This is a genomic window from Achromobacter sp. D7-1 (assembly GCF_059760445.1).
In genome coordinates, this window is sequence record NZ_JCBAMT010000010.1 from 57,672 (window position 1) to 115,342 (window position 57,671).

Genomic DNA, 57,671 nt, shown 5'->3' on the forward strand with positions numbered 1-57,671 from the left:
GCTGCCTGCCAGGAGTTGGCGGCAGAATCGCTGCCTACCTACTTCAGCATCGACAAGGACGTCTTCTCTGTCGAAGAAGTGCAAACAAACTGGGACCAAGGAGTGTTCCGCCACACCGATCTGAAGATGCTCGTCAAGGCCTTGCGCGGCCTGATCGTGGGCAGTGATGTAACCGGGGACGTCTCGGTATGGCGCTACCGAACCGCGTGGAAGCGCCTGCTCAGCTCCGCTGATGGTCAGAATACGGCGCACGAGGACGCTGAACTCCCCAAATGGCAGGCGCGTCAGAACGCCTTCAATTGGCAGATCCTCAAGCTGCTAAATGACGCGCACTGCACGGAACCGGCTTCTTTTCTACGTTCTGCCCCCGACAGCGGATTGTAGCGCCACAGTTGGCGTGCACACTGGCAACGACGGGTTGCTCACATGCCGGCCATCGCGTTGTGGCCGGCTCTTCCCCTACTTCCTAAGCCCTATATTCGTCATTGCGACCGCGCGGGCGCGGCCGCGGAGGATTCGCTGACGGCCAGGCACCCAACGCCTGCCAGGATGAGCACAGTGCCCGTGATCTGGGGCCAGCCTACGGACTCTCCAAACCAGAGTGCCGAGACCAATAACACTGCAACGATTTCCAGGTACGAAGCGGCGAACGCCGGCCCAATAGGCGCGTGCCTGAGCAGGACTATCCAGGCGAAGAACGCCCCTAGATAACCCAGTAAGGCGCCATAGATCCAGGGCTGGCCGAACACGCGCATAAACCAGGCCATTGAAAACTCCAGCGGCAAAGCCTGTTCGCCCGCCAGCTTGAAACTGACCTGTGCAAGTGTGTCGAATACCATCAATGCCAGGAATCCGATCAAATAGAAGCGTCGCATTCTGTGCTCACCCCCCTTTCAGGCTCACCACCGCCACGCCTACCGAGACCAGCAGGATACCGAGTACCCTCAGCGGCGTGAGCCGCTCCCGGAATACGATCCGCCCCAGCAGCATGACGATCACGATGCTGATCGACCCCAGCAGCACGCCGTCGGAAAGTGGCACCAGGGAAATGAACGCCAGCCAGAGGACGAATTCCAGCCCATAGCAGACAATGCCTATCCAAAGCCAAGGCCGGCTCGCCATCCCGCACCACCGATTCCTTCCTTCTCCGGCTTTCGGGTCGACGGCAGCTGCCTTGAAAACCAGCTGTCCTACGCTGTCGAACAGTAGGTTGAGGATCCAAAGCGCCACCACCAATGGCGACATCGCGTCACTCCACATTGACGGCCTCCTGGGACGCCGTCCCATCGACGATCCCGTTGACGAAAGCCGCCGCGCGGGCGATGACCTGACGGCGCTCACGGTCGATTGTGATCATGTGATAGCTGTCGCGGAGCAGTTGCAGGTACACGTTCGCATTGCGCGCCCTATGCACGATTTCGAAGGCATTCGATACCGACGCGATGTCATCGTGGCGGGCATGCATTACCAGGCACGGAGCCCTCAGGGCGTCCATCCGCTGCAATACCGACGCCGCCAGCTTTCGCATCTCGACCACCGACCACCAGGGATTGCCCGGCAAGCCCGACGCCGCGCTGTCGCCCGCATGCATTTGGGACACGACACGGGCGCGCAGCGCCTCATCCTTGATCCCGTAGGGTGGCCGTTCCAAGAACACGCGATTCTGACCTATGCCCAGCCCACGCAATAGGGGCAACAAGAAAGCCAACTTGGTATGGCGCGGCATACTCCAGCCATCATGACGAAAAACCGGCGACAAGGCCAGCACACCTGCCACATGCAGCGGACGTTCCTGCGCGAAGGCCAGCGCCAACACCGCTCCCATGGAGAGTCCGCCGACAATCACCCGGTCGACCTGCTTGGCCAGCAGATCCGCGCCGCGCCGCACGCTGGCCAACCAATCCAGCCAGCTTGTGTTCACCAGGTCTTCCTGCGTGCCGCAATGCCCTGCCAGCTTTACCGCGAATACCGTGTAACCCTGTAGGTTCAGGCCGCGCGCCAGTACTCGCATTTCATTGGGTGTGCCGGTCAGGCCGTGAACCAGCAGAATTCCCGTGCGGCCACGTGCTCCCTGCCCTTCGAGCAAATACTCGCCGGTCAGCATCTTCAGCGGCTCGATGCGGTCCGGCCCCTCGTGGAGGGCTGACGGAACACTCGATGCCGGCTTGCCGGCAGTCGCTGTCGTAACGATATCAATCTCGTTCACGCCGAGGACCTCTCTCCCTGGCCAGACAGGATGGCGGGTAGGTGCAACAACGCGTCATCGAAGTTTCCGAAAGCCTGGTGTGAAATCCTGCTTTTCCGGCAATACTCCAGTAGCTTGGCCTTGGCCAATACGTAGTCAGCCTTGCCCGATACGCAGTAGTCTGAACTGCCGTCTCCCACATACAACACAAGTTGACCGGACTCTCGCTGCTCCGCCAACTGGCCGCATTTGCAGTTGGCACTGGCGCAACCCGCCCTGGCCCAGGGAGATTCGAGCGTCCAGCGACGCGGTCCGACGGGCAAGAGTCGGTTGGCTATGATCGGCAGATCACCCAGCCCTTCTCGCGCAAGCACGACCTGGATGGCATAGTCCAGGCCGTCGCTCACCACCTGCAACCCAATTCCGAGTTTGCGCGTCGCCGACACGAACCGCTGGAAGCTTGGGTCTATCTTGATCTGGTCGAGGCTCTCCCGCAGCTCGGCCACGCTCATGTCCAGCAGTTCCACCTGGCGGCTCATGCATTCGCGCGATCCGATTTCCCCGCGCGCCCAAGCTTCTTCCAGCGCTTCCCAGCCCGGCATTCCGTAACTGACCAACAGGGTGTCGGTCACGTCCTGGAGGCTGATTGTGCCGTCGAAATCGCACTGGATGGTCCAATTGGAAGAATCATCATCAATCATGGAAAGTCACTCTTACGTTTTGGCCCACGAGCGCCTGGACGGCGCCATCGAACTCAAGGATGCACTCAACCACATGCACGGGTCCGCGCTGCACGTCGTCCTGCTGTCGTCCGTTGCCGTACATCGGACTGATACGCACCAGCCGCGCCTGCGGTAAATCGGTTGCGCCTGGACCAGTATCCATATCTGAAGCCACCGTGGCGTGCATTCCCTCCCGTACGATCGAAACGTAGGCCGAGTTCAATTCCGCGCGCACGATCAGCGGACGGGCGGGCAACAGTGTCAGTGCCGTTTCACCCGCCTCCAGACGGGAGCCTTGCTGCGTCGAAATGGCCGCCACAACGCCGTCTTCGGAGGCGCGGAGAACAAACTGTTGGGCTTCCGCCTTAGCCTGCTCCAAGCGCTCCTCCGCCACTTCCACTTCAGCCCCAGCAACCGCGACAGCTGACATGGCCTCGCGCAAACGTTGCTGCGCCTCGTCGGCGAGCTGCGGCTGCGTAGCGCCCGCACGGGCCGCTTGGGCGTATCGTGCTTCTATGCGCCGAAGCTCTGGAAGACGTCCACTTTCTGCCTGAAGCCGGATGCGGGCTAGTTTTAGCTCCGATCTGGCGACCGACACAGCGGCTGAGGCTTGATCATTGGCTTGCGTCAGCAACAACTGACCGCGCTTTACCTGATCGCCTTCGCGTACCATCAAGGAGGTCACCGATCCCGCGACGGCAGACGCAAGAAAAGCCAGCCCGCCGTCGACCTCAATCTTGCCCCGAGCTACCGCGGCAGGCCGCCGAACTTCACGTACGTTCTTTTCCAGAATTTCACTCGGCACGCTATGCTCGGAACATGAAGTCAGCCCGAGCGTGGACGCGATTAGTAGTGCGCGCCATCGCGCTCCGGATGAAAAATCCATGTTCGTACTCCTTGTCAATCTGCTACGTTGCGCCGATCGCTGCGTATGGCGCCGTCTTCCATGCCGACTACGCGGTCGGCGTGCTTCACCAAGCGCGGGTCGTGGCTCACGCATAGCACGGTGGCCCGGTGCTTGCTGGCAAAGCGATGCAGGATATCGACCACTCGTTGTCCGTTCTCCGCGTCCAACGCACTAGTCGGTTCATCCGCAAACAACAATTTGGGCTCCTTGGCGATTGCTCTCGCGATGGCTACCCTCTGCTTTTCACCTCCGGAGAGCTGTGCTGGACGCATATGTGCGCGATGCGATAGTCTTACTTCGTCCAGCGCATGTCGCGCCAACTTGGCACTATCCGCGCTGCGCATGCCCAAATAGCCTAGCGGTAGCTGTACTTGCTCCAACGCAGTAAGCGCCGGGAACAGGTTGAATCCCTGGAAAACGAACCCCGTGTGTCTCAAGCGAAAGTTCTCTCGCTCCTTTCGGCTCATACCGCCCAAATCCACACCAAGCGCGCGCGTATGACCCTCGTCAGGGTGCTGAAGGCCGGAGAGTAGCGAGAGCAACGTGCTCTTGCCACATCCGGATGGCCCGGCGACCAAGGTCAGTTCGCCGGGATACACAGCCAGCGACAACCCTTGCAGTACCCGAACCCGCACCACTCCGGACAGGAATGACTTTCCGAGCTTGATCGCCTCCAGACTCGGTGCCGGCATGTCGCGAACGGTTGCCCGTTCGATGCAATAGTTCGTCACTTCCGTCTCCATCAGCGAAGCAATAGCGAAGGATCGGTGCGGATCAGGCCAAGCACCGCCATCACGCTGGAAAGCAGCGCCATGAGCGCCACCAACGCGGCGCATCCCAAAGCCGCTATCGGCGTCATTGCAACTGGAACGTGGTACGCGGCGGCAAGCGCCAGTAGCAGTGCGCTAACCGCAGCGGCTAGCAAAAGGCCGAGTCCTCCCACCATGCACGCCTGTTCGATCACCACACGCGCCAGCGCGCCACGGCTTGCACCAAGCGCATTGAGCGTCGCGTATTCGCGCGCCGATCCCCCCACCACCGCTGCAAAGGACTGATTAGTGATCACGGCGCCGACCAGACAAACGATCAATGCCATGAACAGCACTGCTGTGCCAGCCCCGGTATCCAGTAGCCAATACTGCTGAGAACGTTGGGCGAATTCCTGTGCCGTCCATATTTGAAGTGGACCGAAGCTGGACCCAGTCCCCGCTAGTCTGGCCTGTACTGCGGCAGCGCGACTAGGGTCCGCCAGCCGCGCCACAAAGTAGGTGCTGCCGTGGCGTGCTTGCTCCCCGGCGATCGCGCGCGCCGTATCCAGCGAAGTCAGCACATTCACACCGCCCAGCCCTCGTAGCCCGGGAAGTACGGCTGTGACACGTACTGGGTGCTTATTGATCCAAGCACGCCCCCCTTCGACGACTCCTAGCGAATCCAGGTCGGCGCTGTCCACGATGACCGCGCCGGGCTCCTGCAGGCGCTTGCGCAGTCCAGTGGGAAGCAGTTTCGAGAACAACATGGCGTCGTCGTTGGTGGAGATGCCGGACAAGTACACCGATACGCTGCCCGCATCCACCCGCTCAGGCGTCCAATCTCCGTCGACCCACTGATACGGCTCGACCGCTGCGACTTCCGGCTCCATGCGCAGCCGCATTTCGGCATCAGCGTCGACCACGCGACCGAAGTTGACACTTTGGGTGCCGGGATAGCCAGCCCATAGGTCCCCCGACGAGGCGCTCACGTACAACGCCGCAGTACCAAAGATGCCCAGGACCAGCGCCGCCTGCACCACCAACATCAGACCTGAAAAGCCCACGGCCAATACCACAGGCACGAAGCGCCGCCACTCATGGATCAGGGTCTTGCGCGCCAGACCAATCATGGGTTGGCCTCCGTCGATTCCAACAGCGGCGCACCGCCCAATGCCTTGCAGAGCGCGATGAAAGCGAGCGTCCTTGCACCCTGGGCCAGTTCCAGATCCGCCTGCGCCTCGAGAAGAGCCCGTCGCCCATCCAGCGCATCGAACTCGCTCGAAAGCCCCAGCATCGCCAGCCGACGCTGGGTGGCGGAGCGCTGCTCCAGCATCCGGCTCGCCTCGCCTAACGCCTTGACGCGCTCTCGCTGCCGCTCCAGCGCGGACAGCGCCTCCTCCACCTCGGACACCCCCGCCAGTACGGCTTTGCGATATCCCAGCAACGCGGCATCGATTCCTCTCTCGCCTGCCTTGAATTGTGCCTGTCGAGCTCCCCAATCCCAAAGTGGAACGTCAATAATCGGTCCGACGGAAGGCACAAAATTGTTGTTGGAGCGCCGATTCTGCGTAGCGTTGTACGAGTACAGAATCGAACCGCCCAAGCTGAAGCGGGGATATAGCGCCGCCCTTGCTAAACCCAAGCGCGCTGCAGCCTGCAACACTTCGGCTTCGGCTTCGCGAATGTCCGGCCGGGAACGTAGTAGATCGGCGGGCACCTCCTGAAACGAAAAAGCCGACAACCCTTGCGGCGGCGGCACCGCGTTCCAAGCGGGATCCGGCGCATCTCTGCCGAGCAAGAGTGCCAGCGCACGCGCCGCACGGTCGGCAATCACGCGCACAGAGGCCAATGCCGCCTGACCTCGCACCGATCTCAAGATGGCGGAATCGATCTCCTGCTGGCTCCCAAGACGGGCATCGAACCTCACCCGAGCCAAGCGTTCCGCCTGCTGGTCCATTGCCGCAATCTTCTTCAGCAACACGATCTGCCCATTCGCCACACCCAAGTCAAGATAGTTGCGGACTACAGCGGCCACCACCAGCACTCGCAATCCCTGCTGCCGCGCCTCCGCACGATCCACGTCCGCTTCAGTCAAGAGACGACCGCTTTCCGCCGCACCAAACAGGCCCAACTCCCAAGCCATTTCGATGCTCGCGTGGTAGTAAGAGTCCTTCGCGGTTGCATCCTGAACAGGACGGCCTCCAGCGGAAAAGCTAGGAAGAAAGCGCGAGTGTGCGCGGCCGGCTATGTGGCGCTCGCCCTCTAGCAAGCGCGCGGACTGCTCAAGATCCAAGTTTCGTCGCAACGCTTCATCAACCAGCACGTCCAGCTTGGGATCATTCAGCACTCGCCACCAGGATCGAAAGTCCACCGCTTGCGCTCCCGACTCCGCAGTCTTTGACCACGTTCCGGGCACCTGCGCCGGCAACTCAGGGACCGACACGGACATACAGCCAGATAGCATTGCAGCGGTCAGTAGCGTGGCTAAACGAATTCTGGTTGAATCGGGACAACGCGGCATAGATACTGATGGCGAGGCAGACAGCCGCTACCATCTCGAATAGATGATGAACGTTGCCATCATGACCGCCTGAAGTTGCGTCGCCATGTGGATCTTGTGGAGAATTGATGAAGGCTACATGGCGAATCAAGCGGAGGACGACTACCTGCCCCTTCCGGCCGTCTTCCTCCGCTGGCCTATCGTCGGGAATCTCACCTGAATGCGCGCGCCCCCCCGCGTCGATCTTCCCGCCAAGACCGAGCCCCCATGCCGCTCCACTAGGGCCCGCACAATCGACAAACCTAGCCCCGAGCCGCCGCGCTCGCGCTGTTGGCCTGACTGAAGCGGAAACCGCTCAAAGGGGCTTGCGCGCATAGATACTGGCAACCCCGGTCCTGCATCGCTCACAGCGAGCACCGCAGCCCCCGCCTCGAAACTCACTTCCACGCCGATCCAGCGGCCGCTAGTCGCATAGCGCAACGCGTTTTCCACAATGTTCGCGAATATTTGCCGCAACCTGTCCGGATCACCCATGATGAAGTCGCGATCCACCTGAGGCTGGAACTTTGTCTCCACGGAGAAGCCTTCTTCGGAAAACCTCGCTTCGAAGCCAGCCAACCAATCGCCAACCAACGCCACGATGTCCACAGGCCGACTATGTAGCGACAGCCTCCCCGCGGAGGAGAGGGAAAACGTATGAAGGTCGGCCACCAGCCGTTCGAGGTGCAATGACTGATCCAGTAGCCCGCGCAATTCTATGTCGCTAACTGGAATTACCCCATCGCAGAATGCATATAGGCGCGCACTGAGCACTGCCAACGGCGTGCGCAACTCATGTGAGACCGACGCCAATGTCACGCGCCGCTCGCTGTCTAATGTCTCCAGAGACTCGATCATGTAGTTGAAATCGCGCACCATATCAGCCATTTCACCACGAGCTTTGCCGACATGAGCCCGGACCGTGAAATCCCCAAGCGCCACACGCGTGGCCGCCTCCGCCATCGAGTCTAGCGGCTGGGTGATCACTTTCGAAATCAAGAATCCCGCAGCCAAGCTCAAGGGCAAACCGAGCACAACTGCAAGGACCAATGCCAACTTTTCAGCGGACATGGGATCGATGTGCCAATAGTCGCCGTAAATCTGCATTGCACGCGCGCCCTCCTCCAAGCCTCGGGCTGTCAGATCCTCTAGCTCGGAGCGCACTTCGCGCGGAAGTGATAGATGGGAATCACGGTACTCCAGCTTCCAAAACAGAATCTGGCTGCCGGCAAGAATCAAGACCATCAGCGTCATGGCCACCGAGATGGCCATCCCAAAGCGGATCCAGATGCGGTTTAATTTTCTCGCCATAGGCGGTACCCCACTCCCCGCACCGTCTCGATCATATCCTCCTGCCCCACGGCATGCAGCTTCCGCCGTAGTTTGGACATATGGGAGTCGATGACGCGTTCCAGGGCATCGCTCTCCGGCAGGCAATGATCAATAAGGAAACTCCGCGAGAAGCAGCGGCGCGGCTGCGCGGCCAGGCAAGCCAACAGACGGAATTCAGTCAGGGTCAATTGCAGCGGCACAACGCGCCCACCATCCACGTGCGCAATCGCGACATGTTCCTGCTCGTCAATCTCGATGCCACCAACTCGAATCCGCGCGACGCTCAGAGGCACGCTGGCCCGCCGTAGAACCGCCCGTACACGCGCAACCACCTCTGCCGGATTGAATGGCTTGACAACATAGTCGTCGGCACCGAGGCGAAGCCCCAGCAACTTGTCGACATCGTCGGCGAGTGCCGTGACCATGATTACCGGTTTCTGCCCTTCCTCTCTAATCGCTCTCAGTACATCCAGTCCGTCAATGCCCGGCATATTAACGTCGAGAAGAACCGCGTCGGGTCGCATCTCGTGGAATGCGCTAAGTGCCTCAATCCCATTCGCCGCTGTGCAGGTACGAAAGCCGTCGCGACGGAGATAGGCATCCAGCACGCTAACTATTCCCGGCTCGTCCTCTGCCACGAGGACGAGTTGGTCCATGAAGGTACTCGAAGACGGATATGGCGTAGTCATGCTTCTAGGTTGCAAAGAAGCGAGGGGTTCGGCCGAGCACGGTCGGCAATGAGGCGTACCTACGAGAAATCTCGCCCCTTCTAGCTTCACATTTGGCACGGTGCGAGCATCAAAAATGGCGCTCGCACCCTCGTGTTATCAGCCTGCGGAATTCACCAAACCGGGCTGGCACAGGACACGAAGATACTTTCATGCCGAACTAGAATCAACAATGAACTATATAGTTTTGTAAAGTTATTCCTCTCGCCCTTTTCCCCCATAGAGCCGAAACATGAGTTCCTTTCACTTGTCGCGAATTGGAGAAGAACAACCACCAATGAGCGCACGACCGCCGTGTCGGCCCGAAGCCTTACCATCGACGCCCCCGGGTGACTGACCGCAAGAGAGTCCAACGTTTCAGAAATGCCGTGTGGATCAAAGGAGCGCCCGATCCGGCTGATGTTCCACCCTGTTTGGCCTGCGTAGCAAGGCTCGGATCCGGGCCAGAAGCACGAGCGGCCTCACGGGCTTAACCATGTAGTCGTCAACACCTGAGTCTAGGGCGAGAACCTGGCTCCGGTAGTCCTTGCTGCCGCTCAACATCAAAATTGGCATGGCGGAGAATGCACGCAATTCACGGCATGCCCGCAGGCGATCGAAATTCACTGCCTGTAGATCGAGGATCGTGATCGCAGGATCATAGTGCCGAACACGTTGAACGAGGTCTTTCCCATTGAAGAAAAGAGCGACTTCGAACCCGTTCTGCTCTAGAAGACTAGCGGTTGACCGCGAGACTTCCTGATCGTCTTCGACAAGCAGTACTTTTCCCGAATAGGGGGAAGGTCGGGACACGGTCATTTCCTTTTGGACCAGCGCCAGGCGCACCGGCCGTAATCGGTTTGCCGCGGCATTGGGGCTGAACATTTCGGAGACAGCGCGGGCGATGGCATCAACGGGACAACCTCGCGTTCTTCGTGGACCAAGATCCGAGAGTTTTTCGCCGAACATTGGTGAATGATGCCAGCATCACCGCATGACATTGCGTAGCCATGCAAATCTTGTGGAGAACTGATGAACACGGCATGAAAAATTATGCGATGGGTGGCTACACTCAGGTCGAGTTCTCGCCGCTTCTAAGATGGCAGTGGTGTAGTACGGAATCCAACCTGAGCACCCGAGGGAGAGCGCGGCGACATGCTCCGTAGTATGTAGCGTTCCGCGAGCGGAAAGCCGCGTGAATTAGCCGGATTTCAGCTCGGCAAGGGTGGTGCCCTTGTCGGCCGTACGGCGGGAAACAGACTGGCCGGGAAGTGTTATGACCAGAGCTATACATGATCGAGAATGGCGCCGAGGGCAAGGCGCACTGCATTACGTTTCAGCCCACGACGGATCTGGAGCAGCATCCGACCCGGGCCCCATGCACCATTCGCCGGAGGCGAGCGCTGATACCGCAAAATTATTGGTTCTTCCGCAAACGGAGGTGCAGCCTTGTCCGTCGAGCAGGACTTGCGCAATACACTAGCACTGTCGCCAGCAACATCCGTTTCGTCTGAGGACTTCCCGCCTAAGTGCCTGTAGAACCCACACTGCCAAAGGTGCGGAGCATGCCAATCGCATGCTAGCGGCCAGCCCCTCGCGCTGATGTCGCGCCCTCTACAGTCCTTGCTGGCACGGCGCATAGCAAAGGCCACGGCATCGAGAGCTGTTCATTTAGCCAGAGTGCCGCTTGCGCAAGGACATTGCCCATCCTATTGCTACCGTTCACGTCGACCATTCCATGGTCATATCCGGGGAACTCCCAATATGTAAGATTGCATCTACGTGCAGCCGCAAAGCTATCGCTGGTAGCACGAGCGGCTGCAATTGGCGCGGAGCGATCTAGTCCTCCTTGGATCAGCAGAAACTGTGCCTCGGACCGTAGCATGTCATCCACAACCCTCCGATCAATTGCGTCGGCCCAAAAACGCAAACTTTGACCGGCCAGCCTTTCACTGCTCTCTGGGTACTTCCGGGCCTTCTCGAATCCCGCGTCCACGAGCGGGTGCATTTCCTTTGGCATGGATTCCCGCACCATTTCACCAAATGAAATGCCGCCTGCGGTCGAAAACAGAATTACCACCCTGGGGCCAACCTGTTCAGCCAGAATCGCGGCGACCAGCCCCCCCTCAGAGCCTCCGAGCAGAACCAAATCACCATTCCACCAAGGCTCCGTGCGCAGTTGCTCGAGAATCTGCCGATAGTCAGCAACCCGCTGAGAAACCGTATGGTGCTTAAAGAAGGAGTCACTGCAGTTGTCGTGGTCGTCGCGGGGATTGTCACCTGGCTCCACGCCGTATTTTTCAACGGTCAAGGCCGCTAGCTCTGGAAAGAATGAGCGTGTGACGATCAGATTTTCGTTGCGTACTTCGGACAGACATCCAGATCCTTGCGCCAGCACTATCAGACCGACCTTTTCGAGGCCGGCAGGCTTATCCAAACGCCAATCTATTGTACTTCCGTCCGTGCGCTTTGATGTAGCAGCTTCCGGCTTGGCTGTGCCGAGAGCCGGAATGGCCACGAGACATAACATGAGGACTATGCAGAGTGTTTTCATAACAGAACTTTAACAACTCATCGAACCAAAGACGTTCGTAAAAAAACACCGATCGGCGCTCAAAACTCTTGCATTCCCCCCTCAGGTTGCGCTTTATGTTCCGCACCTTAGCAGGCTGCCTGGAAGGCATTTTTTTGTTCCTTTTGTGCCGCTGTCCGGATCAAAGCCCTTGTCTTGTCCGGCTGGCGTGCGCGCTTAAGCAACCACCGCGAGTTCGAGAATGTCGTCGCCGAACTCGCCTCGTTCCTTGTAGGCGTCCAACCAGGTATCGGTAGAATCCACACGAACGTACCGTGGGATCACTCGCACATGCGAGAAACAGACGTTTGAAATCCAGACGCACTAAAGTCCCAACCATTATTCCCAGCAAAATCTGGCCAACTCCCTGGCCTTCATATTCGGGAGATGGAGTCATTTCCATAAGAGAAATGGGAAGTATCACACTTGCGGCCTGCGGCAATAAGCCAGGAAGGCGGAATGCTCGAAGCATTCCAGCCCCGCCCCCCGGCCGGGTAAGCCAAGCCGACTACTTGGGAAGCGTCCGTAGGAACGACAATAGGGCAGCGTTGACATCGTCCGACCGTTCCGTCTGGATCCAATGCCCCGCACCTTCCAGAAAGGTCGCCTGACCCATAGCTAGCGCAGCTTCACGAAATCCCGGGAACTGCAACACCGTATCCAAGATGCCGCCTACGTAGGCAGCGGGGACTGGCAAGGCCATACCATTCCAGGGTGCGGTATCTTCCCAATTGCGTTGAAACACCCGATATCCGTTCAGCCCGCCGCGGAACCCTGAGCGGGAATACGCTGCAGCATAGACTTCGAGATCGGCATCAGAAAGGAAATTCATAGGCCCTTCGGGCTCCGGCAGTGCATCCACGAGTGTTCCTCCTTCAGGAACCGTCATGAGAAAAGGTGCCCGAGGATTCAAGCCGGAATTCGCGTAGATCAGCCGCCGCAAGGTTCGTTTGACGTCCCTTTCCAGGTCTCGCTCTGCCACGCCTGGCACCTGGAAATACTGCATGTAGAAACCGGGAGGCACCACACCTTCAAACGCCTCCAAAATGCTGAAGCTCCCCCGTGGAATATAGGGCACAGACAATCCCATCACGCCCCGCACGCGGTCGGGACGCATTAGCGCCGCATGATATGCGGCAGAGGTGCCTGCGTCATGCCCCACCAACACGGCTCGCTCGATGCCCAGAGCATTCATCAGGCCGATGACGTCGCCCACGGTCTGGGTGACACCATAGCTACCGACGTCGGAAGGAGCATCCGATTCTCCATGCCCCCGCATATCGAGTGCAATGGCACGATAGCCCGCCTCAGCGAGCGCCGGCAATTGATGGCGCCAGCTGTACCACAGCTCAGGGAATCCGTGGCAGAAAATAACAGCGGGACCGCTTCCGGCCTCTACATAATGCAAGCGGGCGCGATTGACCCCGATATGGTGATGGCTTAATTGAGTCATACATCTTCCTTTAGTGAGAGCAAACTTAGCTCTGGCAGCGAGGTGCCCGAGCTCATTGGCTCGAATGTCTGGAGAGCGTCACGCGTTTGGATTGAGAAGCAGTTTTTCCCCAGTTGCGCGCTTATTGCATCGAGCGATCGTGCCCGGCTGCAACAACTCCTGAAATGAGATGATTCCAGAGTAATGGCTGGAAAATGTCGTCTTCAAGCCGCCGAGGACACGCCTTCTCAACGTATCGACGCTTTCCGGACCTATCCTTTGCAGGAATGAAAGCAACAGCCAGCCTCCCATCCCCCAGGCCATGCCAAAGTTGCGCTGGAAGCGGGTGGGACCGCTATCCAAACCTCCGTACAAATAGACCTGCTTGTGCGTCGTCGAACCGTAGCGGCTGTACTGCCCACCAGATCTGCTCAAGACTGTCTCCATGCAGCTCAGGATCTCTCCGCCAAGTGCTCCGCCTCCTGTGGCATCGAACGCCAACGTAGCGCCGGTGGCAGCGATTGCCTCGATCAGATCCTCTATAAACGTAGGCTGACTGGAATCGCAGACATGAACTGCCCCCTGAGCGCGGAGCTGGTCCGCTTGCCCTACTTTTCTGACGATGTTGACCAGACCGATCCCTTCTTCGAGACATATCTTGTTCAGCATCTGTCCCAAGTTCGATGCGGCGGCAGTATGGACCAATGCGGTGTGCCCCTCGCGGCGCATGGTTTCAACCATACCGAGCGAGGTCAGCGGATTGACGTAGGCCGAGGCACCTTCCGCCGGCGTCATGTCGTCCGGCAGTGCCAAGCATTCGATTGCAGGCACGCACCGATACTGGGCATACATGCCACCGCCAAAGAGGGCGACCGTCTTACCCTCCAGCGCCCGCGCAGCGGCGGCTGTTCCCGTGGCCACGACCACGCCTGCACCTTCGTAGCCGATGGTTAGCGGACGCCCCGTGCGGCCGGCCATGCTCGCCATCGCGACCTTGGGGATGTCGGCCAGAATAGCGGGGTGTCCGGCCATGCTGCCCGCTCTGGCGGTACTCATGTCGGCCGCGCCGAACAAGAGCCCCAGGTCGGACGGGTTCAAAGGCGCGGCCTCGACGCGAACCAGGACCTCATCGGGGCCCGGGATAGGCACAAGCGCGGTTGCCAGCGACAGTTCCAGCTCACCGTGCTCGCGCACGAGGGATTGGAGCTGAAGATAGGTGGGTGCATTGGGCATAATCATGGACTCGACGGTGCGCCAGTCTCTACCGCTCCGTCCGCCACGACGGTATTACTCAGAGCTCCGGCGGTTGGAATCGAAATGACAAGCTCGTCACCAGGTCTCAAATACCGGCCAGTAAACGCCCCGACCCCTGCCGAAGAGCCCGTGATGATGACGTCGCCCGGTTGGAGATGAAATGGCTGTGATACATACTCGATCAGGCTGGCAAAATCGAAGTACAGATCATCCATCGTCAGACGCTGCCGCAGCTCGCCATTGACGCGGGTTTCGAGCACCAGGTCGGAAACAGGTCCGGCCTCGTCCAGCGTTGTAAGCCAGGGACCAAATGATCCGCTTTGGGAAAAGTTCTTGCCGGGAGTTACCTGCTCCGAATGCAGTTGGTAGGCCCTTACCGACCCATCGTTGTAGCAAGCAATACCGGCGATATGATCTAGAGCGTTGGCCTTCGAGATATAGCGCCCTGCACGGCCAATGATGATTGCCATCTCCCCTTCGTAGTCCAGCGTCGGCGAAGCCTTCGGAACAACGACGGCTTGCCCGTGGGCGACATGGCTCGACGGTGCACGCAGGAACAAGCGGGGATAAACTGGCTCCCCAACCTCCGTCTTGAAGTAGTCGGCCGCTTCCTTTGCGTGGCTTTTGGTGTTCAGCCCCACGCCTATGATGTGTGCCGGATTCGGGATCGGAGGCAGCAGTTCGATCTCATCAAACCCATAATCAGGCTCCGCATCCTTGCAGTCCTGCGCCAGGTGTAATCCCAGACTCAGGAGAGTCTTCAGGTCGGGCACATCGAGGCGTCGCTTCAGATCGATGACGGCATTGCCAACCACGATGCCGAAAGATTCCACGCCTTCATACCTATAGCTTGCTAGTTTCATGGCATTCCCGTTTTCAGTTGTTCAGTAGCCTAGATTTGCACGCATCAGTTCCGATAGAGAATTTCCATCACTGCCGGATTCACGGGCGCCGGCGGCACCGGGTAACGCGTGAGCGTCTGCTCAGGTATCCCCTCCCTCAGCTTTCCCAGCATGTCATCAGCGTCGAACTCCTGGCCGACCGGATTGGCGTCCATGGCGCCCGATTTGACGAACTCCATGAACTCCTCGATGGTTTTCTGGTTGTCGACCTGCATCTCCACGCGATTTCGATCGGGATCTTCGTAGTAGATGGACATGGTCGGTCCGTGATTGATGGTCAAGATTGGAACCACGCCCTTCGCCTTGAGCCTAGCGTAGGTTTCGAGCAGATCCGAAAGCGACTCGAACGTAAAAGCGATGTGCTCCAGGCCCACGACGCCAGAAGGCCGCTCAACCATACCGGGCACGCGCACGACAGCGAGCCGGTGGTGCTCGGAGTCGAACGTCATGAAGCACGTCATGTTGTCCCTGTGCGCCACAAACGCGCTTAGCAAGTCCTGATACCAATCGCACATTGCGTCGAACCGCGCATCGGAGCGCAAGACTACATGCGCCAGCTTCTTCGGCCGAATGCCTCCCGAAGCATGGGCGGGCGCGTTCGCCGTGGGGCAGGATTTATCAGAGTTCATTGCGATCTCCATCATTTTGAGAAAGTCTGTGCTCGCAGCCGCGGCCGAGCCGCCAGTTTTTGGATACTGCCGTACCGCCTCAATGGCGGCTTCGTGAAAGTTCTCGGCGTCCGCCCGGCCATGCCATAGCACGTGGCCGTCCGGCCGGACCAGAATGGCGCTTCCGGGAGAAAACTCTCGCATTCCCACTTTCCCCTCCCCGCTGACGCTCAAATGGACCAAGCCAATCCCCGCTTGCGCGAGCGCCTTCCGTCCAGATCCATCGCCTTCGCGCACACCGCAAAGCAGCAGCGTGTATTGATCCTTGCTATAAACATCCAGGCTGGACCGCCGGGGTGGCTCCACATCATCTAGCCAGACGTGAGGCAACCGCGTTCCCGTCCGCAGCACGGGCGCATATTCGCCCCCTGGACCGTGCGAGCGCGGGCCCTGCCCGACATAGCAATAGCCAATCTCCACTTCCAGCGCATCGAAATGCGGCCGTTGGGCAGCTATGGCAGCCTCGATCAACTGCCGCTTTGACATGCCCTGTCCGGAGTCGTCGTCCAAGCCAAACTCCTGGCGCACGGCAGGCGCACGCTGAACGACCGATGCATCGGCGGGAACCAGGAACTGCGCGCCAGTTGCGTTCTGCACCAGCAGCAACTTCTGGAAGTTCTCGACGCTGTGCGCGCAATTTCGAGCCGCCACGGGCGCTCGTTCTTTTCCATACGTGTCTAGCAACTCGTCGTCGGCCTTGCCTTTCAGCACCATCGCCAGTTTCCACGCCAGATTGTGTGCATCCTGCACACCCGTGTTCAATCCCAGCCCTCCCGTTGGCGGGAACCGGTGCGCGGAGTCACCGACAAGAAAGAACGGCCCTTGGCGAAACTCGGCGGCTACCTGCGCGCTCATGTTCCATGAACTTGTGCTGATCAGTTCCAGCTTGGCCTCCGAATCTCCGATCGCCCGCCGCGCCAGTTCGAGCATGACCTCTCCCGAGTAGTCCTCGCGCGCGGCATCGGGCGGCATCACACACATGAGCGCCCAAGTCTGATCCAGGTCGTAGGACACGAAAATTCCCGGCGCATCCTGATTGGCAATAAAGTGAACGGGACCAGTATCCTCGCCCAGGTAGCGGTTGAGGTCTCCCTTTAGATAGCAGGTAGCAAACCGCGCTATGGAGGGAGGTCCCTGCATGGCGATCCCAAGCGCCTTGCGCACCACACTGCTCGCCCCGTCGCAGGCCAGGACGTAGTCGAACGCTTCGGTACGTGTCCGGCCTTCAGGACCCTGCAAAGTTAGGATCCCTTTGGCGCCATTGATCGCAGCATCCAACACTTGCTGCCCGAACAGTACATCTCCGCCCATTGCGCGCAAGCGCTCCAGCAAGACCATGCCGAATACATGTTGCCCCATGTTCAGAGTACGAACCGGACTTGCTAGGCGCCGAAATGCCTTCTGCTCGGCGGTGCCTTCGATCATCAGACGTCCGAACCGCGTCCCCGCCAGTTCCGACGACCATGTCACGCACCGCAATCTCTCTTCCGGCGACGCCGCGGCGGCCATCTTTTCAAACAAATCCAGCTCTCGCAGTATCTCGCACGTGCGCGTATTCACCACATGCGCTTGCGGAAGAGCGGCGATTTCCACAGCCCGCTCGAATACCGTTGCCTCAATGCCTTTCTCGCGCAACAGAATTGCAGTAATCAGGCCAGCCGGCCCAGCGCCAACGATCGCGACTCTTTTTTTTTCGTTAGAAATGCTCATTGTCTCCACCTCAATCAAGAAACCGACAAAGAATCCAACAGACACGCGCCCATTAAGCGATGCGCGTGGCTTCTTCGAACGCCAATCTGGGCCCGCGCAGATAGTTCCCAGCAGGAGCGGACTCGGGATATCCGAGATTCACAAGGAAGTCAGATTTGAATCGGCCATCCGGGAAGAACTCCCGATCGAGCGCTTGCGAGTCGAAACCGCTCATGGGGCCTGCTCCAAGACCGATCATGCGTGCCGCTAGGATCAGATACGCGCCCTGCAGCGTTGCATTGCGCGTCGCTGTATCCCGTGCGAGTTGCTCATTCGACGAAAATAACTTTTCGGCGTTCGGCACGGCCGGAAACTGAACAGGCAGATGTTCGAAGAACTGACTGTCGCGGGCAATAATGGCGGTGACCGGTGCCAGCAGCGTCTTCTCGACATTGCCCTGCATGAGCGTCTTGGCCAACCTGGCCTTGGCCTCAGCGCTGCGCACGAAAACCACTCGCGCCGGCTGCGAGTTCATTGCGGTCGGCCCCCATTTATAGAGATCGTAGAGGCGTCGCAACACGGACTCGTCCACCTCGCGGCCCTGGAACTTGTTTGTCGTGCGCGCCGCTATGAACATCTGATCGGCGAAATTGTGTAGCGTGTTTGCAGTCACAAAATATCTCTTTCAAAGGTAATCAATACGGGGGCTGGATACCACCCCGTTCAGCAAGGATCAGATCGCAACCTGGCGCTGGCCTTTCAATCCCAACATGTCGCGGGCCTCTGCCGGCGTAGCGATCTCCAATCCCAACCGCTCGAGGACATCGCGAATCATGCCCACCTGTTCGGCGTTGGAGCGCGCCAGCTTGCCCGGGCCCACCGTCAGGGAATCCTCCAATCCGACACGTACATTCCCGCCCATCAGCGCTGCTTGCGTCACAAGCGGCATCTGATGGCGGCCTGCCCCAAGCACGGACCAACGGTAATCGTCGCCGAACAATTTGTCGGCAATCCGCTTCATATGTGTCAGGTTTTCGGGATCGGCGCCGATACCGCCCAGTATCCCGAAGACAAACTGGATAAATGGCGTCGTGACAAAGCCGCGGTCGACGAAATGCTTGAGCGTATAGAGATGCCCCACGTCGTAGCACTCGAACTCGAACCGGGTTCCCAGCGGCTTGGCCAGCCGCTCGAACAGCTGCTCGATATCACCGAAGGTGTTGCGGAAGATCGCATTGCGCGACGCTTCCAGGTACTCGGGCTCCCAGGCATGGCGCCACTCCTTCACTTTCTCCAGAATGGGAAAAAAGCCGAAGTTCAGCGAACCAACGTTGCACGAGGCCATTTCTGGTGAAAACGTCAATGCCGCTTCCAGACGTTGCTCCAGGCTCATTGTGTGCGCACCGCCGGTGGTAATGTTGATGACGGCATCGCATTGGGCATGGATGGGCTCCAGAAACTGCCGATACACCGCTGCACTCGGAGTTGGCTTTCCATCTGCGGGATCGCGCGCGTGCAAATGCAGAATGGCGGCGCCCGCTCGGGCAGCGGCGATGGCTTGCTCGGCGATTTCCATCGGCGTGACAGGCAGATGCGGCGACATCGTTGGCGTATGAATCGAACCTGTCACGGCGCACGTGATGATGACTTTTCTGGGCATAAGGGCTCGCATTGAAGGGTTGGGTATGCAGTTATCGGCCGCTCAGGACTTGGCGTCCGCGATCTGGATCGTCGGCTGCTTTCTTGGGGGGGCCGACCGCAGGAGAAAACACGCCAGCGCGGGCAGCAGCAGCAATGCGCCCAGCATGTTCCACAGAAACATGAACGCAAGGAGGATCCCCATGTCCGCCTGAAACTTGATCGGGCTGGCCACCCAGGTCACCACCCCAGCCGCCAGCGTCACACCAGTCAGCATCACGACCTTTCCGGTGAAGAGCAGCGCCCGGTAATAGGCTTCGGACAAGCTCATGCCTTCGCGCAACCGCGTCTGCAGAACCGACAGGATGTATAGGGCATAGTCCACGCCGATGCCAACGCCCAGCGCGATGACGGGCAGCGTGGCGACTTTCACGCCCATTCCCAGCGCGACCATCAGTGCCTCGGCCAGGAATGACGTCAGCACCAGCGGCAGCACCGCCACCGCCACCGCGCGCCACGACCGGAACGCCACATAGGCCAGCAGCACGACCGCGCCATAGACCAACCACAGCATCTTGCGCCAGGCGTCCTGCACCACGATGTTCGTGGCGGCATCGATCCCCGCCGAGCCCGCCGCCAGCAGGAACTGCACCTCCGACGTATTGTTGCGGCCAGCGAAGCGCTCAACATAGTCCACCACTTCCGACAACGTCCGCGCCTTGTGGTCCTTCAGGTACGCGTAGACAGTCAACAGGCTGCAGGCGTCGTTGTACAGGCCGCGCGGAGCGTTTGCTGTGATCGAGTTGATGCTGTCCTGACTGGGCATCAGTTCGTACCACTTAGGATTTCCCTCGTTCAGGCCAGTCAGCATGCGGCGGTTGAGCAAAGCCAGCGTATTGGTCGATTCCACGCCGTCCAGTTGGCGCAGTTGCCATTCCAGCTCATCCACTTTCTGCACCGTCTCAAGCCGAGTGCACTGCCCCTGCGGCGTGCGCACCATTACTGCCAGGACGTCGCTCGAGGCGCCATAGGCGGCATTGATGAATCGGATGTCGCGGTTATAGCGGCTATCGGGTCGTAATTCCGGTGCGCCAGGATCCACGTCGCCTATGGACAGTTGGGTACTGAGGGCTACTCCGAAAACAAGCGTTACGACCGCAACGGCAAGCGCCCCGCCAGCCCAAAGCGGTTGGGTGAATCTGTCCAGGAAGGACCACAGCGGCGCTCGGGCCTGCCCTGGTGGCGCGCCATCTGCCGTCCGTAGGCTGCGCGCCGCCGCCTTTTCGGCAACGCCGGTGTAGCTCAGCAATACAGGCAACAGAATTAGGTTGGTGAAAATCAGTGCAGCTACGCCAACCGACGCGGCTATCGCAAGCTCCCGAATCGCCTGAATATCGATTACCAGAAGCACGCCAAAGCCCACCGCATCGGCCAGCAACGCGGTCAGTCCAGCCAGAAACAGGCGTCGAAACGTGTAACGCGCGGCGACCAGACGGTGCGTGCCGCGGCCGATGTCTTGCATGATTCCGTTCATCTTCTGCGCCCCATGGCTCATGCCAATGGCGAACACCAGGAACGGAACCAAAATGGAATACGGATCGAGTGAGTACCCCAACAATGGCAGTAAGCCGAGCTGCCAGACTACGGCGATTAGCGAACTGGTCACCACCAACACGGTCGAGCGGACGCAACGCGTGTACCACAAGACCATACCGCCTGCGATCAGCACCGCGAACACGAAAAATCCCAATAGGTAGCGGACGCCTTCTATCATGTCCCCCGCAAGCTTGGCGAACCCTGTGATATGGATAGCCACGCCCTTGCGTTCGTACTTTTCGCGCAAATCCTCCAGCGCCTGCGAAACACGCCGGTAGTCTAAAGGTATGCCGTTGGTGTCCTTGTCGAGCAAGGGAACGAATATCAAGCTGGAGCGCGCGTCGAAGGCGACGATCTGGCCGATCTCTCCCGAACGGGCGACATTCGCGACCAGCCGCTGCAGACTGCCTGGAGAGCCGTCATAGCCATCAGGAATTACAGGGCCGCCCTCCAGACCGTCCTCGGTCACTGCAGTCCAGCGGGTGGCGGGCGTCCAGAGACTACGAAGCCCCTGCCGCGCGACGCCAGGCAGCAGATAGAGCTCATCATTGAGCTCGCGCAGGGTTTCAAGATACGTTGGATCGTAAATGGTTCCTCGGGGATTCTCCACCGCCACCCGGATAGCATTACCCAAACCGTAGAGCTGCTTCTCCAAACTCAGGAAATTCGCCACAAACGGATGCGATGTCGGGATGCTTTTCTCAAAACTCGCCGTCAACCGCAAATGGCTCGCCTGCCAGCCGAGAAGCAGCGTGACAAGCACGCACAGCGATACAACGATGCGCCGATGGTTGAACAGCGCGCGTTCGGCCCAGGATCCGGAAGTCGAGTCGAACTTGGACAGATCCCGCACAACTGGTAAGACAAAGGAGGAATCTGGATTCACGGACGCGCTCTCACAAAATCTATCGACTGCAGCGGCAGACGCACGACGCCTCCCGTACCATAGGCAAGCATTGCACCGTCCGGCAATGACATCGCCCCCGATAAGGGCGGTAGCGACGGCGCAGCGAGCGGCACCATAGCGAGGCCATCTCGGCTGGCGAACACTTGCCCCGCCTGACTCGCAATCAGAACCGTCCCATCATCCTTAGGAGCCACCGCCAGCAGCGACATGGGTGGCGCACCCATGATGCGGGACCAAGTCTGGCCGTCGTCCTGAGAATAAAAGGCATTGCCCCGCAGGCCGACCGCAACCAGCCCATTGCGAGAAAGCGCCAGGCCGAACCAGCTTCCTTCATACGGACTAGACACGACTTGAAATGTGTGGCCACTGTCCTGAGATCGTCGCATCAGCCCCTGCTCTCCCGCGATAAACACGTCCCTGCCATGGGCACGGACGGCATAAAGGTGCAGCCCGCCTAGGTTTTCCATCCTGTCCATGGCTTGGAGCCACGTCACGCCGCCGTCGCGTGTTTCGAAAAACAATCCGTAGGCACCCACCACGTAGCCGTGCGTCGCGTCGACAAAGTTCAGATCGAGAAAGGGACTGTTGTCAGCATTTTGGACGAGCGCCACAGCCGCCTTCAGTTGTCTTGCCGCCGCCTCGTCTTGCGGATAGTTGCGCACGCGCAGATTCGCAGCCTCAAGCGCGGCGCGCGCCAGCCTGCGGCCGTCCGTCACGAGCGTCCAGGTTTCTCCGCTGTCTATGGTGCGCAGGATGACGCCACCGTGTCCCACGGCCCATCCCTCACGGACGCTCACAAACTGCACTGCGGTTAGAGTCACACTCACGGGAACCTGGCGCGCCTGGCGCCAATGCAAGCCGCCGTCATCGGACAAGGCGACGATTCCCCGCTCGCCCACCACGACTACGCGGTCGCCCGCAAGCGCCGCAGCCTGCAGTGCGCTCCGCTCCAACGTCTTGACCGGCAATGCCGGCCGGTTCAACGCAGGAAATGCCGGCTCAGCGTGGACTCCAGCGGCGACCAGCGCCGCAAACCCCAGCATGATGGCACTCCGCCAATAGCTTTTTTTGTTCATCATGGTCCACGCATCGCCTGTCAAGCCGAGGCCGACCGCGTCAGCGCACTCCCTCTGCAGCCATTGCGTCAGGCGTGAACATGGCGTCGCGGAACTGCGATGACTTCGGCACATACATGCCACGCCGCTCGTTGGCGAAACCCGTCACATAAGATGCGCCGTTAGTCAGGTCGTACACGCCCCAATTGACCTGTTCGGTCGCAGGGATATCCGACATCACCATGGGCAGCGCGAACGGCACGCGCGACAGTTGGCCGCTGGCGTCGTACCGTTCCGCAATGACAGCATTCCAACTATCTTCGTCAATGTAGTAGCGGCTCTTCGGCGAGGTATGGCGTTCGCCCTTCTTCAGTTCAGCCTCCACGATCCACACGCGATGGCGTTCCCATCGGACGTAGTCCGGATTGATGTGCTGAGGACTCAAGAGCTCGCGGTCCGTGGCTGGCTGCATGATCCTGTTGGCGTTGTACGGGATGTACATTTCCTTCTTGCCAACCAGCTTCCAATCGAACCGGTCCAGACGGCCCGTGAACACGCCCACTTCGTCGAAACTGGCGATTCCGGCCGAGAACGGCGTCGGCGTGTCACAGCACGAATTCGGCAGTTTCCGGACGCGGCGCTGTCCGGTCAGATACACCCAGGTGGTGGATCTGGACTCGTCCAGGTTCATGCGCCCGGTGATGGCCTCTCCGGCGCGGATGGCCGGCCCCTTCGTCAACGAGCGAATCATGTAGTACTCGTTGTTGAACTTGTCCGGCGCTTGCGCGTAATACGGCATCCACATGGAGTTTTCCGCATCGAGCACATTGATCCATGTCCCGTCTGACGTCAGTTGATACCCCTTGGCTTCGAAGTACCAGGCATCGCCACGCCAGCGCAATTGATGGTTCCACATGACCTCGATACCTGATTTGGGAATCGGGAATGGGATGCCACCATAGGCGCCTTCCGGGAACTGTCCAGCGGCACCATCCTTGAGGTTCGCGTTGATGGCATTCCGCGCCGTGTTGTCGTAGACCCATTGCGGCGCGATCGCCGTCCGGTGAGTCTTGTATACATCGATGCGAAATGTCTCGGGGTACTTCTTCAGCAGCGCCTTGGTCCCCTCCGTCAGTTGATCCGAGTACTGAGCCATATTCTTGGCGTCCACCGAGAACAGCGGCTTCTCGTCGCTAAATGGATCGCGCCTGCGTCCCTGCTCGATATCAGCATTTGGAGTGGGCACGCCAGTCCAGGCGGGAATGCTCCCGTCCTGGTTGCCCGCCCGTTCCGCGCCCAGCGGCGTCAGCGTGCTCTTGAGCTGTGCCGCCTCCTGCTCGGAAGCGGCAGCGAACGAAGCGCCGTCGGCTAGCGACAGCACCAGTATCATCGCGGATTTGAACTGCATCGACTTCATGGTGTATCTCCAATTAGAAGGAATAGCGCAGAGAGGCGGCAATAAAGTCACGGTCTTTAAGGGACTGCTGCCAACCGAACGATCCATCTGTGCTCATGAACGTTGAGGAGGGCCCGTAGTAATGCGTGTAGGCCAGCGTGAATCGCCAGACGTCGCGGAAGCTAGCGTTAATGCCGATGTTCATGTCGCCGCCTCCCGCGGGCGTCCAGGCCGACGGGCTTCCTGCTGCCAGAGGGCGGGACCCCGCCGGCGCCCAGCTCATGCCTATCGGCACGCTGATATCGACCCCGGGAAACACGTTGCGGTACATGGGCTCAAGCACAAAGCGGATCTGAAAACCGTCGCGGGTTCCCCTGGCATCGGCGGCATCCGGATTTTTCGTGATCTTCATCACCCGGTTCCAGGCGGCCTCTGCCGTCAGGTTCGCCTCGCGCCACAGCGAAGTTGCAGGCAAGGAGGCGATCGTGGAAACGTTGATGTGCGCGGTATCGCCCACGGCATATGCTGGATTGCCGCGGTTGTTGCTGCTTGGCGCATCAGTGAAGGCACTGGTGTCGACGCCGCGGTTGGTGGCGAGGTCCTGGTTGTGCCGTATCGAGCCTTCAATGGCGATGTTGAAGTTGTCGAACGTCCTGCTCGCGCTGGCGCCGAAGGCGGTGATCGCTTCTTGATAGGCCAGGTAGTACCCCGAAGGCGTCGGCCCCTGTGCCGTCATGCCCAGGACGGGGATGACCTGCGGCGTCTTACTGTGATAGCGGATTGCGAAGAGGCTATAGTCGGTTTCGTCCCCACGCATCTTCAATTGCAGGCCGCCCTGGCCAGAGTTTCTTCCTCGAGCATCGGCAAGCCGCCGAGCCGGCGGCACGCCTGGACCTAGAAGCATGTTTTCGCTGCCGGCCGCGATATCGTTGTCCGAAAAGTAAGTACCCGCGAACGGCACTCTGCTGGCTGCCCACTGAAACTGGTAGTAGGCACCCACCGATAGTTGCGGCCCTAGCTGGATCTGCCCTGAAATCTGGGGTACCGGTCGGATCGCCTCCTTGAATGGTGTCCCCGGCACGGAAGCGAGCTTCACCGCGTCTATCGGCATCTGCCCCCCTGCAACGGCATTGCCGCCGAAGAACAGGCTCTCGCCCCAGATCAGCGAATGCTTACCCGCGCGCACGGTCGCAGTGCCGTTCTCCAGATCGAACTTGCCGAACAGAAAAGCATCTAGCAGTTCGACGTTGCGCCCTTGGTTGACGCGCGCCGCATGGGTGAAACGGTTGTACGGAACGGAAGTCTGGTTCGGGAATGCCCCGCCGCCAAACCCTGGGTTGTCGTTCGATTCGTTGTAGATGCTGTCGTAGTAAGCCGCCCCGCTCAGACGCATGCCGAAGCGACGCTGCCACATGACGTCCATCTCGCTGTACACATCCATCCGGTTCGAGATCAGCCCGGGCCCGAAGTTGCGGTCGCCGTCGTCATTGTTCGGATTGGAAAGCAGCGCAGGCGACGCAGATTTCAAACGGAAGGCATTGCTGTACTTGACGGTCGTATCCCAACGCGCCGTCACGTCGGGATTTCCAACATCAATTTCGAATCCTTGCGCGGGCAAGGCCAACACGGCGCCCACGGCCAATGCCCCTCCTTGGAACGCGCCAAGGCGTCGGCATGCACGGCGATTGGTCGCCGCCAGCGTTTTGTGTCCCATTTGTCTCCTCTATCGCGCCGCTCGGACGCGTGACCGCTTTCCGCAGCCTTTTCAAGGCGCTCTACATCGCCTTTTTTCGCCGCCGCATGCTCTGGAAGCAAAAATCCAGAACCACATACGATCAACGTTTTTATATGGTAAATATCTTTTTATGGATTGTCAACATAAAAAATCGATAAAAATGAATAGCATGCATTTTCTGCATGTGAGGCGAGGCGATGCTCCTGACGTGCAGGCACGCGCCCCTGCGCCAGGGCACATGAGATCAACGGAAAGCGAATGGGATAGAGGAAGCTTACGAAGCAGTGCAACCACACCAGACATGGGTTGCATTGAACGATTGAACGTCCGGACAGCCTTGCGGCGACCTGAGATCGATATCAGGACGCGGCCAGCGCGCCTCAGCGTGTCAGGGTTGGGCGCGCCTTGCGGATTTCTCGCGGGTCAGCGCCTCGCGAGAAGGAAATGCCTGGTCGAATGCCAAGAGCGCCAGTTCGGCTGATTTGCCGAAATGCTCCGCGATTAGCTTTTGCGCGAGCGAAGCGTCCCTGGCAATGACCGCGTCGACGAGTTGCTTGTGCTCGGCCAGCGTGTCCCTGTCCTCGAGCTTGGTATTGCGCAGGGAAAGGTTGTGGTAGCGTGCCAATTTTTCGCGCACCAACCGGCAAAGCTGCAGGGTCGTGGGTGACTCACACCCCGCGAGCAGCGCTTCGTGGAACGCTGAGTGGGCGATCAGCCAGTCGTCAAACAATTCCGGCGAGGTAGGAATCTTCGTCTTGGACAACCGGTGATAGCTGCTGACGACGTTGGACTCCCAGTCAAGCCCGCCCCGTTCGATCGCGCGGCGCACCGCGATGCAGTCGAGATCAATCCGCGTTTGGGTAAGGTCCTGCAGCTCCTCGCGCGACACTGGCGCCACGCGGAAGCCACGCTGCTCCTGGAACTCAACGAGTCCGTCACTCGTAAGGCGCGACAACGCCTCGCGGATAGCGGTAGCTCCGATCTCGTAGCGTATGCCCAGCGCCTGTATCCGCAAGCGCTGCTCGGGTAACAAAGCCCCCGTGACGATGTCCGCCCGCAAACGCTGGAACGCCAGCGTCGTCAGGCTGCTGGACGAAGACGAAGACAGCTCGGCAGTCCCCATATATGTACGGCTTGGATTTGCGGCGCGCACAAGGCGCGCCGACGGTTGCGAGACCGCCGAATAGCGGCGGCACGAACTATCGCTTATCTAACATTTAATGTCAATAAAACAATATTATGGTTTTTCGTTAAAATAAATCGATAAATTCGAATGCCAGATCAGAACCCGTATCACACGCACCTGGCTGCTCACCCTGCCTAGCGAGCGCCGACCGCCGCCTGCTCAAATTCCTGCTGTGGGTCGAAAATCATCGCGATGCGCCGTTCGCGAATGCGCCAGCCCGCCGGCGTGAACACGTACGTATCGTGGTAGTCCGCAACGATGGGCGCTGGCGTGGGCAAGCCCCCGCGCGCGGCATCCGCGCCGAACGCCTTGAAGCAAACCACATAGCAAATGCCGGTGGCGCTACCGTCGTCGTTCAGCGTTACGCTGATATTGCTGCAGCAATGCCGAGTCACCATCGATGGCCTGGCGTTCAATGACGCAAGGATCGCCTCCCTTCCGCGCACTACCTCCCCGGTGGGCGCCACAATGACGGCATCCGCCGTAAAAACGTCCACGACGCGCTGGTATTCACCGGCGTCCAGAGCATTAGCGAACTCAATGCATAGGCGGGCGCAGGATGTCTCGAAACCAGTTTGACCAGGGGCCGACGCGGAGCGGTCGTTCAATTCATTGCCTTGCGTTGGGTGCGATAGAGACTTCATTGTTTTTCCTTAGCGTGCTACGGCCGGGTGAAGGCACCCGACCTTGAAAGTGGAGATCCGTTGCCTGCGCGCTTGCGTCGCGTCCGACACCGAGCACCGGGCAACACCTTGCATCGGGTTGTCAGCCACCGCCCCGAGACGAGGCAGGCGCAATGACAAAAGCGTCGCTGAAGAAGGCCGCCGCGGGCAGACCTCTCTCTGTTGCAAACGCGGTTCGCGCAGCATCGATCATTAACGGATTTCCGCAGGCGTAAACCTCATATCCGACCAGATCCTGGAAGTCCTGCAATACGGCCTCGTGAACCATGCCGGCCCTGCCACTCCAGTCGCCGCCAGGCTCCGACAAGACAGGCACGAAACGTAGACTCCCGTATCGGCCACAAAGCTCCGCAGCTTCGTCCCAGGCATAAATGTCTTCCTGCCGGCGCCCCCCCCAGTACAGGGTTGCGCCTCTTGCAGCCAGCTCCGCGCCGTGCGATTTCAGCATTGCCGCGATGGGTGCATAGCCCGTGCCGGAAGCCAGGAGAATGACTGGGAGATTGGACTGGGAGAGGTGGAAGCTGCCGAACGGCCCCTCCACCCGCAGCAGGTCGCGCGTTTTGAGCGTGTCGTAGACATGCTGGGAAAATCGCCCTCCCGGCATGGCACGCACGTGCCACTCGATGACTCCCGCCCCGTCCGGCGCATTGGCCATCGAATAGCTGCGACGCGACCCGTCGCGCAGAATGACGTCGACATACTGGCCTGCGGCAAAGCTGAACTCCGCTGCGGCCGGCGCTTGCAGCCTCACGACCGCGACATCGGACCCGACACGGCTATTCGAAACGACGCGAGCGCCGAACTGCGTAATTCTTCTCCCCGGCTCAGCCGACACTTCCGGCGCGTCGATCACGACATCGCCATCCGGAGCCGCCATGCAGGTTAGGCAGTAGCCAGGCCCGAGGCCCACCGGCTCGAAGCCGGCGGGATAAGCAACCGATCCCTCCAATAGCCGAGCCGCGCAGGCCTGGCATTCTCCACGCCTGCAGCTATGCCTCGGAAAATAGCCGGCGGCCATCGCGGCATCCAGGATCGTCATCCCTGGCGGACATGCCAGCGTCGCGCCTGCCGGCACGAAAGTCACCCGGTGCGCGCCTGGATCGCCCGCATCCGGTATTGGTTGGTGCGTCGCCATGACGCTACGCGGCCCGCGCTTTCAGGTCGAGCGCCACGTCGACGATCATGTCCTCCTGACCGCCCACCATTCGACGCCGGCCCAGCTCGACCAGAATATCGACAGTCTTCAGACCGTACTTCCGCGCCGCAGCCTCCGCATGCAACAGAAAGCTGGAATAGACTCCGGCATAGCCGAGCGCCAAGGTTTCGCGGTCCACCCGCACCGGCCTGCCTTGCAGGGGCCGCACGATATCGTCGGCAGCATCCATCAAGCGATAGAGTTCAGTGCCGTGATTCCAACCCAGGCGATCAGCTGCGGCAATGAAGACCTCGAGCGGCGCGTTGCCCGCGCCAGCCCCCATTCCTGCCAGACTCGCGTCAATGCGGTCGCACCCTTCCTCCACCGCGACGATTGAATTGGCCACGCCCAGACTCAGATTGTGGTGCGCATGCATGCCGGTCTGGGTGCGCGCATCGAGCACATCCTTGAATGCCCGGAAGCGGTCACGTACGCCATCCATGGTCAGGGCGCCCCCGGAGTCCACCACGTAGACGCAGTCAGCGCCATAGCTTTCCATCAACTTGGCCTGCCGGGCGAGGCTCTCAGCCGTCGTCATGTGGCTCATCATCAGGAAACCGACGGCGTCCATTCCGAGTTCTCGCGCGTATCCGATATGTTGGCGCGAGATGTCGGCCTCCGTGCAATGCGTGGCTACGCGCAGTACCCGAGCGCCAGCGTCATAAGCCGCACGTATGTCGTGAATGGTGCCTATGCCGGGCAACATCAAGGTGGCCACTTTGGCATACGAGACAACTTCGGCCGCCGCCGCAATCCACTCCAAGTCTGTATGCGCGCCGAAGCCGTAATTGAACGACGACCCTAGCAGGCCGTCGCCATGCGCCACCTCGATCGAGTCCACCCGCGCGGCGTCAAGCGCCTGCGCGATCAGCTTGACCTGCGCGATGCTGTATTGATGGCGGATGGCATGTGAGCCGTCACGCAGCGTCACGTCGGAAATATAGAGCTTTCGATTCATTACTTGGTCCCTGCAAATCAGGCAAGCGCGGCGGACGCGGCCAACTCGCGTCCGGCAAGTTTCTCGGCGGCCGCGAGCGCGGCCGATGTCATGATGTCGAGGTTGCCCGCATACGCGGGCAAGTAATGCGCAGCCCCCTCCACTTCCAGGAACACTGAAGTCTTCAACCCGGCCATCATGCCGATTCCTGGCACATTAAGCGGGTGGCGCTCGTCGAACGTCTCGAACTGCACCCGTTGTTTGAGGCGATACCCTGGCACGTAGGCCTGGACGCGCGCGACCATCTGGTCAATTGCGGACTCGATTCGCGCCGTGTCCGCAAGCGCGGACAAGGTATAGACGGTGTCGCGCATCAGCAGCGGAGGCTCGGCGGGATTCAGTACGATAATGGCTTTGCCCTTCCGTGCGCCCCCGACGGCCTCCAAAGCTCTCGAGGTCGTTTCGGTGAATTCGTCGATGTTGGCGCGCGTGCCGGGCCCGGCCGAGCGGCTGGAAATCGAAGCGACAATTTCGGCATAGTGCACGGGTGCAACCGCCGCGATGGCCGCCACGACAGGGATCGTCGCCTGGCCGCCGCAGGTAACCATGTTGACATTCAAGGCGTCCAGCTGCGCATCCAGGTTGACTACCGGAACGCAGTACGGGCCTATGGCCGCCGGCGTGAGGTCAACCATCCGGATGCCCGGTTTGCGCGCGCGAAGCACTCTGTCGTTTTCGGCATGGGCTGCTGCCGACGTGGCATCGAAGATAATGCCTATATCGGCGAACTCCGCCATCCCGGCCAAACCGGCCGCGCCAGTCGCGCAGGTGGCCACGCCCAGGCCAGCGGCACGACTGAGGCCATCCGAGGCAGGATCTATCCCGACCATGACCCCCATCTCAAGATGACGGCCGGTACGGAGTATCTTTATCATCAGGTCGGTTCCGATGTTTCCGGAGCCGATAATGGCGGCTTTGATTTTTCGTGTCATGGTGAATTCCTGTATTGGGAAACGTCATCGCGCCTGGCGCGGCTGAATAGCGGAGCCTTGATCGGAAAAGAGTTGCGGTACATCCTTGGGCCGTCCATCCATCAGGCTCGCTCGTCGACGTACCTCTTGTCGGAGATCTCCCTTACCCGCTATCGCGGTGGGAACTCCGTGCTCCGGTCAGTCAGTCTGGCAACTCACCGTCCCAAGTCCACCCACCTCCAGATGCAGGCTGGCGCCTGGCGTAATCGGCACCATCGGCCCGAGCGCACCGGACAACACCACGTCGCCGGCGCGCAGCGTCTCGCCCAGCTCGGCCATCTTGCTTGCGAGCCACCAGGCAGCGTGCAGAGGATGCCCCAGGCAGGCCGCGCCGGATCCTTCGGACATGGTCGCGCCGCCAAGTTGAAAGCGCATGGAACAGTCGCGCAGCGACAGGTCCGTCAGACGCCTGGGATCCGTGCCCAGCACATATAGGCCGCATGATGCATTGTCAGCCACGGTGTCCGCCAGGGTGATGCGCCAATCGCGGATGGCACTGTCGACGATCTCGATCGCCGGCAGGACGTACTCGATGGAATTCAGGAAACGTCCCCAGGTGAGGCCTGGCCCCAGATCACGGCCAAGCACCATCGCCACCTCGCCTTCCGCCTTGGGCTGCATCAAGGTGCTCACGGGTACATTGGCGCCCGACACATACTCCATATCGGCAAACAGCACACCATAGTCCGGTTGATCGACGCCTAGCTGCCGCTGCACGACCTCAGACGTCAGGCCGATTTTTCTGCCGCTGATCAGACGGCCTTCGTTCAGCGCCCGCCGCGTATTGACCGCGGCAACTTCGTATGCCGCAAGCGGACCTTCGATGCCGAAGGTCTCCGATATTGGAGCAATCACCCTTCGACTGCGACGCGCCTCGTGAAGCGCGTCAGCCGCGCGGTGCACAGGACTACTATCCATACCTATTCCCCTTCTCTTCAAGTTGCCTATCGCCCATGTCTGACCGCAGCGGCTGGCCACGACGCTCCATCAGGGCCAAAGCGGTGTCCGCCCCATGGCGCAACGCCGCCATATATCCCGTCTCCAAGTCGGCGACTACTTCCGAGACCGTCGCCACCGCATCGACGGCTCCCACGCCGTGCCCTGCCGACCACACGTTTTTCCAGGCTTTCGGCGCGGCGATGATGTGACCGGAAAAATCGATCTTTTTTTCCTCTTTCAGCTGTTCGCGCGTGAATCCCGCAGCGGCAAGGGTCGGCTTAAGCCAGTTCGCCTGCACGCCGGAAACCGCGCTGGACAGTTGCAGGTCCTCCATGCCGCAGCTCACCAGCAGCTCCTTATAGGCCGGCAACGCCATGCTCTCGCGGGTCGCTATCAGCCGAGTTCCCACCACAACGAAGTCCGCCCCGAGCAATTTCGCCGCGTGGATATGCAAGCCACTGGAGATGGCACCCGCCAGACCGACGGGGCCATCCCAAAAGCGGCGGACCTCTTCAAGGAAGGAGAACGGGTGAAAGCTTCCGGTGTGTCCGCCTGCCCCACTGGTCACTAGCACCAAACCGTCTACGCCACCGTCGATGGCTTTGCGCGCCAGCGTCGGCGTAATCACGTCGGCCATCACCATGCCGCCATACTCGTGCACGGAATCCAGCACACGCCGGGGATTGCCTAGCGCGGTGGTGACGATGTTCGGACGATGCCGCCGAACCAGCGCCATTTCGGCGTCGAACCGGTCATAGCTGCTGTGCACGATCAGGTTGAGGGCCCATGCCGCGCCGCAATCGGCCGCGTGCGCGCTTATCCGTGCCAGGGCAGCGTCGAGCGCGTCTACATCGCGTGAATTGGACGCGGCATACGTTCCGACAATGCCCGCGCTGAGGCTCGCGCAGACCAGTTCCGGACCGGACACCAGAAACATGGGCGCAGCCATTACGGGCAGGCGGGCGTCTGCAAAGATCCGTCGCAATGCGGAGTGGGCGCCGGCTCGGTCTTGCGGGGAAGACGGGAAGGCAGTCATGCTTGACCTGCCTCCGTCGCCGACCTCGGCCGGCGCGCCGGCCTGCCGCGCACCTCCCAACCTCCATCGCTTTGCACAATGGCGGAAGTGGTAGCGGGAGAATTGGCGCGCGAGGCAAGCAGGACATAGTGCCCGCAATGATCTTCCGGCTGGGCAACGAAGCCTAGCGGGACAGCGGCCGCCGCGGCTTCGCCGAATCCGGGTAGCTCGGACAGGCGCGCATCCTGCTTGCCTAGCGCAACTGGCCCCTTCAGCGGCGTGACCGTCCCCCCAGGCGCAACCGCATTGACGCGAATGTCCGGCGCCAACTCGTAGGCAAGTTGCCGGACCAGCCCCACGCCAGCGTGTTTGGACGCCACATATACCGGTCCGCCACCGCCTGCGTAAGAGGCAGCATTGGACAAGGTGAATATCATGCTTCCCCGGGTAGCTCGAAGCGCCGGTTCGGCGGCGTGCGCGGCAAGCAGATAGCCCAGCACGTTGACGTCGAACACCTCATGGTAGGTTTCCACCAGTTGTTCTACATCGCCGAATCTAGTCAACGGCGCGAAGTGATCCCATACGCCAGCGTTCGCTACCAGTGTGTCGAGCTTGCCAAACGCCGTCAACGTGGCGTCCACTGCGTCCGCGTTGGCCTGTCCCGAGCGCACGTCTCCCACCGTTACTGCGATCCGCTCACCGAACTCCCGGCGCAGCGCCTCGGCACCGGCGACGCTGCGTACCAGCGCGCCAATTCCCCGGGCGCCCTCGGCCAGGAAACGCCGAGCGACGGCCAGCCCGATGCCTGAGTTGGCACCGGTTATCAATGCGACATCATCATTTAGCCAGCCCATGGTCACAGGAAAGTATTGAGGTTCTTGGACATCAGCAACGATTGCGTGATGACGATCTTGCGCCGGGCGATACGGAAATCCTCGCCGTATTCGCGCAGCAGGTCTTCGCGCCGACCCAGCAGCAGGTCGTTGTCCGCCTCGCCGCGGCTGCGGTAGTTGACAAAGACGGAATGCACGATCAATTCGCCGCTGGACGGCCCCCGGAACGCCTCCACATTGCTGATGACATGCACGTGACGGGTTGGAGGATCCTCCGCCCAGGCCGACGGTTGCTGGTAGCGCGCGACGCGCCGTTCCAGATCAAGATGACAGTCGTCGAAATAGGCACCGCCGCCTGGCGCATAGGCGCCCAGCCCGCCGCTGCGGCGACGGTTTTCGATAGCCGGCATCCAATAGTGGATATCCTCGGTCATCAGGTCCAGCCATTGCTCCCAAAGCTCGGCGTCGAGAAGACGCGCCTCCCGATACAGGAACTGCTCGATACGACGGCTGGTGTCCCTATCGACAGCTTCGCCCGCCTGCCGTCCGAAGACAGAATCCGAATGCGCGCTCATGCGGCCTCCTGGGCGTTGACGCTGTGCTGGAACGCGGTTTCCGGTAACCGCGCGGGGTCGCGCTGGGGAACGTCATGCCACGAGCGGGCCCGCATCAGATCCAACCAACGCCGGTAGAAGGCCCGGTGGTTCGCCTCATTCACCTGGTTCCGGTAGACATTGCCCGGCAAGCCGCTATCCTCCATACGTGTGCCTCGCCCCAGCCCCATATAGAGATCTTGCTGTCTAGTTACGAATCCGGCGTTTGTTCGGGTCGAGAATTCGAAGTTCTCACCGTCATCCATCTCGAAGACTCCAGAGGGCGAGAATGTCATCATTGCGCCCTTGCGCCACCGCTCTTTGATGTCCGACGGCGCGCTCTTATTGACCAACGTCCAGGTGTGCAATTCGATTTTTCCTGGTCCGCGCGGATGCCACACTCGGAACGTGTTCTGGCCGGGGAGGAATGAAAGGTTGGGAAACACGCCGGCCGACGAAATGGACCCGATCATTTTTGACCGGACCTCGCCCAGACGCCGTGCAACCTCGGGTTGGATGCGGTAGAGATATTTGCGGATTTCCTTGTCGCCCAGCGTGGCCGCGTTGCCAACGATGTCAAGGTTGAACTCCCAGCCATGCCCATTGCAATTGACGTGATAGGAATCTGGATTCTTGTAGACTTCCGCGACTGGGCCGCCCAACATCGCACGGGCCGCGGAATCGTGCGTCCACAGGGCATGGTAGATATCGCCGATGAAATTCTCCACCGGCACCTTCCAATTGCAGTTGATCACAGACTTCACGCAACCACCGACGAACTCGGTTCCCTCTCCGTCCATGTCCAGCATGACGTCGAGGTAGTAGCGGAAATCCCCCAGATAGGATTGCAGCGACGGAGCCTCGGCATCCATGTTTCCGAAGACGAGGCCCTTGTAACTCGCCACCTGGGCGACGGGATGCAAACCGTGCTCGTCCCGGTTCATGCCACTCTCCTCGAATAACTCCTGCCCCGCCATTCCGCGCAGCTCGCCGTCGATACCGAAGCTCCATCCGTGATAGTTGCAGATGAAGCTCCTGGCATTGCCCGCGTCTGCAAAGTTGATCTTGTTGCCACGATGGGGGCAGGTATTGAGAAATGCCTTGATCGAGCCGTCTTTCTGCCGGACGACAATCACATTGTCTTCCGCCATGTAGGCGGTGACGTAGTCCCCAGCCTTCGGAATCTGGGATTCATGCGCCAGAAACAGCCAGCTGCGGGAGAAGATCTTTTCCAACTCCTGCTCATAGATGCGACTGTCCCAATAGACCCGGCGGGACAGGCGGCCAGCGTCCAAGTCGATTAGTCGATCCAGTCCGTCCAAGGGTTCGCTTATACGGTCCTTGCGCAAACGGCCACAGCTTCCAGCGCAATCGTGTGTCATCACAGTCTCCTTGTCAGATCATCGAAGAGGCAGCGTCAGAGGCGTGCTCGAGGTCGGCGTAAATCTCACCGTTCTCTTCGATCACCTTAAAAGTCTGCAGGTCGACCACGCAGGGAAATCCCACCGCCTGGCCAGTCGGTATGTGGAAAAGACCGTCATGCACTGGACATGCGATCAGGTCGCCATCGACGATCTCGCCTTCTGATAATGACGCTGTGGCATGGGTGCATGTGTCGCGCGTCGCGTAAAACACGCCGTCCACGTTGTAGACCGCCAATGGACAGCCGTCAGTTTCCACTTTTCGAACTTCGCCCGGTTGCAATGCGTCGCGCCGGATCAGGAATACCTTCTTGTTCATGGTCATTCTTCTCTCGCCCGTCTCACCGCAAATGCAGCTGCACAAACCCGAGCCCGGTCACCCATTCGGGCACCGCCTCATAGGCGATCACCTCACCTCGAGCGCCTTCAAGCGCGCCAAGCGCACAAGCCCAATTTCGGATTTCCATTGCACCGTTACCGCCGTTGGCCAGGATGTAGTCGTCACTGAGTGCACTGATCGCGCCCAGGTCCACGCGCTCCGCATACTCCAGGACCTCCTGGTCGAATTCGTCGTTGACCCGCCCCATCTCCGCTGTCCCCACCCAATGACTGATGCCGCCGCTGCCGATCACGACCACGCGCTCTGGGCTGGGAAACGATTCGACCGCCATGCGGATCTGCCGGCCAACATCCACGGCGCGCGCCATGCGGATATATGGGTCCACGCCGGCAGCCAAATAGACAGGGATCGTGCCCACCGTTAGGCCGGAATCGCGCAAGGGTTGCACCAGCAGCTGGTTCGGAATGGCTATTGCATTATCCACCGTCAAGGCGCGCGCCACCGCCCAATCGAATCCACTGGCGTGCCCATGCTCAGCAATATGCGCAGCCAGCGGTTCGCTATTTGGGATCACCCCGCGAGCCAGGCCCGGCATAGCATCCAGCGGACCATCCACGTCGCCGGTACCGATCAGGTACGACGGCAGGCATGCCGTGCCGAACAGCATGTAGTGATCCGCGCCGACGATTACCACACTGGTCGGCGCCAACGCCTTCAGGCGCTCCGCGCATTGACGGAATGCCCCCCACATTCGCTCCCTGACCGCAAGCTCGGGCGCGTTGGGCGCCACGAACATGACCGGATCATGCGGCACCAGGAATCCCCCTACGATTTGACCCATTTATCTCTCGCCTATTGCTTCAAGGCCGCGCTGTACGGCGTTTCGATAGCGCCCAGAGGGCTCAGCTTGCGCACATATGCGCGCATGTCACGCTCAGGGGCCAGCTCCTGCCAGAAGCCCATGGTCAGCATCGGATTGACGCCCGTCTGCTGGAGCGCCAGCACATCGAAGCCACAAATCATCCGTCGCTCCGTCTCGGTCAACGCGAAGCGCTTCAGATAGCCTTCAGCATCCTCGCGAAAGCGCTGTTTTGCAGTCCGATCCACGGTCAATTGGTGTAGCACCCGCTCAAGCACATTTCGGCTCATAGCGTCACGCGCAAAAATGCGACACCAGCCGCAGAAAATCGGCGCGTCTTTCGGTCTGCACCCAATGGCCGCAACGCCCGAAAAGATGCAGATCCGCATTGGGAATCGAGCGAGCCAACAGTTCGCCGCAGGCGGCCGGCACAACACGGTCTTCGCGACCATGCAGCACCAGTGTGGGCGCCTGAATCGTCGCGACGGTATGCGCGGGAAAGCCTTTCACCATGGTGGGACCGTCCGGATTCGGCCGGGGAATCAGTTTGCGCAGCGCGTCCTGCGCACCGGGCCGCGCGCTGGCATCGAAGCGCGCCTGGATCATTTCCGCGGTGATGATGGATTGTTCATAGGGAAACAGACGCAACGTACGCTCCATGTTCTCCAGCGACGGCTCGTATTCCCAGGCTGATCGCAACCCGGGCGTCTGTATGAATTCCCCAGCTGGCGTGCCCAGCAGCACCAACCTATCCACGCGGTCAGGATTCGATGTCGACAGGCCGAGCGCCAACGCGCCGCCAAACGAGTTGCCAACAAAGGAGGCGCGGTCGATTCCTAACTCGTCCATGATGCCCAGCAAGTGCCGCACCCAGAGTTTGATGTCGTACTTGGAGTCTTCCTTGAACTCGGTGAATCCGAAGCCGGCCATATCGGGAACGATCACCCGGAACGTTTGGCCAAGCTGGTCCATAACGCCCCCCCAGTTGGTCCAACCCGACACACCCGGCCCAGACCCGTGCAGCAAGAACAATGGCTTGCCCTGCCCCACATCAAAGTAATGGGTCCGATGCCCTGCGGCGGTCAACTTCCTACCTACGCTCGTCGTTGCACTCATGCGTCTCTCCATACACATACGTATGTGTATGGTAAAAATCAAATCAGGCCCGGTCAAGGCCTTTTTTAGCTATTTTAAGGGCGATGAGCGTTGCCAACCAAATTAACAAACAATACATATATGTATTGATGCCGAAAGGTAGAATAGAACTCTATCTATTCCTGGAGCCGAGATGGCTAGAAGTTCGAGCACAGATACCAACTCGCCGCGCAGTCAGCTAACCCCTGCAGACTGGATCCGTGCGGCTCGCCACCTGCTGGTCAGCCGCAGCGTGGACGCCATTCGCGTCGAAGTGCTCGCCAAGGAAATGTCGGTCACGCGAGGAAGTTTCTATTGGCACTTCAAGGACCGTGACGACCTGTTGCACCGGATGCTGCTTGCCTGGCGCGACGAAGCTACCGAACAGATCATTTCCCGTTTCGAGCGTGATGGACTGCAGCCGAAGGAATTGATTCGGAATCTTCTGTCGCTTCCGTTGCGCGGGAAGGCTGCGGAAGAAGCTGCGGCAACTGAACTCGCTATTCGCGCATGGGCTCGCCGCGACGAGCGGGTGAGACACTTGTTGGACGAAATGGATGCAAAACGCCTGTCCTACATTTCCCAGTGCTTTAGCGCGCTCGGCTTCGGCGTCGCCGAAGCTCGGTGCCGGGCCTTTGCGCTGTACAGTTATGAACTTTCGGAATCACTGCTTTCACGGCAAGGCACGACTGAGCAGAGGAATGAGCGCAACGCGATGATGGAACAGATGTTGCTGACGCCATTCTAGCGAGCCACCCATAGAAACGATCCAGACCAACCGATGACTCAATCGCGCGCCCTTGCAGCCATCTCAGCCCATTGATTGCTACTGCCCGGCCGCTGCGGCATGGGCGGCTAGGGGTCGACGCCCCGCACGCCTAAACAGTCATTTTTTCACTGAAGGTTGATCTCTACTCCGGCAAGCCTGAATCTCGTGGCCACTGGAGGACAAAACGCGCACCGCCCAATGGGCTCTCGACCACGCGGATGCTGCCATGGTGGCTAGCCGCCACGCACTGGACGACGGCGAGACCCAACCCCGCTCCGCCCGTCCCTCTATCCCGACTTTCATCCAGACGGGTAAACGGTTCGGAGACTCTGTCCCTGTCTCCCGGGGGGATACCTTGTCCATCGTCATCCACGACTAATTCAAAGCCACCATCCCTCTGGGAACGCAAGGCGATTTCTCCCCGTCCTCGAGCGTATCTCACAGCATTCAGCACTAGGTTAAGCAGCTCCCTGCTCATATTTCCTTGGTGCAATCGGATATGCAGCGGAAAACCGTCACGCACAGCGCAACGCACGTTCCGCGCGTCGGCCTGAAGTGCTATCCGGACTAGAGCTTCGCCCAGCCAATCACGAGCGTCCACTGTTTCGAGCTTGACCGTAATCTTTACGCTGATTGTCTATCAGCGTAAAGATCCGCTCAGCCATGTGGTTGAAGCTCTCCCCGATGTGTCGAAGGCCAGAGATTCGCGACAAATGCACACGCTTGCCGAGGTCCCTCCTGCCCCATGCACAGGGCGGCATTGCGCAATGCGTCCAAGTCGCGCCAGACAGGAAGCGCCCACAACAAGAACAGCGCTGCGGTCATCATCAGAGTAAGCAGCGCCCCAGGCGGTCCACGTAAGCAGCCTGTCGAAAAGGCCGTCGCCAGGCACCGGGTAGCCCGCCCCGGTAGAAGCGATATAGTCAGAAGTGGAATTTTCCCGTTGGGGAGTTCTACCGGATGAAGAAGTCGAGATCTGCGGACAGCCAGATCATAGAAGTCATCAAGTGCGTGGAGGCTGGCTGGTCTTGCCGTTCCTGAAATGTGCTGGGAGCCGGGCATCAGCTCGGCTACCTTCTACAAGTGGCGTTCCAAGTACGGCGGCGTGGATGTATCGCTGATGGCGCGCATGAAGGAGCTGGAGGCCGAGAACACCCGCCTGCGCAAGATGGACGTCGAGGAGAAGCTCAAGGCCGAGATCCTAACGGAGGCGCCAGAAAAAAAGTGGTGCAAGCCATCCCTCTGTGGGCGAGCGGCCTAACTATTCCATAAAGCGGGCGATCAAGAACGGTGGCTTTCGACCCGTTGCAGGCGTTGCGCTTTCGTGCGTAGGTGTCGGCTTTGCAGAGAGCGGACTGGTCTTGCAACCCCGACGCCGCCCGCTGACATCTCGAGCGGTTTTGCCTCCACCCTTCAAAGGACAGTTCTTAGTCCAAATATCCTTGCCTACCAGACGGCCCGATCACTGACATCGACGCTGTCCAGAAAACCCAAGCGGATCAACAGAATGAAGAGCGCCCAACTGGCCTGGCCTAAAACCCGAGTTCGGACTGCTAATGGGTTTCAAAGCCAGCATGTGGCTATGTTCAATGAAGAAATCGGCCACGTCCCCCTCCCGGAATGGACTAGATGACCAATTGTTACTTCAAAGAACATAACAAGCCAGCCTAATTTTTGAGACCTACTCCGAATTATTGCCGCTTCAGGTCTGATGGTCTTCCTTGTTGCGCCCTTCAGAACGAGCGATGTTATTCGCGACCCAAAGGCCGAATGCGATAACAGCTACAAGTACTCCGAGCATCACCGTAGTACCCAAGTCCATACGCTTTTCTCCACAAACACAGCCCTATCGGTACGCCTGATGATAGCAATCACCGCCGGATATGAACTGAGAATCCGCAGCGCAACGCAACATCGTTCGTAACAGGAAACCCGTTGGGATCCTGCTGGGTTCCTACTTGGTTAACCGCCGGTTCCCACATCAAAACCTAGAGCGGCACTCGACCAATTTGGTTCTGAAACACGGCGTAAAGGAGCGCGCTGTGCCCCAGCACAGTTGCTCAGATCTTGAGGTCCATGAGCGCCGCTGACACAGGATCCATGGCGATCCTCATAGGAGAAATGCCCACGAAGCGAGGGAACCTCGGGGCCTGTACCGGAAACCCAGCAGGTTATGGCCAGGTTTTACTTTCGAACCCAGTGCAAACCGGATGCAAAGCTACCAATCCCAATCCTATTCCCAATCCCAAATCTTTTACTGGCTACGCCAGTGTCAACAGCGTCTGCGCCGCTGTCTGACCTGATAAGCCACAATAGGCCGGACCAATTCCAGATGGGACGCCCTCGTAGATGCAGTGATGGCCCTTAGACGCGTCCACAGCCCGCATGAGCGATCGAAACACCTCGGGTGACGGGGGGGTAGCAGCCACTTTAGAGTCATTGCAGCCCAGAGCGCGTTCTGCGCGGTCTCGCGCTCTGTTTATGAAACGCGAGTCGAATCTCCGAGTTTTTGCCTTGCAGGGTCTAGAAGAAGGTTGGCGCCGTGCAAAAGAAAGTGGGCAAGTCGGAGGGTGTGGCCAGAGTCCTGTATTGCACAATCCAACGACTTCGCTCGCTAGAACGTGAGACCGCCGAGCCAGCCTTCCCTTCTGTCCATGGCAAGAATCGATGCCCACCGGGGCGCCAAGCTTCCCCGCACATTCGGAATATTTGATAGGGGATTTTGATAGGGTGTTTGAAACGGGCTTTGACTGATGGCGTCAACACTTGATCTCTACGCCAGCCAAGCACTCCGGATCTGTTCGATGGTCCACAACTGGACAGCCGCCCCGCCCCTCGCCCACTGTCAGTGAAGCTGGAACGATCAACGGTTGATGATGTTCCAGACGTACGTGACTAGGATGGCAACTGTCCGGCGCCGGCGTCTCAAGGTGGGAGTTATTTTTGCAACGCCACGAGCCGGACTCTTTTGACTGGGAACTGTTTGCCAGGCCGAGATACTCAAATACCCTGTCGGCAATTCAAGCCACTAACTTCTCCGCGACATGAACCGCGCTTGGTCCAGCCATTGCCGACCTTTTTGCTGCGACCCACGTTCCGTGTTTCTGAGCATTAATCGCGCCCCACGCTCCTTCGGTGCAGCAGGATCCACCAAGGCCGCCCCCTCCACGATTCACAAGTGGGACGGTTGCGGCGGGGTGAAATCTACGGACCTGCGGACAAGTTTCAGCGCCTCATACGCGGGATCGCGGCCAGCCCGGGGTCGACTCAGCGAAATAATCTGTTAGCCGCCTGAAAGACTCCGTGTCCCTGTCGCAGCCATTCAGACATTGCGCTGGCAACTCCTACTTCCATTGTCGAAAGGGCACCCCTCGTATCAGTACTAGGTTAAAGGATGCCCTATCCCCTCATTCCCGTACTAGGCCAAGTCTCCGCAGTTCGGGTCGGATAGACCGTCGACTTTGATTTCTCTCAGCGCAGCTCAGAGCGCATTTGACACTGAGGTGTGCAGTATGGTCTCAGTGCAATGCACACAGCACATGCAGAGTACAGGCCGCGACGCTTTAAAAGTGCAACCGCGGAAGACCGGTCCACAGCACCGCTCGGCATTGGTCCGCTAACGAATAACGCCGCGAGGATGGAAGGGCCGAGGGGTCGTAACGATTCAACTGTCGCGTGGTGCCGCCGATGCTCTGCGACCTGGGCTCGGAACTCTCGCTTTGCTGCCCCAGCAACACAGCCTCAGATGAAGGGGTTTGGCCTGCCCCAAGCGCAACAGTCCCCAGAGCCCACCCAATTGGCCTGATGAGCCCAAAGTGCAGCGAGCTGCCCGCCCCCCCCAATCAAGCAGAGACCCGGCAAGTCCCGAGATGGGCTATTGCTACCGAGTGCACATCCTTGCCTTGATGCCGCCTGAACTTGCTCACCGCCAACTGCAAGTTCGTTGTCCCATATGTTGTCCCATATGCCCAGCAAAGAAAAAGGGTTAGCTCAACGACATTGAGCTAACCCTTTGATTTTATTGGTCGGGGCGGTGGGATTCGAACTCACGACCCTCTGCTCCCAAAGCAGATGCGCTACCAGGCTGCGCTACGCCCCGAAGGGTGGCAACTATACCAGATACCGGACGGCTAGCCTATTCGCGCCCGCAGCGCGGACCAAGCAGGCCCTGCTGCAACAGTAAAAAAACGGCGCGCTTTTCGAAGCGCGCCGTTTTTTCGTAGGGTCGAATCCCGGCGATCAGCCGAAGCGGCCCGTGATGTAGTCTTCCGTTTCCTTGCGCGTAGGCTTGACGAAGATCTGGTCGGTCTGGCCAAATTCCATCAGCTCGCCCAGGTACATATAGGCGGTGTAGTCCGAGCAGCGCGCGGCCTGCTGCATGTTGTGGGTCACGATGACGACGGTGTAGTCGTTCTTCAGTTCGGCGATCAGCTCTTCGATCTTGGCGGTCGAAATCGGGTCCAGCGCCGAACACGGCTCATCGAGCAGCAGCACTTCGGGCTTGATGGCCACGCCGCGCGCGATGCACAGGCGCTGTTGCTGGCCGCCCGACAGGCTGTTGCCGCTCTGGTGCAGCTTGTCCTTCACTTCGTTCCACAGCGCGGCCTTGCTCAGGGCCCATTCCACGCGCTCGTCCATTTCACCCTTGGACAGGCGCTCGAACAGGCGCACGCCGAAGGCGATGTTGTCGTAGATGCTCATGGGGAACGGCGTGGGCTTCTGGAACACCATGCCGACCTTGGCGCGGATCAGCGAGATATCGGTCTTGGCCGTCAGCAGGTTTTCGCCGTCCAGGATGATCTCGCCCTCGGCGCGCTGGCCGGGGTACAGCTCGAACATGCGGTTGAAGGTGCGCAGCAGCGTGGACTTGCCGCAGCCCGACGGGCCGATGAAGGCGGTGACCTTCTTCTCCTGGATCGACATGTTCACATTGCGGATCGCATGGAACTTGCCGTAGTAGAAGTTCAGGTCCTTGACCTCGATCTTGTTCTTGACGGCGGTAGCGGTGTTTTCCATTTGGTTTCCCTTGGCTCCGGCGCGCCCAGCGCGCCGGCAAAGCGATCTTTACTTGCGGAACATGTTGCGGGCAATGATGTTGATGCCCAGCACCAGCAGCGTAATCAGCGTGGCGCCGGCCCATGCCAGGTTGTTCCAGTCCTTGAAGGGGCTGGCGGCGTATTGGTAGATCACGACCGGCAGGTTGGCCATCGGGCCATTCATGTTCAGGGACATGAACTGGTTCGACAGCGCGGTGAACAGCAGCGGCGCGGTTTCGCCGGAGATCCGGGCGATGGCCAGCAGCACGCCGGTGATGATGCCGGTCTTGGCGGCGCGATAGCACACCAGGGTAATCATGCGCCACTTGGGGCAGCCCAGCGCAGCCGCGGCTTCGCGCAGGCTGTTGGGCACCAGCAGCAGCATGTTGTCGGTGGTGCGCACCACGACCGGGATCACCAGGATGGATAGCGCGATGGCGCCGGCCCAGCCCGAGTAGTGTCCGACCTGGGCCACATACACGGCGTAGATGAACAGACCGATGATGATGGACGGGGCTGACAGCAGCACGTCGTTGAGGAAGCGCGTGGCGGGCGCCAGCCAGCCGCGCTGGCCGTACTCGGCCAGGTAGGTGCCGGCCAGAATGCCCACGGGCGTGCCGATGAGCGTGCCCACGCCGGCCATCATGACGCTGCCGAAGATGGCGTTGATCAGGCCGCCAGTCTGCCCCGGCGGCGGCGTGATCTCGGTGAAGAGCGTGTACGACAGCGCGGGAGCGCCTTTCATCAACAGCGTCAGAATGATCCAGAACAGCCAGAACAGCCCGAACATCAGCGTCCCCAGCGACACGGTCAGCATGATGCGGTTGATCACGCGACGCCGGCGATAGGTGCCGTTCTGCATATTGAGTACGGATACAGCCATGATCTTTTCCTTGTGCTCGCGGCGCGTCAGGTTTTCTTGCCTTCGCCGGCGGACAGGCGAACCAGCAGCATCTTGGCCAGGGCCAGCACGATGGTCGTGATCAGGAACAGGATCAGGCCCAGTTCCAGCAGCGCCGACTTCTGTATGCCGCCCGCTTCATTGAATTCGTTGGCCAGCGCCGAGGCGATCGAGTTGCCCGGCGAGAACAGCGATCCGGACCACTTGAAGGCGTTGCCGATGACGAAGGTCACGGCCATGGTCTCGCCGAGGGCGCGACCCAGGCCCAGCATGATGCCGCCGATGACGCCCGACTTGGTATAGGGCAGCACCACGCGCCACATCACTTCCCAGGTTGTGCTGCCCAGGCCGTAGGCGGATTCCTTCAACATCGCCGGCACCAGTTCGAACACGTCGCGCATGACGGCGGCGATGAACGGGATGATCATGATCGAGAGGATCAGGCCGGCGGTGAAGATGCCGATGCCGAAGGGCGGGCCTGCGAAGATGCCGCCGATCACGGGCAGGCTGCCCAGCGTGGCGATCATGAAGGGCTGCACATACTGCTGGAATACGGGGACGAAGACGAACAGGCCCCACATGCCGTAGATGATGGACGGAATGGCGGCCAGCATTTCGACCGCGGTGCCCAGCGGGCGGCGCAGCCAGGTGGGCGATAGTTCGGTCAGGAAGATGGCGATGCCGAAAGACACGGGCACGGCGATGATCAGGGCGATGGCCGAGGTCAGCAAGGTGCCGATGATAGGCACCACGGCGCCGTAGTTCGAATTGACCGGATCCCAATCGTTGAGCCAGAGGAACGACAGGCCGTATTTGGCCAGCGATTCGCGGCTGCCGTAGATCAGGGAAACAAGAATCGCCGCCAGCAGGATGAACACCAGAAAGGCGAACAGGCGGGTCAGATTCTTGAATAGCGCATCCATCAGCGCGTTTTTGTTTTGCTTCATAGGCGAAGGCGTGCCGGTAGTCACGGAGTCCGCCACGCTGGGCGGAAGCGGCACACTATTATCCATTACCGCGCTCATGGATGGACTTTCCTTAGGAAACCTTGGGGGAGAACTTCGAAGGTCTTGCTGCGGACCGCCCCTGCCGTTGCGCAATTGCAGAACGCCGGGGACGGCCGCTGAGGGGTTGCGCGGCAGAGGCTTGGCATCGCTGCCGGCCCGCGCCGCGCTCCATCCATTACTTCCAGACGGCCTTGCCGTCGGCAGCCTTGACTTCGCCCCAGGCGGCGCGGATTTCCTTGGTCACGGCCTCCGGCAGCGGCACGTAGTCCATGGCTTCAGCCGACTTGGCGCCGTTCTTGAAGGCCCAGTCGAAGAATTCCAGCACGGCCTTGCCCTGCGCCGGCTTGTCTTGCGACTTGTGGATCAGGATGAAGGTGGCGGCGGTGACGGGCCAGGAATCGGCGCCCGGCTCGTCGGTCAGGACCACGCCCATGCCCGGCGCGCTCTTCCAGTCGGCGTTGGCGGCCGCGGCGGCGAAAGCCTTCTGCTCCGGCTGGACGAACTTGCCGTCCTTGTTCTGCAACTGCGTCCAGGCCAGCTTGTTCTGCTTGGCGTAGGCGTATTCGACGTAGCCGATCGAGTTCTTCAGCTGGCCGACGTAGGCAGCGACGCCTTCGTTGCCCTTGCCGCCCTGGCCCACGGGCCACTTCACGGCCTTGCCTTCGCCCACGGTCGACTTCCAGTCCGGCGACACCTTGGACAGGTAGTTGGTCCAGCCGAAGGTGGTGCCCGAGCCGTCCGAACGGTGCACGACGATGATGTCGGCCGACGGCAGCTTGAGGTCGGGGTTCATTGCCTTAATGGCGGCGTCATCCCACTTCTTGATCTTGCCCAGGAAGATGTCGGCCAGGACCTTGCCCGACAGCTTCAGCTTGCCGGGTTCGATACCGTCGACGTTCACCACGGCAACCGTGCCGCCGATGACGGCCGGGAATTGCAGCAGGCCGTTCTTTTCCAGGTCGGCTGCCTTCATGGGATCGTCCGAGGCGCCGAAATCGACGGTCTTGGCGATGATCTGCTGCTGGCCGCCGCCCGAACCGATGGACTGGTAGTTGACGGCGCTGTTGGTGGCAGCCTTGTAGTCGGACGCCCACTTGGCGTAGATCGGGTACGGGAACGATGCGCCGGCGCCGGTCACGTCGGCGGCCTGGACGGCAAACACGGCGGCGCTCAGCGCGACGCCCAGGGAAACTTGTTTGAAGACACGTTTGAACATCAGGGTTCCTTCTGTGCTCGTTGGAGGAGTCTGGCAGGCTTTGGAAACTGCCTGTCTTTCAGCGACCATCGAATATTAAAAGCCTCACATGACAGGATAGTGACAGTCATGTTGTCCCCCCCGAGGCGCTGCGCGCCTCCCCCTAGGGGGCGCCGGTGGCGGACCGGCGGAGCCGGATCCGCGCGGCCTGGATTGGGGGACGCACTGCCTCGAACGGCGCCGAGGGCGCGCGGGCAAGCCCGAGAGACGAGGGAGAGCGCGGGAATGAGAGAGCGGACGGGGGAACGGCGGTCTGCTTTGGAACACCGCCCCGCGCCCCTGCCCCCCCCCGGACGGCGGCGGGGCTGTGGGACGGCGGGACGTTACACGCCCAGCTTCTGCATCAGGTACTGGTGCACGTTGAAGGGCTCGCGGCGGCTCTTGACGCGGGCGTAGTCGCCGTCGGCCTGCTGCTGCCAGGCCAGCTGGTTGTCGCGCAGCGCATAGGTGAAGGCTTCGTCGATAACGCGCTTCTTCAGGGTCTTGTCGTAGATCGGGAAAGCGATCTCGACCCGGCGGAAGAAATTGCGGTCCATCCAGTCGGCCGACGACAGGTAGACGGTCTCTTCGCCCTCGGCGTAGAAATAGAAGACCCGCGAATGCTCCAGGAAGCGGCCGACGATGGAACGCACCCGGATGTTCTCGGACAGCCCCGGCACGCCGGCGCGCAGCGCGCACACGCCGCGCACAATCAGGTCGATCTTCACGCCGGCCTGGCCGGCCTTGTAGAGTTCCTCGATGATCTGCTCTTCCAGCAGCGAGTTCATCTTGGCCATGATGCGCGAACGCTTGCCGGCCTTGGCCGCGCGGGCCTCGGCGCGGATCAGCGCCACCATGCCGTCGTGCATGGTGAAAGGCGACTGCATCAGCGCCTTGAGCGAACGGCGCGCGCCCAGCCCGGTCAGCTGCGCGAACACCTTGTCCATGTCCTCGCACAGCTTCGGATCGGCGGTGAGCAGGCCGAAGTCGGTGTACAGCCGCGCCGTGCGCGGATGGTAGTTGCCCGTGCCCAGGTGGGCATAGCGGCGCAGGCGCCCTTTCTCGCGGCGCAACACCACGGCCATCTTGGCGTGCGTCTTGTGCGCCACCACGCCGTACACCACGTGCGCTCCCACCTCTTCCAGCTTGGAGGCCCAGTTGATATTGGTCTGCTCGTCGAAGCGGGCCATCAGCTCCACCACCACCGTCACTTCCTTGCCGGCGCGCGCGGCGGCCAGCAGGATCTTCATCAGCTCGGAATCCTCGCCGGTGCGGTAAATGGTCTGCTTGATCGCCATGACGTCCGGATCCAGCGCAGCGGCGGTCAGGAAGTCGATGACCGGCTGGAAGGACTGGTAGGGATGGTGCAGCAGGCGGTCCTGCTCGGCCACGGCCTCGAACAGTTCGGCCGGTTTGTCGCCGACGCGGTCGAACGGCGCCGGCACGGGCGCCCGGTAATCCGGGAACAGCAGGTCCGGACGCGAATCCGAATTGCACAGCTGCATCAGGCGCGACAGGTTCACCGGCCCGGGGACGCGGTAGGTGTCCTCCGCCTTGAGCGAGAACTCGCGCTGCAGAAAGTGCTCCAGTTCGACCGGCGTCAGCTTGTCGATTTCCAGACGCACCGCTGCGCCGAAGTTGCGCTGCGACAATTCGCCCTGCAAGGCGTGCCGCAGGTTGGTGACTTCTTCCTCGTCCACGAACAGGTCGCTGTTGCGCGTGACCCGCCACTGGTAACAGCCCAGCATCTCCAGCCCCGGGAACAGCTCGCCGACGAAGGCGCGCAGCAGCGAGGTCAGCAGGATGTAGCCCTCGGGCTGGCCGGAGAGCTCCTGCGGCATCTTGATCAGGCGCGGCAAGGCGCGCGGCGCCTGCACCACGGCGATCGAGGCCTGGCGGCCGAAGGCGTCGGCGCCGGACAGCGATACGATGAAATTCAGGCTCTTGTTGTAGACGCGCGGAAACGGATGCGCCGGATCCAGCCCGATAGGCGTCAGGAGCGGCATCACGTCGCGGTTGAATACATCCCGCGCCCATTCCTGCTGTTGCTGATTCCACTCGGACGCGTGGTGCAGCGAGATGCCCTCGGCATGCATGGCCGGCAGGATCTCGTCATTGAGCAGGTTGTACTGGCGGTTGACCAGTTCGTGCACCGCCTGCTGCACGTTCTCGAACGCCTGGTCCGGCGTCATGCCATCCGGCCCCACCAGATTCGGCGACTGGCGCTGCTGCTCCTTCAGGCTGGAAATCCGGATCTCGAAGAACTCGTCCAGGTTGGAACTGACGATGCACACGTAGCGCAGGCGTTCCAGCAAGGGAGTCTTGGGGCTCTCCGCCATCGCCAGCACGCGTTCGTTGAATTTCAGCAGCGACAGCTCGCGGTTCAGAAGCAAGGGCTCGGCAGGAGGGCGTGAGGGCATACCGGATTCCATACGTAGGGAGAGCGTGGAGTTTTACTGCAAAAAAGTGACGGTTCCATGACACTACGCCAAAAACGTAGCGTACGCTAAAAGCGGGACATATAGCGGGGCGGCCATGCACCGCAAGCCCCTGTTCCGTAAGAAAAAAAGCGTAACCGGGAGCGCTGTCACATGGGGTCTCTATAATCGGCCCACCTCTCAGCCAATATTACGAGCCGCATGGATCAACTTCTGGCCGCGGTGGACCTCGGGTCCAACAGCTTCCGCCTCTCCATCGGACGCATCGTTCAACAGGACGGTACGCCCCAGATCTATCAGATCGACCGCCTCAAGGAAACCGTCCGGCTCGCGGCCGGCCTGGACTCCGAAAAACGGCTGGGCGACGACGCCATCGACAGGGCCATCGCGGTGCTGGAACGCTTCGGCGACCGCCTGCGCAGCTTCCACCCCAACCGGGTCCGCGCCGTTGCCACCAACACCTTCCGCGTCGCCCGCAACACCCGCGACTTCCTGCCGCGCGCCGAAGCCGCGCTGGGCTTTCCCATCGAAGTCATCGCCGGCCGCGAAGAGGCCCGCCTGATCTTCTCGGGCGTGGTCCACACCCTGCCCCCCTCGCCCAACAAGCGCCTGGTCATCGACATCGGCGGCGGCTCCACCGAAGTCATCATCGGCAAGGGCCATGAGCCCGGGCTGATGTCCTCGCTCTACATGGGCTGCGTCAGCTACAGCCGCCAGTTCTTCTCGGACGGCGTGGTCGACGCACATCAGATGAAGCAGGCCGAACTGGCCGCGCGCCGCGAGATCGAAGTCATCGCCAAGCAGTACCGCAAGATGGGCTGGAAGGAGGCCTACGGCTCTTCCGGCACGGCCAAGGCGCTGTTCGCCATCCTGACCGAATGCCGCTTCTCGGACCGCGGCATCACGCGCGCCGGCCTGAACAAGCTGAAGGAGCGCATCATCCGCTCCGGCCGCGTGGTTCCGTCCGAACTGCCCGGCATCAAGATCGAACGCTCGGACGTGCTGCCGGGCGGCCTGGCCATCATGAGCGCCCTGTTCGACGAACTGGGCATCGACGTCATGCACACCGGCGACGGCGCCTTGCGCCTGGGCGTGCTGTACGACCTGCTGGGCCGCGACGATGAGCACGACAAGCGCGACGAATCGGTGCGCCAGTTCATGAAGCGCTACCACGTCGACGTCAACCAGGCGCGCCGCGTGCACCACGCCGCGCTCACCCTGTTCGACGCGCTGTTCCCGGACGGCCCGGAACGCGCCGAGCTGCGCCCCGCGCTGGGCTGGGCGGCCGATCTGCATGAAGTGGGCCTGTCCATCGCCCACAATGCGTACCACAAGCACACCGCCTACGTGCTGGAAAACGCCGACATGCCGGGCTTCTCGCGCGCCGACCAGCAACTGCTGGCGCTGCTGGCGCTCGGCCATCAGGGCAAGCTGACCAAGCTGGAACCGCTGGTGCGGTCGCGCGCGCAATGGAAGGCCATCCTCAGCCTGCGTCTGGCGGTGCTGCTGTTCCGCCGCCGCAACGAAATCGAGCCGCTGCCGCTGACGGCATCGGTGCGCGACAACTCCATCGTGGTGCGGGTCAACCGCGAATGGCTGGCGCAACATCCCCTGAGCGACTTCACGCTGCGCGCGGAAGAAGCCGAGTGGAACAAGGTCGGATTTTCGTTCGAACTGCTGGAGTTCTGAGGATCGGGCCTGGCGCCCGCAATGTTTGCATCCGGCCCCGCACTGCGGGGCCGGCGTCATCTAGAACGGCGAAAGATCGGTTTCGCGATCCAGCCGCTTGAGCTCCATGCGCAAGGGCCGGGTGGCTCGCCGTATCAGTCTGATCTTCATGCGGCGGAGCAGGCGGCGCATGATGGTCAGCGCTGGGCAGTGGCGGGCTGGTCCAGCCCGAAGTGGCGGCGATAACGCTCGTCCATGCGGTCCATCTTGAGCAGCACCGGAAAGTCCGCGGCATTGAAGTCCGGGTCCCAGGCGGGCTCGCCACAGACCTTGGCGCCAAGCTTCAGATAGCCCTTGATCAGCGGCGGCACGCGCGCCGGCAAGGTGCTGTTGAGCTTCTCCACCGGATAGCGGTGCAGCGGCGTCACGCGCGGCTCATCGCCTTGCGGCAGTTGCTTGGAAATGGTGCGCCACACTTCGGCGGCGGTCACGCCGTCGTCGCGCAGGCTGACGCTGGCGCAGCCCAGCACATACTGATAGCCGCCCCGGCGCAGGTATTCGGCCAGACCCGACCACAGCAGCATGATGACGCCGCCACTACGGTAGTCGGGGTGCGTGCAGGAGCGGCCGACTTCGACCAGCTCGTCCTGGATGGAACCCAGCCCGGACAGGTCGAACTCGGACTGCGAGTAATAACCGCCAGCCTCCCGCGCCTTTTCCGGCGTCAGGATCCGGTAGGTGCCGACCACGCGGCCCGTATCCAGCTCGCGGACCATCAGATGTTCGCAGAACGGATCGAAGCGATCATGCTCGATGCCGTCCTGGGCGTCGGGGAACACCGCGCCCATGTCCTCGGTGAAGACGTCGTAGCGCAGGCGTTGAATCTGCTCGATTTCTTCAGCGGTGCGCGCCAAGCCCACCACCAGCACCTTGGCGGCGGCGCCTGTCCAAGGTTCTGCGGCATTACGGCTCGGATTGATGCGTGCTAATTCCAGCATTGCGCGAAGCTCCTAGAGAGTCCAGCCAGTGTGGACGCCCTGTATGTCAAAGACTTGACCAATATGTTACGTGACTATGAAGTTTAGTCTGGAGCGAATAAATCAATCCTCCGCCCAAATCGACAAAACTTTACAAATCTATACAGCCCTTGAACAAACAAGGCCACCCGTCACGCGCCGGGTGGCCTTGCTTGGAATCGGGGGCCGGCGTTTATCCCAGGCTGGCCGCAAGCTTCTCGGCGCAGGAGACGGCCAGGGCTTCGTCCTCGGCCTCGACCATCAGGCGCAGCTTCGGCTCGGTGCCCGAGGCGCGGATCAGGATGCGGCCGCGGCCGTCCAGCTCCGCTTCGACCGCCTTGCGCGCGGCGCTCAGGCCGACGTGCGTCTTCCAGTCCTGGCCCGGAGTCAACGGCACGTTGATCATCTTCTGCGGATACATGCGCAGATCGCTCACCCACTCTGCCAGCCCGACCGAATTGCGGCGCAGCGCGGTCAGGACCTGCAGCGCGGCGACGATGCCGTCGCCCGTCGAATGGCAGTCCAGGCACAGCAGGTGGCCGGAGCTTTCGCCGCCATACAGCCAGCCACGCGCCTGCATTTGCTCCAGCACGTAGCGGTCGCCGACGTTGGCGCGTTCGAAGCCCACGCCCAGGCGCTGCATTTCGCGCTCGAAGCCGAAATTGGTCATCAGCGTGCCGACCACGCCGTCCACCTTGCCGCGCTGCATGCGTTCGCGGACGATGGCATACATGAGCTCGTCGCCGTTATAGATGCGGCCTTCGCCGTCCACCATCTGCAGGCGGTCGGCGTCGCCGTCCAGCGCGATGCCCAGTTGGGCGCCGCGGGACTGCACTTCCTTGGCCAGCAACTCAGGGTGCATCGCGCCTACGCCCTTATTGATGTTGAAGCCGTCCGGATTGACGCCGATGGCGTGCACCTCGGCGCCCAGCTCACGGAACACATGGGGCGCGATGTTGTAGGCGGCGCCGTGGGCGGCGTCCACCACGATCGTCATGCCATTCAGGTCCAGATCGTTGGGGAAAGTGCTTTTGCAGAACTCGATGTAGCGGCCCTGCGCGTCGCCCATGCGGCGGGCGCGGCCCAGGGCTTCAGAGGCCACGCAGCCCAGCGGCTCGTCCAGCGCGGCTTCGATGCTGGCCTCGATCTCGTCGGGCAGCTTCATGCCTTGCGCCGAGAAGAACTTGATGCCGTTGTCCTGGTACGGATTGTGCGAAGCGCTGATGACGATGCCCGCCACCAGACGCAGCGCCCGGGTCAGGTAGGCCACCGCGGGCGTGGGCACCGGGCCGGCCAGCAGCACGTCGATGCCCGCGGCCGACAGGCCAGCTTCCAGCGCCGACTCCAGCATGTAGCCGGAAATCCGCGTGTCCTTGCCGATCACGACCTGCGGGCGGCTGCCGCCGCGCACGGCGTGCTCGCGCGCCAGCACGCGGCCGGCCGCGTAGCCCAGGCGCAGGGCGAATTCGGCGTTGATCACCGGACCGCCGACTTCACCGCGGACACCGTCGGTACCGAAATATTTGCGTCGAATCATGAACTGATTGCTCCTTGTTCTGCCGCGTGCCATACCTTGAGCGCGTCAACCGTAGCCGCCACATCGTGCACACGCACGATGGAAGCGCCACGCGCCACGCAGGCAAGCGCCGCGGCGATGCTGCCGGGCAACCTGTCGCCCACGGGCCGGCCGGTAGCCTGGCCGATCATGGATTTGCGCGACAGGCCGATCAGCAATGGATAGCCGGCGCTGCGCAAGCTGGACAGCCGGCGCAGCAGTTGGAAATTCTGGTCGCCCGTCTTGCCGAAGCCGAAGCCCGGGTCCAGCACGATGCGGCGAGGATCGATCCAGGCGGCGCGCAACTTGTGCGCGCGAGCCCCCAGGAAGAGCCCGATTTCACCGATCAGGTCGGAGTATTCGGGTGGGGCGGCCTGCATGGTGCGGGGCTCGCCCTTCATGTGCATCACGCATAGCCCGCAGCGCGAATGCGCCACCGCCTCGACGGCGCCGGGCTGCCTGAAGCCATAAATGTCGTTGATCATGTCCGCGCCTGCGTCCAGCACGGCGCGCATGACTTCCGGCTTGAAGGTGTCGATGGACAGGGGCACGCCGCAATCGCGCAGCGCCTCCATCACCGGCAGCAGCCGGGCCAGTTCGTCGGCCACCGAGACCGGATCCGCCCCGGGGCGCGTGGACTCGCCGCCCAGATCCAGGATCTGGGCGCCTTCGGCGATCAATTGGCGCGCATGCGCCACTGCGGAATCGGTATCGTCGTGCTGGCCTCCGTCGGAAAACGAATCCGGCGTGACGTTGACGATACCCATGACAAGCGGGCGCTCGAGATCAAACTCGAAGCGCCCGCAAAGGAAGTTATTTGCCATAACTCAGGATGAGCAGCCTCAGACAGCGGCAGCCGTATTGCCACCTGCCGCCAGGCCCGTGGGCGGCGTGTCGGACGTATCCGACGGGCCCTGAGGCGTCTTCGGGGGACGCGGGGGGCGGCCCTCGATGATGTCGTTGATCTGGTCCGCGTCGATGGTTTCCCATTCGAGCAGCGCCGAGGTCATCACTTCGACCTTGTCGCGGTTGTCTTCCAGGATCTTGCGCGCAACGCTGTACTGCTCGTCGATGATGCGGCGGATCTCGGTATCCACCTTCTGCATGGTGGCTTCCGACATGTGCGTGGTCTTGGTGACGCTGCGGCCCAGGAACACTTCGCCTTCGTTCTCGGCGTAGACCATGGGACCCAGTTCGTCGGTCATGCCGTAGCGCGTGACGATGTCGCGGGCAATGGCGGTGGCGCGTTCGAAGTCGTTCGAGGCGCCCGTCGTCATCTGGTCCATGAAGATTTCTTCGGCGATGCGGCCACCGAACAGCACGGCGATGGTGGACAGCAAGCGGCCCTTGTCCATGCTGTAGCGGTCGGTCTCAGGCAGCTGCATGGTCACGCCCAGCGCACGGCCGCGCGGGATGATCGTGACCTTGTGGACCGGGTCGGTCTTGGGCAGCAGGCGCGCGACGATCGCGTGGCCGGACTCGTGGTATGCGGTGTTCTTGCGCTCTTCTTCGGGCATCACGATGGAGCGGCGTTCCGCACCCATGATGATCTTGTCCTTGGCCTTTTCGAAGTCGGACATGTCGACCGTGCGGCCATTGCGGCGGGCGGCGAACAGCGCGGCTTCGTTGACCAGGTTGGCCAGATCGGCGCCGGAGAAGCCCGGGGTGCCGCGCGCCAGGACGGTCGCGTCGACGTTGGGCGACAGCGGGACCTTGCGCATGTGGACCTTCAGGATCTGCTCGCGGCCGCGGATATCGGGCAGCGGCACCACGACCTGACGGTCGAAGCGGCCCGGACGCAGCAGCGCGGGATCCAGCACGTCGGGACGGTTGGTCGCGGCGATGACGATGACGCCCTGGCCGGACTCGAAGCCGTCCATTTCCACCAGCATCTGGTTCAGCGTCTGTTCGCGTTCATCGTTGCCGCCGCCCAGGCCGGCGCCACGCTGGCGGCCAACCGCATCGATTTCGTCGATGAAGATGATGCAGGGAGCATGCTTCTTGGCGTTTTCGAACATGTCGCGCACGCGGGCAGCGCCCACGCCGACGAACATTTCAACGAAGTCGGAACCCGAGATGCTGAAGAACGGCACCTTGGCTTCGCCCGCGATGGCCTTGGCCAGCAGCGTCTTGCCGGTACCCGGCGAGCCGACCATCAGCACGCCGCGCGGAATGCGGCCGCCCAGCTTCTGGAACTTGCTGGGGTCGCGCAGGAAATCGACCAGCTCCTGGACGTCTTCCTTGGCTTCGTCGCAGCCGGCGACGTCGGCAAAGGTGATCTGGTTGGTGTTCTCGTCGAGCATGCGGGCGCGCGATTTACCGAAGCTGAATGCTCCGCCCTTGCCGCCGCCCTGCATCTGGCGCATGAAGAAGACCCAGACGCCGATCAGCAACAGCATGGGGAACCACGACACGAAGATGCTCATCAGCAGCGATTGCTCTTCGCGCGGCTTGCCCGAAACCTGGACGCCGTACTTCAGCAGATCGGAGACCATCCAGAGGTCGCCCGGCGAAGTCAGCGTGTAGGCACGGCCTGCGTCAGGGGTGACGTACAGCACGTCGCCCTGGACGTCGACCTTGCGGATACGTCCCGCCTTGGCGTCGTCCATGAACTGCGTGTAAGTCACGCCGTCCTGGGTCTGAGCGCGTCCGTCGAACTGTTTGAAGACGGTGAACAGCACGAGGGCTATCACCATCCAGACAGCGACTTTCGAAAATGAATTATTCAAGGTCGATCTCCTGCTTTCGATTCCGACCGGCGACCGCGCACCCGCATATGGCACAGTCACAAGTATGTCAATAGCTCATTCTACCCTGTCAGACCAGATTGCGTCCCGGGATGGCTGAGCCCCTTTAAGTTTTGTCTGATTCGCGAATTTTCTGGTCGTTGTCCCGGCAGGCTGTGAGTTTTTCGGACTTGGGGCAATGTGCCCCGAATCCGGGCTACTTCAGATCGCGCGCAACCAGAAAGGTTTCGGAGGATTTGTCCCGCGATGCCTTCGGCTTGCGTTCGACCACCCGCTTGAAGCGCTGCTTGAAGGACTCCACGATCTGCGAAAAGCCGCTGCCGTGGAAAGCCTTGACGATCAGCACCCCGTTGGGCTTCAGGTGGGCGCAGGAGAATTCCATCGCCAACTCGCACACATGCTGGATGCGCGCGGAATCGGCAATACCCACCCCTGACAAGTTGGGGGCCATGTCGGAAATAACAAGATCCACCGCGCGCGATCCGACCATGTCTTCCAATTGTTTCAAGACTTCATCATCGCGGAAGTCGCCCTGGATGAATTCCACGCCCGCCACGGGCTCCATGGGCAGCAGGTCGAGCGCAATGATGCGGCCGTCCACAACCCCACCCGGCCCCGCCAGGCGCTCGCGCGCCACTTGGGACCAGCTGCCGGGCGCCGAGCCCAGATCGACCACCAGGTCGCCCCGGCGCATCAGCTTTTCGGTATCCAGGATCTCGATCAGCTTGAAGGCGGCGCGGGCCCTGTAGCCCTTCTGTTGCGCCAGCTTCACATAGGGATCGTTGATGTGCTGGTGAATCCAGTCTTTGGAGAATTTATTCTTGGCCATTACCGTACAATTCCACGCATGCCTATATTAGAACTTACCTCTCGTGAGCGCAGCGACCTTCGGTCCGCCGCTCACCCTCTGCGCCCCGTCGTCCTGATTGGCGACAATGGCCTGACCGAAGCCGTGCTCAAGGAAATCGACCTGGCACTGACTTCGCATGGCCTCATCAAGGTGCGCGCCGGCGGTGATGACCGCGAGGCCCGCGACGCAATGCTGTCGACCATCTGCGACACGCTTTCCTGCGCTCCCGTGCACCACCTGGGCAAGACGCTGATCCTGTTCCGCCCGCTGGCCGGCAATATCAAGCCCGCCGCGCTGGC

Annotated in this window: 52 protein-coding genes, 1 tRNA gene and 1 pseudogene (2 of these 54 cut by a window edge); 5 read left to right on the forward strand and 49 right to left on the reverse strand. The window is 60.9% G+C overall.

Translation table 11 applies throughout. The features are described from left to right. Positions 1 to 384, forward strand: the 3' end of a protein-coding gene (locus tag AC6LKD_RS06710; protein ID WP_498115601.1) for a hypothetical protein. Its footprint begins 582 nt before the window's first position; only the last 384 of its 966 coding nucleotides appear in the window; the start codon falls outside the window, past its left edge; it ends in the stop codon at positions 382 to 384. Positions 385 to 482: 98 nt separating this feature from the next. Here AC6LKD_RS06710 and AC6LKD_RS06715 read toward each other — a convergent pair whose 3' ends face one another. From AC6LKD_RS06715 to AC6LKD_RS06895, 37 genes are all read right to left on the reverse strand, one after another. Next, positions 483 to 875 carry a DMT family transporter gene (locus AC6LKD_RS06715; RefSeq protein ID WP_498115602.1) on the reverse strand — a complete coding sequence of 131 codons (393 nt, stop codon included), beginning with the start codon at positions 873 to 875 and terminating at the stop codon, positions 483 to 485. Between the two features lie 7 nt (positions 876 to 882). Further along, positions 883 to 1,245: an EamA family transporter gene (locus tag AC6LKD_RS06720; protein WP_498115603.1), complete on the reverse strand. Its 363-nt coding sequence runs from the start codon at positions 1,243 to 1,245 to the stop codon at positions 883 to 885. A 4-nt stretch (positions 1,246 to 1,249) separates the two neighbouring features. After that, a complete protein-coding gene (locus AC6LKD_RS06725) occupies positions 1,250 to 2,104 on the reverse strand; it encodes an alpha/beta hydrolase (protein ID WP_498115643.1) in 855 nt (284 codons plus the stop codon). A 98-nt stretch (positions 2,105 to 2,202) separates the two neighbouring features. Then, positions 2,203 to 2,886 (reverse strand): MtnX-like HAD-IB family phosphatase, encoded by a 684-nt coding sequence (locus AC6LKD_RS06730; RefSeq protein WP_498115604.1) that lies wholly within the window; start codon positions 2,884 to 2,886, stop codon positions 2,203 to 2,205. Then, positions 2,879 to 3,793: an HlyD family secretion protein gene (locus AC6LKD_RS06735; protein ID WP_498115605.1), complete on the reverse strand. Its 915-nt coding sequence runs from the start codon at positions 3,791 to 3,793 to the stop codon at positions 2,879 to 2,881. Before AC6LKD_RS06735 ends, AC6LKD_RS06730 begins: the two co-directional genes overlap by 8 nt. Before the next feature lie 14 nt (positions 3,794 to 3,807). After that, entirely contained in the window at positions 3,808 to 4,557 is a 750-nt protein-coding gene (locus tag AC6LKD_RS06740; protein ID WP_498115606.1) for an ABC transporter ATP-binding protein, read from the reverse strand. Then, on the reverse strand, positions 4,557 to 5,693 hold the full coding sequence (locus tag AC6LKD_RS06745; RefSeq protein WP_498115607.1) for an ABC transporter permease: 1,137 nt from the start codon (positions 5,691 to 5,693) through the stop codon (positions 4,557 to 4,559). The genes AC6LKD_RS06740 and AC6LKD_RS06745 overlap by 1 nt, the downstream gene beginning before the upstream one ends. Continuing rightward, entirely contained in the window at positions 5,690 to 6,910 is a 1,221-nt protein-coding gene (locus tag AC6LKD_RS06750; protein ID WP_498115608.1) for a TolC family protein, read from the reverse strand. The genes AC6LKD_RS06745 and AC6LKD_RS06750 overlap by 4 nt, the downstream gene beginning before the upstream one ends. A gap of 315 nt (positions 6,911 to 7,225) precedes the next feature. Beyond that, positions 7,226 to 8,413, reverse strand: a complete 1,188-nt coding sequence (locus tag AC6LKD_RS06755) for an ATP-binding protein (RefSeq protein ID WP_498115609.1) — start codon at positions 8,411 to 8,413, stop codon at positions 7,226 to 7,228. Further along, a complete protein-coding gene (locus AC6LKD_RS06760) occupies positions 8,398 to 9,090 on the reverse strand; it encodes a response regulator (protein ID WP_498115610.1) in 693 nt (230 codons plus the stop codon). Before AC6LKD_RS06760 ends, AC6LKD_RS06755 begins: the two co-directional genes overlap by 16 nt. A gap of 447 nt (positions 9,091 to 9,537) precedes the next feature. Then, positions 9,538 to 10,110: a response regulator gene (locus AC6LKD_RS06765; RefSeq protein WP_498115611.1), complete on the reverse strand. Its 573-nt coding sequence runs from the start codon at positions 10,108 to 10,110 to the stop codon at positions 9,538 to 9,540. 610 nt (positions 10,111 to 10,720) lie between these two features. Then, the gene (locus tag AC6LKD_RS06770; RefSeq protein WP_498115612.1) at positions 10,721 to 11,578 is read right to left on the reverse strand and encodes an alpha/beta hydrolase family protein; all 858 of its coding nucleotides are present in this window, start codon (positions 11,576 to 11,578) and stop codon (positions 10,721 to 10,723) included. A 277-nt stretch (positions 11,579 to 11,855) separates the two neighbouring features. After that, complete coding sequence (locus AC6LKD_RS06775; RefSeq protein WP_498115613.1) at positions 11,856 to 12,185, reverse strand: GNAT family N-acetyltransferase; 330 nt, start codon at positions 12,183 to 12,185, stop codon at positions 11,856 to 11,858. 36 nt (positions 12,186 to 12,221) lie between these two features. Continuing rightward, positions 12,222 to 13,166, reverse strand: coding sequence for an alpha/beta fold hydrolase (locus AC6LKD_RS06780; RefSeq protein ID WP_498115614.1), 945 nt, complete (start codon positions 13,164 to 13,166; stop codon positions 12,222 to 12,224). A gap of 78 nt (positions 13,167 to 13,244) precedes the next feature. Then, entirely contained in the window at positions 13,245 to 14,384 is a 1,140-nt protein-coding gene (locus AC6LKD_RS06785; protein ID WP_498115615.1) for a zinc-binding dehydrogenase, read from the reverse strand. Then, complete coding sequence (locus AC6LKD_RS06790) at positions 14,381 to 15,262, reverse strand: fumarylacetoacetate hydrolase family protein (RefSeq protein WP_498115616.1); 882 nt, start codon at positions 15,260 to 15,262, stop codon at positions 14,381 to 14,383. Before AC6LKD_RS06790 ends, AC6LKD_RS06785 begins: the two co-directional genes overlap by 4 nt. Positions 15,263 to 15,306: 44 nt before the next feature. Then, the gene (locus AC6LKD_RS06795) at positions 15,307 to 17,679 is read right to left on the reverse strand and encodes an FAD-dependent monooxygenase (RefSeq protein WP_498115617.1); all 2,373 of its coding nucleotides are present in this window, start codon (positions 17,677 to 17,679) and stop codon (positions 15,307 to 15,309) included. Positions 17,680 to 17,731: 52 nt separating this feature from the next. Beyond that, a complete protein-coding gene (locus AC6LKD_RS06800) occupies positions 17,732 to 18,331 on the reverse strand; it encodes a malonic semialdehyde reductase (protein ID WP_498115618.1) in 600 nt (199 codons plus the stop codon). Positions 18,332 to 18,391: 60 nt separating this feature from the next. Continuing rightward, positions 18,392 to 19,318 carry a 3,5-dioxohexanoate:acetyl-CoA acetone transferase gene (gene kce / locus AC6LKD_RS06805; protein ID WP_498115619.1) on the reverse strand — a complete coding sequence of 309 codons (927 nt, stop codon included), beginning with the start codon at positions 19,316 to 19,318 and terminating at the stop codon, positions 18,392 to 18,394. A 42-nt stretch (positions 19,319 to 19,360) separates the two neighbouring features. Then, positions 19,361 to 21,778, reverse strand: a complete 2,418-nt coding sequence (locus tag AC6LKD_RS06810) for an efflux RND transporter permease subunit (RefSeq protein WP_498115620.1) — start codon at positions 21,776 to 21,778, stop codon at positions 19,361 to 19,363. Then, a complete protein-coding gene (locus AC6LKD_RS06815; protein ID WP_498115621.1) occupies positions 21,775 to 22,878 on the reverse strand; it encodes a WD40/YVTN/BNR-like repeat-containing protein in 1,104 nt (367 codons plus the stop codon). Before AC6LKD_RS06815 ends, AC6LKD_RS06810 begins: the two co-directional genes overlap by 4 nt. Before the next feature lie 37 nt (positions 22,879 to 22,915). Then, positions 22,916 to 24,271: a DUF1329 domain-containing protein gene (locus tag AC6LKD_RS06820; protein ID WP_498115622.1), complete on the reverse strand. Its 1,356-nt coding sequence runs from the start codon at positions 24,269 to 24,271 to the stop codon at positions 22,916 to 22,918. Positions 24,272 to 24,284: 13 nt separating this feature from the next. Beyond that, positions 24,285 to 25,964, reverse strand: coding sequence for a DUF1302 domain-containing protein (locus AC6LKD_RS06825; protein ID WP_498115623.1), 1,680 nt, complete (start codon positions 25,962 to 25,964; stop codon positions 24,285 to 24,287). Positions 25,965 to 26,373: 409 nt separating this feature from the next. Then, complete coding sequence (locus AC6LKD_RS06830) at positions 26,374 to 27,108, reverse strand: FCD domain-containing protein (protein WP_498115624.1); 735 nt, start codon at positions 27,106 to 27,108, stop codon at positions 26,374 to 26,376. 197 nt (positions 27,109 to 27,305) lie between these two features. Beyond that, on the reverse strand, positions 27,306 to 27,815 hold the full coding sequence (locus tag AC6LKD_RS06835) for a nuclear transport factor 2 family protein (protein WP_498115625.1): 510 nt from the start codon (positions 27,813 to 27,815) through the stop codon (positions 27,306 to 27,308). A gap of 121 nt (positions 27,816 to 27,936) precedes the next feature. Further along, positions 27,937 to 28,989, reverse strand: a complete 1,053-nt coding sequence (locus AC6LKD_RS06840) for an FAD-binding oxidoreductase (RefSeq protein ID WP_498115626.1) — start codon at positions 28,987 to 28,989, stop codon at positions 27,937 to 27,939. Between the two features lie 4 nt (positions 28,990 to 28,993). Next, positions 28,994 to 30,007, reverse strand: coding sequence for a 4-hydroxy-2-oxovalerate aldolase (gene dmpG / locus AC6LKD_RS06845; RefSeq protein ID WP_498115627.1), 1,014 nt, complete (start codon positions 30,005 to 30,007; stop codon positions 28,994 to 28,996). Between the two features lie 17 nt (positions 30,008 to 30,024). Next, entirely contained in the window at positions 30,025 to 30,978 is a 954-nt protein-coding gene (locus tag AC6LKD_RS06850) for an acetaldehyde dehydrogenase (acetylating) (RefSeq protein WP_498115628.1), read from the reverse strand. Positions 30,979 to 31,155: 177 nt separating this feature from the next. Next, positions 31,156 to 31,935, reverse strand: a complete 780-nt coding sequence (locus AC6LKD_RS06855; protein WP_498115629.1) for a 2-keto-4-pentenoate hydratase — start codon at positions 31,933 to 31,935, stop codon at positions 31,156 to 31,158. Next, positions 31,928 to 32,893 (reverse strand): NAD(P)H-dependent flavin oxidoreductase, encoded by a 966-nt coding sequence (locus AC6LKD_RS06860; RefSeq protein WP_498115630.1) that lies wholly within the window; start codon positions 32,891 to 32,893, stop codon positions 31,928 to 31,930. The genes AC6LKD_RS06855 and AC6LKD_RS06860 overlap by 8 nt, the downstream gene beginning before the upstream one ends. Before the next feature lie 95 nt (positions 32,894 to 32,988). Further along, positions 32,989 to 33,825: a 3-(cis-5,6-dihydroxycyclohexa-1,3-dien-1-yl)propanoate dehydrogenase gene (gene hcaB / locus AC6LKD_RS06865; protein WP_498115644.1), complete on the reverse strand. Its 837-nt coding sequence runs from the start codon at positions 33,823 to 33,825 to the stop codon at positions 32,989 to 32,991. 2 nt (positions 33,826 to 33,827) lie between these two features. Further along, positions 33,828 to 34,379 (reverse strand): 3-phenylpropionate/cinnamic acid dioxygenase subunit beta, encoded by a 552-nt coding sequence (locus AC6LKD_RS06870; RefSeq protein WP_498115631.1) that lies wholly within the window; start codon positions 34,377 to 34,379, stop codon positions 33,828 to 33,830. Further along, the gene (locus AC6LKD_RS06875) at positions 34,376 to 35,779 is read right to left on the reverse strand and encodes an aromatic ring-hydroxylating dioxygenase subunit alpha (RefSeq protein ID WP_498115632.1); all 1,404 of its coding nucleotides are present in this window, start codon (positions 35,777 to 35,779) and stop codon (positions 34,376 to 34,378) included. Before AC6LKD_RS06875 ends, AC6LKD_RS06870 begins: the two co-directional genes overlap by 4 nt. A 13-nt stretch (positions 35,780 to 35,792) precedes the next feature. After that, positions 35,793 to 36,137: a non-heme iron oxygenase ferredoxin subunit gene (locus tag AC6LKD_RS06880; protein ID WP_498115633.1), complete on the reverse strand. Its 345-nt coding sequence runs from the start codon at positions 36,135 to 36,137 to the stop codon at positions 35,793 to 35,795. Positions 36,138 to 36,159: 22 nt separating this feature from the next. Beyond that, complete coding sequence (locus AC6LKD_RS06885; protein ID WP_498115634.1) at positions 36,160 to 36,999, reverse strand: DODA-type extradiol aromatic ring-opening family dioxygenase; 840 nt, start codon at positions 36,997 to 36,999, stop codon at positions 36,160 to 36,162. An 11-nt stretch (positions 37,000 to 37,010) separates the two neighbouring features. Further along, entirely contained in the window at positions 37,011 to 37,406 is a 396-nt protein-coding gene (locus AC6LKD_RS06890; protein WP_498115635.1) for a hypothetical protein, read from the reverse strand. Beyond that, positions 37,312 to 38,133 carry an alpha/beta fold hydrolase gene (locus tag AC6LKD_RS06895; protein ID WP_498115636.1) on the reverse strand — a complete coding sequence of 274 codons (822 nt, stop codon included), beginning with the start codon at positions 38,131 to 38,133 and terminating at the stop codon, positions 37,312 to 37,314. The genes AC6LKD_RS06890 and AC6LKD_RS06895 overlap by 95 nt, the downstream gene beginning before the upstream one ends. Before the next feature lie 172 nt (positions 38,134 to 38,305). Between AC6LKD_RS06895 and AC6LKD_RS06900 the strand changes: the two genes are divergently transcribed. Further along, positions 38,306 to 38,899 (forward strand): TetR/AcrR family transcriptional regulator, encoded by a 594-nt coding sequence (locus AC6LKD_RS06900; protein ID WP_498115637.1) that lies wholly within the window; start codon positions 38,306 to 38,308, stop codon positions 38,897 to 38,899. Between the two features lie 163 nt (positions 38,900 to 39,062). Here AC6LKD_RS06900 and AC6LKD_RS06905 read toward each other — a convergent pair whose 3' ends face one another. Then, entirely contained in the window at positions 39,063 to 39,398 is a 336-nt protein-coding gene (locus AC6LKD_RS06905; protein ID WP_498115638.1) for an ATP-binding protein, read from the reverse strand. A 482-nt stretch (positions 39,399 to 39,880) separates the two neighbouring features. Between AC6LKD_RS06905 and AC6LKD_RS06910 the strand changes: the two are divergent. Beyond that, positions 39,881 to 40,160, forward strand: a pseudogene (locus AC6LKD_RS06910) (transposase); the annotation flags it as partial. Between the two features lie 2,782 nt (positions 40,161 to 42,942). Here the strand turns inward: AC6LKD_RS06910 and AC6LKD_RS06915 are convergent. The 6 genes from AC6LKD_RS06915 to ppk1 all read right to left on the reverse strand — a co-directional run bounded on the left by AC6LKD_RS06915 (position 42,943) and on the right by ppk1 (position 49,518). Continuing rightward, positions 42,943 to 43,019: transfer RNA gene (locus AC6LKD_RS06915), tRNA-Pro, on the reverse strand. 140 nt (positions 43,020 to 43,159) lie between these two features. Next, a complete protein-coding gene (pstB, locus tag AC6LKD_RS06920) occupies positions 43,160 to 43,936 on the reverse strand; it encodes a phosphate ABC transporter ATP-binding protein PstB (protein ID WP_498115639.1) in 777 nt (258 codons plus the stop codon). 48 nt (positions 43,937 to 43,984) lie between these two features. Further along, entirely contained in the window at positions 43,985 to 44,839 is an 855-nt protein-coding gene (gene pstA / locus AC6LKD_RS06925) for a phosphate ABC transporter permease PstA (protein ID WP_013395582.1), read from the reverse strand. 26 nt (positions 44,840 to 44,865) lie between these two features. Beyond that, a complete protein-coding gene (gene pstC / locus AC6LKD_RS06930) occupies positions 44,866 to 45,882 on the reverse strand; it encodes a phosphate ABC transporter permease subunit PstC (protein ID WP_013395583.1) in 1,017 nt (338 codons plus the stop codon). Positions 45,883 to 46,039: 157 nt separating this feature from the next. Then, positions 46,040 to 47,080 carry a phosphate ABC transporter substrate-binding protein PstS gene (gene pstS / locus AC6LKD_RS06935; RefSeq protein WP_013395584.1) on the reverse strand — a complete coding sequence of 347 codons (1,041 nt, stop codon included), beginning with the start codon at positions 47,078 to 47,080 and terminating at the stop codon, positions 46,040 to 46,042. Positions 47,081 to 47,442: 362 nt separating this feature from the next. Next, positions 47,443 to 49,518, reverse strand: coding sequence for a polyphosphate kinase 1 (gene ppk1 / locus AC6LKD_RS06940; RefSeq protein WP_013395585.1), 2,076 nt, complete (start codon positions 49,516 to 49,518; stop codon positions 47,443 to 47,445). A gap of 219 nt (positions 49,519 to 49,737) precedes the next feature. Here ppk1 and ppx point away from each other — a divergent pair, with 219 nt between their 5' ends. Further along, positions 49,738 to 51,225, forward strand: a complete 1,488-nt coding sequence (gene ppx, locus AC6LKD_RS06945; RefSeq protein ID WP_207465381.1) for an exopolyphosphatase — start codon at positions 49,738 to 49,740, stop codon at positions 51,223 to 51,225. Between the two features lie 176 nt (positions 51,226 to 51,401). On the opposite strand, the gene AC6LKD_RS06950 is transcribed toward ppx, so the two are convergent. The 5 genes from AC6LKD_RS06950 to AC6LKD_RS06970 all read right to left on the reverse strand — a co-directional run bounded on the left by AC6LKD_RS06950 (position 51,402) and on the right by AC6LKD_RS06970 (position 57,351). Continuing rightward, positions 51,402 to 52,202: a GNAT family N-acetyltransferase gene (locus AC6LKD_RS06950; protein ID WP_013395587.1), complete on the reverse strand. Its 801-nt coding sequence runs from the start codon at positions 52,200 to 52,202 to the stop codon at positions 51,402 to 51,404. Positions 52,203 to 52,413: 211 nt separating this feature from the next. After that, positions 52,414 to 53,757, reverse strand: coding sequence for a phosphoglucosamine mutase (gene glmM / locus AC6LKD_RS06955; RefSeq protein ID WP_498115640.1), 1,344 nt, complete (start codon positions 53,755 to 53,757; stop codon positions 52,414 to 52,416). Next, positions 53,754 to 54,599 (reverse strand): dihydropteroate synthase, encoded by an 846-nt coding sequence (gene folP, locus AC6LKD_RS06960; RefSeq protein WP_041654233.1) that lies wholly within the window; start codon positions 54,597 to 54,599, stop codon positions 53,754 to 53,756. Before folP ends, glmM begins: the two co-directional genes overlap by 4 nt. Positions 54,600 to 54,617: 18 nt before the next feature. After that, complete coding sequence (ftsH, locus tag AC6LKD_RS06965; protein ID WP_013395590.1) at positions 54,618 to 56,504, reverse strand: ATP-dependent zinc metalloprotease FtsH; 1,887 nt, start codon at positions 56,502 to 56,504, stop codon at positions 54,618 to 54,620. Between the two features lie 214 nt (positions 56,505 to 56,718). Next, on the reverse strand, positions 56,719 to 57,351 hold the full coding sequence (locus AC6LKD_RS06970; protein ID WP_013395591.1) for an RlmE family RNA methyltransferase: 633 nt from the start codon (positions 57,349 to 57,351) through the stop codon (positions 56,719 to 56,721). An 18-nt stretch (positions 57,352 to 57,369) separates the two neighbouring features. Here AC6LKD_RS06970 and AC6LKD_RS06975 point away from each other — a divergent pair, with 18 nt between their 5' ends. Beyond that, positions 57,370 to 57,671: the 5' portion of a YhbY family RNA-binding protein gene (locus AC6LKD_RS06975; RefSeq protein WP_013395592.1), read on the forward strand. The gene runs 298 nt beyond the window's last position; 302 of the gene's 600 nt are visible here — the first part of the coding sequence; it begins with the start codon at positions 57,370 to 57,372; its stop codon lies beyond the right edge, outside the window.

Coding starts and splice junctions, on each gene's coding strand:
- AC6LKD_RS06715 (WP_498115602.1), bottom strand. CDS start 875: ATGCGACGCTTCTATTTGATCGGATTCCTGGCATTGATGGTATTCGAC.
- AC6LKD_RS06720 (WP_498115603.1), bottom strand. CDS start 1,245: ATGTCGCCATTGGTGGTGGCGCTTTGGATCCTCAACCTACTGTTCGAC.
- AC6LKD_RS06725 (WP_498115643.1), bottom strand. CDS start 2,104: ATGCTGACCGGCGAGTATTTGCTCGAAGGGCAGGGAGCACGTGGCCGC.
- AC6LKD_RS06730 (WP_498115604.1), bottom strand. CDS start 2,886: ATGATTGATGATGATTCTTCCAATTGGACCATCCAGTGCGATTTCGAC.
- AC6LKD_RS06735 (WP_498115605.1), bottom strand. CDS start 3,793: ATGGATTTTTCATCCGGAGCGCGATGGCGCGCACTACTAATCGCGTCC.
- AC6LKD_RS06740 (WP_498115606.1), bottom strand. CDS start 4,557: ATGGAGACGGAAGTGACGAACTATTGCATCGAACGGGCAACCGTTCGC.
- AC6LKD_RS06745 (WP_498115607.1), bottom strand. CDS start 5,693: ATGATTGGTCTGGCGCGCAAGACCCTGATCCATGAGTGGCGGCGCTTC.
- AC6LKD_RS06755 (WP_498115609.1), bottom strand. CDS start 8,413: ATGGCGAGAAAATTAAACCGCATCTGGATCCGCTTTGGGATGGCCATC.
- AC6LKD_RS06760 (WP_498115610.1), bottom strand. CDS start 9,090: ATGGACCAACTCGTCCTCGTGGCAGAGGACGAGCCGGGAATAGTTAGC.
- AC6LKD_RS06765 (WP_498115611.1), bottom strand. CDS start 10,110: ATGTTCGGCGAAAAACTCTCGGATCTTGGTCCACGAAGAACGCGAGGT.
- AC6LKD_RS06775 (WP_498115613.1), bottom strand. CDS start 12,185: ATGCTTCGAGCATTCCGCCTTCCTGGCTTATTGCCGCAGGCCGCAAGT.
- AC6LKD_RS06780 (WP_498115614.1), bottom strand. CDS start 13,166: ATGACTCAATTAAGCCATCACCATATCGGGGTCAATCGCGCCCGCTTG.
- AC6LKD_RS06785 (WP_498115615.1), bottom strand. CDS start 14,384: ATGATTATGCCCAATGCACCCACCTATCTTCAGCTCCAATCCCTCGTG.
- AC6LKD_RS06790 (WP_498115616.1), bottom strand. CDS start 15,262: ATGAAACTAGCAAGCTATAGGTATGAAGGCGTGGAATCTTTCGGCATC.
- AC6LKD_RS06795 (WP_498115617.1), bottom strand. CDS start 17,679: ATGAGCATTTCTAACGAAAAAAAAAGAGTCGCGATCGTTGGCGCTGGG.
- kce (WP_498115619.1), bottom strand. CDS start 19,318: ATGCCCAGAAAAGTCATCATCACGTGCGCCGTGACAGGTTCGATTCAT.
- AC6LKD_RS06815 (WP_498115621.1), bottom strand. CDS start 22,878: ATGATGAACAAAAAAAGCTATTGGCGGAGTGCCATCATGCTGGGGTTT.
- AC6LKD_RS06820 (WP_498115622.1), bottom strand. CDS start 24,271: ATGAAGTCGATGCAGTTCAAATCCGCGATGATACTGGTGCTGTCGCTA.
- AC6LKD_RS06825 (WP_498115623.1), bottom strand. CDS start 25,964: ATGGGACACAAAACGCTGGCGGCGACCAATCGCCGTGCATGCCGACGC.
- AC6LKD_RS06830 (WP_498115624.1), bottom strand. CDS start 27,108: ATGGGGACTGCCGAGCTGTCTTCGTCTTCGTCCAGCAGCCTGACGACG.
- AC6LKD_RS06835 (WP_498115625.1), bottom strand. CDS start 27,815: ATGAAGTCTCTATCGCACCCAACGCAAGGCAATGAATTGAACGACCGC.
- AC6LKD_RS06840 (WP_498115626.1), bottom strand. CDS start 28,989: ATGGCGACGCACCAACCAATACCGGATGCGGGCGATCCAGGCGCGCAC.
- dmpG (WP_498115627.1), bottom strand. CDS start 30,007: ATGAATCGAAAGCTCTATATTTCCGACGTGACGCTGCGTGACGGCTCA.
- AC6LKD_RS06850 (WP_498115628.1), bottom strand. CDS start 30,978: ATGACACGAAAAATCAAAGCCGCCATTATCGGCTCCGGAAACATCGGA.
- AC6LKD_RS06855 (WP_498115629.1), bottom strand. CDS start 31,935: ATGGATAGTAGTCCTGTGCACCGCGCGGCTGACGCGCTTCACGAGGCG.
- AC6LKD_RS06860 (WP_498115630.1), bottom strand. CDS start 32,893: ATGTTTCTGGTGTCCGGTCCGGAACTGGTCTGCGCGAGCCTCAGCGCG.
- hcaB (WP_498115644.1), bottom strand. CDS start 33,825: ATGGGCTGGCTAAATGATGATGTCGCATTGATAACCGGTGCCAACTCA.
- AC6LKD_RS06870 (WP_498115631.1), bottom strand. CDS start 34,379: ATGAGCGCGCATTCGGATTCTGTCTTCGGACGGCAGGCGGGCGAAGCT.
- AC6LKD_RS06875 (WP_498115632.1), bottom strand. CDS start 35,779: ATGACACACGATTGCGCTGGAAGCTGTGGCCGTTTGCGCAAGGACCGT.
- AC6LKD_RS06880 (WP_498115633.1), bottom strand. CDS start 36,137: ATGAACAAGAAGGTATTCCTGATCCGGCGCGACGCATTGCAACCGGGC.
- AC6LKD_RS06885 (WP_498115634.1), bottom strand. CDS start 36,999: ATGGGTCAAATCGTAGGGGGATTCCTGGTGCCGCATGATCCGGTCATG.
- AC6LKD_RS06890 (WP_498115635.1), bottom strand. CDS start 37,406: ATGCGGATCTGCATCTTTTCGGGCGTTGCGGCCATTGGGTGCAGACCG.
- AC6LKD_RS06895 (WP_498115636.1), bottom strand. CDS start 38,133: ATGAGTGCAACGACGAGCGTAGGTAGGAAGTTGACCGCCGCAGGGCAT.
- AC6LKD_RS06900 (WP_498115637.1), top strand. CDS start 38,306: ATGGCTAGAAGTTCGAGCACAGATACCAACTCGCCGCGCAGTCAGCTA.
- AC6LKD_RS06905 (WP_498115638.1), bottom strand. CDS start 39,398: ATGAGCAGGGAGCTGCTTAACCTAGTGCTGAATGCTGTGAGATACGCT.
- pstB (WP_498115639.1), bottom strand. CDS start 43,936: ATGGAAAACACCGCTACCGCCGTCAAGAACAAGATCGAGGTCAAGGAC.
- pstA (WP_013395582.1), bottom strand. CDS start 44,839: ATGGCTGTATCCGTACTCAATATGCAGAACGGCACCTATCGCCGGCGT.
- pstC (WP_013395583.1), bottom strand. CDS start 45,882: ATGAGCGCGGTAATGGATAATAGTGTGCCGCTTCCGCCCAGCGTGGCG.
- pstS (WP_013395584.1), bottom strand. CDS start 47,080: ATGTTCAAACGTGTCTTCAAACAAGTTTCCCTGGGCGTCGCGCTGAGC.
- ppk1 (WP_013395585.1), bottom strand. CDS start 49,518: ATGCCCTCACGCCCTCCTGCCGAGCCCTTGCTTCTGAACCGCGAGCTG.
- ppx (WP_207465381.1), top strand. CDS start 49,738: ATGGATCAACTTCTGGCCGCGGTGGACCTCGGGTCCAACAGCTTCCGC.
- AC6LKD_RS06950 (WP_013395587.1), bottom strand. CDS start 52,202: ATGCTGGAATTAGCACGCATCAATCCGAGCCGTAATGCCGCAGAACCT.
- glmM (WP_498115640.1), bottom strand. CDS start 53,757: ATGATTCGACGCAAATATTTCGGTACCGACGGTGTCCGCGGTGAAGTC.
- folP (WP_041654233.1), bottom strand. CDS start 54,599: ATGGCAAATAACTTCCTTTGCGGGCGCTTCGAGTTTGATCTCGAGCGC.
- AC6LKD_RS06970 (WP_013395591.1), bottom strand. CDS start 57,351: ATGGCCAAGAATAAATTCTCCAAAGACTGGATTCACCAGCACATCAAC.